Below are 57,671 nucleotides of genomic sequence, written 5' to 3' on the forward strand. Positions count from 1 at the left end.
CGCCGGGGAAGGACGGTGGAGCCCCCGGCTGTGGGGGCTGCTGCTGGTCCTCGCCGGCAACATGCTCATCGACGCGCTCGAGGTGTCCGTGGCGGTCGTGGCGCTGCCGTCCATCGGCACGGACCTCGGGCTGCCCCTGACCGGCGCGCAGTGGGCGATGACCGGCTTCGCCGCCGGTTTCGGCGCCCTCATGCTCTTCGGCACCCGGCTGGTGGCCCTGCTGGGCCGCCGCCGGGTCTACCTGGTGGCCCTCCTCGGGTTCGCCGCCGCCTCCCTGCTCAGCGCCTTCGCCCAGGGACCCGCGCTGCTCGTCGCGACCCGGCTCGTCAAGGGGTTCTGCGCCGCGCTGACGGCTCCCACGGGGCTGGCCATCATCTCCACCGCCTTCCCCGAGGGCCGTCCGCGCAGCCGTGCGGTGTCGGTCTACACCCTCTTCGGCGCCGGCGGGTTCACCGCGGGCCTGCTGCTGTCCGGCTGGCTGAGCACGTACAGCTGGCGGCTGGCCTTCGCCTTCCCGGCCCCCGTCGTCCTGCTGCTCTTCGCCGCCGCGCTGCGCCTGGTGCCCGGCGGCGACGGCCCGCCGGACGGCCGCCCTGCCACGCCCCGGCACTACGGCGTGGGGAGCGCGGCCGCCCTCACGGGCGCGCTGCTCGCCCTCGTGCACGGCGTCACCGTGCTGCCCGGGCACGGCTGGAGCGACCCGCGCTTCCTCGGGTCCGTGGCGGCGGCGGTCCTGCTGCTGGCGTGGTTCCGGGCGCTGGAACGCGCCGCACCGGTCCCGCTGCTGCCGGTCCGGCTGCTGCGCGGCGGGGCCCTGCTGCGGTCGGCCCTCGGCGCGGCCTGCCTCAACGGCTCCTATCTCGGGCTGCTGTTCGTCCTCACGTACCAGACGCAGACCCTCGCCGGCTGGTCACCACCGGTCGCGGCCGCGGCCCTGCTGCCGGCCGCCGTGCCGCCGGCGCTCACCGCGCTCGCCTCGGGGCGGCTGATCGCCCGGTTCGGCGCGCCGCGCCTGGTCGCGGCCGGTGCCGCCAGCGCGTTCGCCGGCTGCCTGCTGCAACTGCGGTCCGGCTGGCCGCTGGACTACACGGGGCGGCTGCTGCCGACGCTGCTGCTGGTGGGGCTGGGCTTCGTGCTGTCCTTCGCCGCGCTCAACGTGCAGGCCACCTCCCAGCTGGCGCCCGCCGACCGCGGTGCGGGCAGCGGGCTCTACCAGACCGCCGTACAGCTCGCCGCGGTCCTCGCGGTCGCGCTGGTCGCGGCGCTGCTCGCCGGTGCGGGCGGGGACGGCGGGCCCGCTGCGCGGCTCGCCGCCTGCCGCCCGGCGCTGGTCCTGGTGGCCGCGCTCGGCGGTCTCGGCCTGTTCACCGCGCTCTTCGGACTGGCCCGTCCGGGCGCCGCGGACCGCACGGCCGCGCCCCGCACCTGACGAGCACTCCTTCCCCTCCACCACCCACTCCACGACGGGGGCGATCATGGATCTGACAACGAAGAACTGGGTCTTCGACGACCTCGACGACCTGGACGACCTCGACTACGAGTTCGCACGGGACCACGTCGCCGAGCCGGAACCACCCGACCTGGCCCACCTCGCCGCGTGCGACCCGGCCGAGCGCACCCGCCTCATCGACGCCTACGTACGGGGCGAGCTGGCCCGCGTGCTGCGCGTGCCCCCGGACACGATCGACACCGTGGGGCGCCCCATGAACAGCCTGGGCATCGGGTCCATCAACGGCCTGGAACTGCAACGCCGCATGGAGGCCGTGCTGCGGGTCGACGTCAATCTCAACCGGCTGCTGCGGGCCAACAGCGCCGCCGAGCTGATCGACTGCCTGGCCGGGCAGCTCGGCCCCGGGGACAGCCTCCACAAGCACGACGGGCGCGGCGACCACCTCGTCGCGCACGACGTGCTGGGCACACCGTGATAGGACAGCTCGCGCACCGGCCGGACGCGGCCGGCGCGCCGCGGCTGCCGCTGCCCGGGCACCTCGACGTGTGGCTGGTGCGCCGCCCCCGGCTGGACACGGCGGCCGGGACGCTGGCTCTGGACGAGCTGAGCGAGCCGGAACGCCGGCGCACCGCCTCCTTCGTCCGCCCCGCCGACGGGGTCACGTACGCGTCCGCGCACATCGCGCTGCGCCGGCTGCTCGGCGCCTACCTGGGGATGCCGGCGGCGGACGTCCCGTTCGTGCGCGAGCCCTGCCCCGGGTGCGCCGGACCGCACGGCAGACCGGCCGTCCGCCACCCCGACCCGCCGCTGCACTTCTCCCTGGCGCACAGCCACGGGATGGCCGTGGTGGCCGTCTCCCGTGCCGTGCTCGGCGTGGACGTGGAGCGGCTGCCGCGGGCCGAGACCGTCGAGGTGTGCGCCGCGGCGCTGCACCCCGGCGAGCAGATCGAGCTGGCCCGGCTGGGCGCCGAGGAGCGGCGCCTGGCCTTCGGCCGGATCTGGACCCGCAAGGAGGCCTACCTCAAAGCGCTGGGCACCGGCCTGTCCCGCGACCCCGCCCGGGACTACCTGGGCGCCGACCCGGGCCGCCGGCCGGCCGGCTGGGCGCTGCTCGACCTGGCGTCCGGTCCCCGGCACAACGCCGCCGTCGCCGTGCGCGGCGCGCCGCCCGAACGGGTCGCCGTGCGCTGGCTGCCGCCCACCGCGACACACCTCGACGGGTCGGTGGACCTGGCCGCCGGCGGTGTGACCACCCGCGTATCCGACTGGGGAGCGTGACACGACGATGACGACCGACCAGAGAACCGACCAGACGACCGAACGACAACCCCTGCACCGGCGCGAGCACCGGGGCCAGTGGAGCGCCGAGGAACGCATCGAGGAACTCGGCCTGATCAAACAGGCCGCCCGGCACGGCGACCCGACGGCCACCGAACGGCAGCACGCCAAGGGAAAGCTCACCGCCCACGAGCGAATCGAACTCCTGCTCGACGAGGGGTCGTTCACCGAGATCGAGATGCTGCGCCGGCACCGGGCCACCGGTTTCGGGCTGGAGAAGAAGCGCCCCTACACCGATGGAGTGATCACCGGTTGGGGCACCGTCCACGGACGCACGGTCTTCGTGTACGCCCACGACTTCCGGGTGTTCGGCGGCGCCCTCGGCGAAGCCCACGCACTGAAGATCCACAAGATCATGGACATGGCCGTCGCGGCCGGCGCGCCCCTGGTGTCGCTCAACGACGGGGCGGGCGCCCGCATCCAGGAGGGCGTCTCGGCGCTCGCCGGCTACGGCGGCATCTTCCAGCGCAACACCAAGGCGTCCGGCGTGATCCCGCAGATCAGCGTGATGCTCGGGCCGTGCGCCGGCGGCGCCGCCTACTCACCGGCACTGACCGACTTCGTCTTCATGGTCCGCGACATCGCGCAGATGTTCATCACCGGGCCGGACGTGGTGAAGGCGGTGACGGGCGAGGAGATCAGCCAGGACGCCCTCGGCGGCGCCGACGTCCACGCCACCTCCTCCGGCGTCGCCCACTTCGCCTACGACGACGTGCGCACCTGCCTGGAGGACGTGCGCCACCTGCTGTCCCTGCTGCCCTCCAACAACCGCGAACTGCCACCGGCCGCGCCCGGCTCCGACCCGGCCGGACGGCGCACCGACCGGCTGCTGGAGATCGTCCCCGACGACCCCGGCCGGGTCTACGACATCCGCGCCGTCATCGAGGAGATCGTGGACGACGGCGACTACTTCGAGGTGCACCCCGGCTGGGCGACCAACATGGTGTGCGCCCTGTCCCGGCTCGACGGCGAGGTCGTGGGCATCGTCGCCAACCAGCCCACCTCGTACGCCGGCGTCCTGGACATCGACGCGAGCGAGAAGGCCGCGCGGTTCGTGCAGTTCTGCGACGCCTTCAACATCCCGCTGGTGACGCTGATCGACGTCCCTGGCTTCCTGCCCGGCGTCGACCAGGAGCACAACGGCATCATCCGGCGCGGCGCCAAGCTGCTGTACGCGTACTGCAACGCCACCGTGCCGCGCATCTCCCTCGTGCTGCGCAAGGCGTACGGCGGCGCGTACATCGTGATGGACTCCCGCTCCATCGGCTCCGACCTGGCGCTGGCCTGGCCCTCCAACGAGATCGCGGTGATGGGCGCCGAGGGCGCCGCGGGCGTCATCTTCCGCCGGGAGATCGCCGCGTCGGACGACCCCGAGAGCACCCGCGCCCAGAAGATCAAGGAGTACCAGGCGGAGCTGATGCACCCGTACTACGCCGCGGAACGGGGCCTCATCGACGACGTGATCGACCCGCGGGACACGCGGCGCGCCCTCACCGGCGCCCTGGCGATGCTGCGCGGCAAACAGGCGGACCTGCCGTGCCGCAAACACGGCAACCCCCCGCAGTGAACGGCGCGGACGGCGCCGACGGAACCGCGGTCGTGCGGATTCTGCGGGGCCGGCCCACCGCCGACGACATCGCCGCCCTCACGGCCGTCCTCCTCGCCCGCGCCGCCGCCCTCGGCGCCGCCCCGTCCGGCCCGGCCCGCCCCCGGCCGACCGCGGGCTGGCGCCGGCCGGAACGCGTCGCCGTGCACCGCGATCCCCGGGGCTGGCACACCGCCGGCGGCCCGCACGGCCGCACACCCACCGGAAAGGACCTCTCCCCATGACCCGCCCACCCTCCGGCCCCGCCGCCGACCCGGACACGGTCACCCTCGCCCGGGCCGAGTTCGACGCCCTGCGCGCCCAGGTGCGGGCACTGAGCGACCGCACGGAGATCGCCGAACTGGTCGACCGCTACGTCACCCTGCTGGACACCCAGGACGAGCACGGTTTCGACGACGGCTGGCCGGCCGGGGTCTTCACCGAGGACTGCCTGCTGGAGTTCCCCGTCGGCACGCTGGAAGGACGGGAGGGCGCGGCCGCCTTCCACTTCGACCGCAAGTCCCGGTTCGCCCGGACCCATCACCTGGCGTCCAACTACGGCATCACCACGGACGGAGACACGGCCCGGATCCGCGTCCACCTCGTCGCCTCGCACGTGCACCACGAGGACGGCCCCGACCCCGGCGGCCGCTTCGACATCGGCGGACACAGCGAGGCCGAGGCGGTACGCACCCCGGACGGCTGGCGGATCCACCGCTGGCGGTTCCACCTGACGTGGTCGGACGGGGCCGGCCCGCGCCCCGGCCCCGAGGCGCGCGCCCTGCGCACCTCCCAGCCACGCCCCCGCACCTGACCGACCGACACCGACGAAAGGACACCACCGTGCCGGGCAACCCCGTCACCCTCGACACCGACGCCCTGCGGGGCCTCCACGGCGCGGCCCGCGTGCGGGCCTTCGAGACGTTCCTGTGCCGCAGCCTGGCACCCCACCTCCACGTCCCGCCGGCCCACCGGGTCTCCCTGACCCGGCCGCTGTACGCCCAGGGCATCGACTCGCTGACCGCGCTCGCCCTCCAGCGCACCCTGGAGTCGGCGCTGGGAGTCCCCGTCCCCTCGCACCACCTGCTGCGGGAACAGACCGTCGGGGAACTCGCCGCCGTCCTCAGCACCACGACGGAGCAGGAGACGTCCGAGGAGGCCACCGCCTGATCACCGGCCACCGGACGGCGGCCCTGTGAGTAAAGTCTCAGAACCCGGGAGCGCTCTCCCACGCTTCCCGGCGCACAGCAGAACGGGGCGGCATCTTCGCGATGCCGCCCCGTCTTTTGCGTGTCCAGAGCATCTGACATGCTCCGTGGTGCGCGAGGGGGGAGTTGAACCCCCACGCCCTTGCGGGCACTGGAACCTGAATCCAGCGCGTCTGCCTATTCCGCCACCCGCGCATTGGGTGTGTCTTCCGGGCCTTTCCTTGCGGTCCGGCGCCTTCCGACACGAGAACATTAGCACGCTGGAAGGGGTCGATTCACATCCCTTTCCCCGGGCGGACCGGTGCGGACCGGGGCGCCCGCCCTCCTTCGGGCACTCGTCCCCGTCCGTGGCCGTTCACGTATCAACCTCGTACCGGTCCGGCCCGTCTCCCCAGGAGCCGGTAGGGGACCGCGGTCAGGTGCGGGACACTGGTCTGCGGCCGCCTCTACGATCCTGGGCATGAGTACCTGAGGGAGCACACCCGAAGGGCCCGCGGGAGTTCGAAGAAGAGCTCCGGCGGGAACGCGGGAACTCCGAGAGGCGTCGACACCCGTCGACCGGGCCGACAGGGGGAACCAGCCGATCGACCGGCGCGTGGATACGATCAGTAAGCAGTACCAGGTGGGCAGTGCGCGCACGCACCGCACGACGCGGAGCGGCACCGCGCAAGGCAGCAGCAGGCAAGGCAGCAGTACGCAGCACAGCACTACGCAGGACAGTGGCAGCGGACAGGACGGCAGCGACGGAGGAGGTGCCCCATGGGAGTCCTGAAGAAGTTCGAGCAGCGGCTCGAAGGCCTGGTCAACGGCACCTTCGCAAAGGTCTTCAAGTCCGAGGTGCAGCCCGTGGAGATCGCGGGAGCGCTTCAGCGTGAATGCGACAACAACGCGACCATCTGGAACCGCGACCGCACCGTCGTGCCCAACGACTTCATCGTGGAACTGAGCACGCCCGACTACGAGCGCCTCAGCCCCTACTCCGGCCAGCTCGGCGACGAGCTGGCCGGCATGGTCCGCGACTACGCCAAACAGCAGCGCTACACCTTCATGGGACCGATCAAGGTCCACCTGGAGAAGGCCGACGACCTCGACACCGGCCTGTACCGGGTGCGCAGCCGCACCCTCGCCTCCTCCAGCAGCCACCAGGGCGGCCCGGCCCCCGCCGCGCCCCCGGCACGGCCCGCCGGACCCGGCGGCGGGTACGGCTACCCGCCGGCCGCCCCCGCGGGCGCCCCGCCCATGCCGTCCGCGCCGCCGCCCGGCGGCCGCCCCGGCGGCTACGGCTACCCGCAGCCCGCCGGCGGCCCCCAGCCCCCGGCCACGCCCGCCCCCGGCGGACGCACCCGCCACTGGATCGAGATCAACGGCACCCGCCACCAGATCTCCCGCGCGACGCTCGTGCTGGGCCGCAGCACCGAGGCCGACGTGCGGATCGACGACCCCGGCGTCTCCCGCCGGCACTGCGAGATCCGGACCGGAACGCCCTCGACGATCCAGGATCTCGGCTCCACCAACGGCATCGTGGTGGACGGGCAGCACACCACCCGCGCTACGCTCCGCGACGGCTCGCGGATCGTCGTGGGCAGCACCACCGTTATCTACAGGCAAGCCGAAGGGTGATCCGGGGGCAATGTCAGAGCTGACCCTCACGGTCATGCGGCTGGGTTTTCTCGCCGTACTGTGGCTGTTCGTGATCGTGGCCGTGCAGGTCATCCGCAGCGACCTGTTCGGTACGCGGGTCACCCAGCGCGGCGCACGGCGCGACGCCGGCCGACCGCAGCAGACCGCCACGCGCCAGGGCCAGGCGCCTCCGCAGCAGCGCCAGCAGTCCGGCGGCCGCGGCCGCCGGGGCGCGCCCACCAAGCTGGTCGTGACGGAGGGCACCCTCACCGGCACCACCGTCGCCCTCCAGGGCCAGACCATCACGCTCGGCCGGGCCCACGACTCGACGATCGTGCTGGACGACGACTACGCCTCCAGCCGCCATGCCAGGATCTACCCGGACCAGAACGGCCAGTGGATCGTCGAGGACCTGGGCTCCACCAACGGCACCTACCTGGACCGGACCCGGCTGACGACCCCCACCCCGATTGGCCCGGGGGCGCCGATCCGCATCGGCAAGACCGTCATCGAGCTGCGGAAGTAGTGCTACACCAATGAATGAGCGCGAGCGGAGCGAGCACGCAGCGGCGGCCGGCACCCCGGGCCCCGGCGCGCTCCCGACCGGAGGGTGGGCAGTGTGGCTCGACACGACCGGCTGCAGTCGGAGCCGACGGGCGAGGTGCGCATGAGTCTGTCACTGCGCTTCGCCGCCGGTTCCCACAAGGGCATGATCCGCGAGGGCAACGAGGACTCCGGCTACGCCGGTCCCCGCCTGCTCGCCATCGCCGACGGCATGGGCGGCCAGGCCGCCGGCGAGGTCGCCTCCTCCGAGGTGATCTCCACCATCGTCGCCCTCGACGACGACGTACCCGGCTCCGACGTCCTCACCTCGCTCGGCGCCGCCGTCCAGCGCGCCAACGACCAGCTGCGGCAGATGGTCGAGGAGGACCCCGCCCTGGAGGGCATGGGCACCACCCTCACCGCCCTGCTGTGGACCGGGCAGCGCCTGGGCATGGTCCACGTCGGCGACTCCCGCGCCTACCTCCTGCGCGACGGCGTCCTCACCCAGATCACCCAGGACCACACCTGGGTGCAGCGCCTCGTCGACGAGGGCCGCATCACCGAGGAGGAGGCGGGCACCCACCCGCAGCGCTCCCTGCTCATGCGCGCCCTCGGCAGCGGCGACCACGTCGAACCCGACCTGTCCATCCGCGAGGTCCGGGCCGGCGACCGCTACCTCATCTGCTCCGACGGACTCTCCGGCGTCGTCTCCCACCAGACGATGGAGGACACCCTCGCCAGCTACCAGGGCCCCCAGGAGACCGTCCAGGAGCTGATCCAGCTCGCCCTGCGCGGCGGCGGCCCGGACAACATCACCGTCATCGTCGCCGACGTCCTCGACCTCGACACCGGCGACACCCTCGCCGCCCAGCTGTCCGACACCCCCGTGGTCGTCGGCGCCGTCGCCGAGAACCAGGCCCAGACGGGCGACAACGGCATCATGCAGACCCCGGCCGGCCGCGCCGCCGGTCTCGGCCGGCCGCGCGGCGGGGGCGGCGAGTTCGGCCCGCCCGGCAGCGGCGACGTCACCGGCTTCATCCCCACCGGCGGCTTCGACGACTACGGCCCCGACGACTTCGTCAAACCCCGCAAGAACCGCAAGTGGCTCAAGCGGTCCCTCTACACCGTCCTCGCCCTCGCCGTCATCGGCGGCGGCACCTACGGCGGCTGGCGCTGGACCCAGACCCAGTACTACGTCGGCACCAACGACGACCACCTCGCGCTGTACCGGGGCATCAGCCAGGACCTCGCCTGGGTCTCGCTCTCCAAGGTCCAGAAGGACCACCCCGAGATCGAACTCAAGTACCTGCCGCCCTACCAGCAGAAACTGGTCGAGGCGACCATCCCCGAGAGCGACCTCAACGACGCCCGGGCCAAGATCGAGGAACTGGCGGTCCAGGCCTCCGCCTGCAAGAAGCAGGCCGAGCGGCGCTCCGCGGCGACCGAGAAGAACGCGAAGACGGGCGAGGGCGAGGCCGGAGGCACCACGGGAACCAGCACCGCCTCCTTCACGTCCAAGGCGTCACCGAGCCCGAACCCCTCGGGATCGGCCAAGGCACCCGAATCGTCCGAGTCCCCGTCCACGACCGCACCCACTCCAGGCTCAGGCCCGACCCTCTCGGAGGAAGAACAGAAGGTCGTCTCGCTGTGCGGTAAGCAGCAGTAGGCAAGCCGTGAGAGGCCCCGTCACACGATGAGCAGTACTACCAACCCGTCGACGCACCACACGTCCACGATCGGCGCCATCGGCGCCCCGAGCCGGCGCAACACCGAGCTGGCTCTGCTCGTGTTCGCCGTCCTCATCCCGGTCTTCGCCTACGCCAACGTGGGCCTGGCCATCAACGACGAGGTGCCCGCAGGGCTGCTGAGCTACGGCTTCGGCCTCGGCCTGCTGGCCGGCGTCGGCCACCTCGTCGTCCGCAAGTTCGCGCCGTACGCCGACCCGCTGCTGCTGCCGCTGGCCACCCTCCTCAACGGACTCGGACTCGTCGCCATCTGGCGCCTGGACCAGTCCGAACTGCTCCAGGACATCAAGCAGGCCGGCACCGCCGCGCCCCGCCAGCTGATGTACACCGCGATGGGCATCGCCCTGTTCGTCGCCGTGATGATCTTCCTCAAGGACCACCGCGTCCTGCAGCGCTACACCTACATCTCCATGGTCACCGCGCTGTTCCTGCTGCTGCTCCCGCTCGTGCCGGGCCTCGGCAAGAACATCTACGGCGCCAAGATCTGGATCCAGGTCGGCTCCTTCTCCATCCAGCCCGGTGAATTCGCCAAAATCGTCCTGGCGATCTTCTTCGCCGGCTACCTCATGGTGAAACGCGACGCGCTCGCCCTGGCCAGCCGCCGCTTCATGGGCCTCTACCTGCCCCGCGGGCGCGACCTCGGCCCCATCCTGGTCGTCTGGATGGTCTCGATCCTCATCCTGGTCTTCGAGACCGACCTCGGCACCTCGCTGCTGTTCTTCGGCATGTTCGTGATCATGCTGTACGTGGCCACCGAGCGGACCAGCTGGATCGTCTTCGGCCTGATGATGTCCGCCGTCGGCGCCGTGGGCGTGGCCAGCTTCGAGCCCCACATCCAGCAGCGCGTCGACGCCTGGCTCGACCCGATGCGGGAGTTCATGCTCTCCCGCGCCAACCAGGTCGGCCACTCCGAGCAGGCCATGCAGGCCCTGTGGGCCTTCGGCTCCGGCGGCACCCTCGGCACCGGCTGGGGCCAGGGCCACTCCGAGCTGATCCGCTTCGCCGCCAACTCCGACTTCATCCTCGCCACCTTCGGCGAGGAACTCGGCCTCGCCGGCCTGATGGCCCTGCTCCTGCTCTACGCCCTGATCGTGGAACGCGGCGTACGCACCGCCCTCGCCGCCCGCGACCCCTTCGGCAAGCTCCTCGCCATCGGCCTCTCCGGCGCCTTCGCCCTCCAGGTCTTCGTCGTCGCCGGCGGTGTCATGGGCCTCATCCCGCTCACCGGTATGACCATGCCCTTCCTGGCCTACGGCGGCTCCTCCGTCATCGCCAACTGGGCGTTGATCGGCATCCTGCTGCGCATCAGCGACACCGCGCGCAGGCCGGCGCCCGCCGCGCCCGCCAACCCCGACGCCGAGATGACCCAGGTGGTCCGACCGTGAACAAGCCACTGCGCCGAATCGCGATCTTCTGCGGCCTCCTCGTCCTCACCCTGCTCATCCGGGACAACTGGCTCCAGTACGTCCAGGCCGACGAGCTCAAGGAGGACGAGCACAACCGCCGCGTCGCCATCGAGCGGTACGCCAGCCCCCGCGGCGACATCATCGTCGACGGCAAGGCCATCACCTCACACGCCACCACCGAGGGCGACTTCAAGTACAAGCGCACCTACAAGGACGGCGCCATGTGGGCGCCCGTCACCGGCTACGTCTCCCAGGCCTACGGCGCCACCCAGCTCGAGGCCATCGACGACGGCATCCTCACCGGCAACGACGACCGGCTCTTCTTCCGCAACACCCTCGACATGATCACGGGCGAGAAGCGCGAAGGCGGCAACGTCGTCACCACCCTCAACGCCGCCGCCCAGAAGGCCGCCTACGACGGCCTGAAGAAGCAGGGCGCCAAGGGAGCCGTCGTCGCGATCGAACCGTCCACCGGCAAGATCCTCTCCATGGCCTCGTACCCCTCGTACGACCCCACCACGATCGCGGGCAGCGACAACGCGGCCGGCGAGGCCTGGAACAGGCTCCAGAAGAAGAACAACCCCGACGACCCGATGCTCAACCGGGCGCTGCGCGAGGTCTACCCGCCCGGCTCCACCTTCAAGGTGGTCACCGCCGCCGCGGCCCTGGAACACGGCCTGTACAAGTCCGCCGACGAGAAGACCGACTCCCCGCTGCCCTGGACCATGCCCGGCACCACCACCGAGCTGAAGAACGAGGGCAACCTCCCCTGCGAGGACGCCACCCTCCGCGAGGCCCTGCGCGTCTCCTGCAACACCGTCTTCGGCAAGGTCGGCTACGACCTCGGCAACGACGACATGCTGGAGACCGCCAAGAAGTTCGGCTTCACCGAGGAGCAGTTCGTCCCGGTCCGCTCCAGCGCCTCCGTCTTCTCCGACGACATGAACGACTCCCAGGTCGCGCTCTCCTCCATCGGCCAGTACAACACCGCCGCCACCCCGCTGCAGATGGCCATGGTCACCTCGGCCATCGCCAACAACGGCACCCTGATGAAGCCCTACATGGTCGACGCGCTCCAGGCCCCCAACCTCGACACCATCGAGAAGACGGACCCCGAGGAGATGAGCAAGCCGCTGTCCGCGGACAACGCCCAGATCCTCCAGTCCATGATGGAGACCGTCGTCAAGGACGGCACGGGAACCAACGCGCAGATCGACGGCGTCACGGTGGGTGGCAAGACCGGTACCGCACAGCACGGTGTCGACAACAGCGAGAACCCGTACGCCTGGTTCATCTCGTACGCCAAGACCGACGACGGCAGCTCGCCCGTCGCCGTGGCCGTGGTGATCGAGGACGAGAACGCCGTCCGCGACGACATCTCCGGCGGCGGCCTCGCGGCACCGATCGCGAAGGACGTCATGGAGGCCGTCATCGACAGCAAGAAGTGACCGCGCCATGAACGGGACGTGACTCCCGTCACGTCCGCTTCACATCGGCGCACGTTGCGATACCGGTCCTGTATCGGCTGCCCGGCTCGGCCAAGGGGCCCGGAGCGAGCCGGGTACGGTAGGCCGGACGGCAGCCTCCGACCGTACAAGCATGCCGGTCGGGACCGACGGAGAGGGCTGGTAGGTAACCATGGAAGAGCCGCGTCGCCTCGGCGGCCGGTACGAGCTGGGCCAGGTGCTCGGCCGTGGTGGCATGGCGGAGGTCTACCTCGCGCACGACACCCGGCTCGGCCGCACCGTGGCGGTGAAGACGCTCCGCGCGGACCTCGCGCGCGACCCGTCCTTCCAGGCCCGCTTCCGCCGGGAGGCCCAGTCGGCCGCCTCGCTCAACCATCCCGCGATCGTGGCGGTGTACGACACGGGCGAGGACTACATCGACAACGTGTCGATCCCGTACATCGTCATGGAGTACGTCGACGGGTCCACCCTCCGTGAGCTGCTCCACTCCGGCCGCAAGCTGCTGCCCGAGCGGACGCTGGAGATGACCATCGGCATCCTCCAGGCCCTGGAGTACTCGCACCGGGCCGGCATCGTCCACCGCGACATCAAGCCGGCCAACGTCATGCTCACACGCAACGGCCAGGTCAAGGTCATGGACTTCGGCATCGCCCGCGCCATGGGCGACTCCGGCATGACGATGACCCAGACCGCCGCCGTGATCGGCACCGCCCAGTACCTCTCCCCGGAGCAGGCCAAGGGCGAACAGGTCGACGCCCGGTCCGACCTCTACTCCACGGGCTGCCTGCTCTACGAGCTGCTCACGGTCCGTCCGCCCTTCGTCGGCGACTCCCCGGTCGCGGTCGCCTACCAGCACGTGCGCGAGGAACCGCAGGCGCCGAGCGTCTTCGACCCCGAGATCACGCCCGAAATGGACGCGATCGTACTGAAGGCCCTGGTCAAGGACCCGGACTACCGCTACCAGTCGGCCGACGAGATGCGCGCCGACATCGAGGCCTGCCTCGACGGCCAGCCCGTCGGCGCCACCGCCGCGATGGGCGCCATGGCCGCCGGCGGATACGGCGCCTACCCCGACGACCAGCCGACCACCGCCCTGCGCTCCGACGCGGGCGCCGGCGCCACGACCATGCTGCCGCCCATGAACCCGGACGACGGCGGCTACGGCTACGACGACCGCCCCGACCGGCGCCGCCAGCAGCCCCGCAAGAAGAACACCTCCACGATCCTCCTGGTCCTGGCCGGCATCCTCGTCCTCGTCGGCGCCATCCTGATCGGCCGGTACGCCTTCAGCGGCGACGGAGGACCGGGCAACGGCACGGCCGAGGTGCCCGCCCTGGTCGGCCAGACACAGGACGACGCCGAGAAACTGCTCACCAACGCCGACCTCAAGCTGGGCACGGTCGAGCAGAAGCCCTGCGAGGACCAGAAGAAGGGCAACGTCTGCTCCCAGGACCCCGAGCAGGGCACCTCGGTCGACAAGGACTCCGCCGTCAACCTGGTGGTCTCCACGGGCGCGCCCAAGGTCGCCGTCGACAACGTGATCGGCAAGAACGTCGACGAGGCCACCAAGCAGCTCGAGGACAAGGGCTTCAAGGTCGAGACCAAGCAGACCGAGTCCTCCCAGGACGAGGGCACGGTCCTCAGCCAGAACCCCGACCCGGGCAAGGAGCTGGAGAAGGGCTCCACGGTGACCCTGGAGGTCGCCAAGGCCGAGGAGAAGGCCACGGTGCCGGACGTCATCGGCCGCACCTGTGACGAGGCCAAGGCCCAGATGGAGAACAGCGGCCTGGAAGCCACCTGCACGGACCAGCCGACCAACGACCCGAACCAGGTGGACAGGGTCATCTCCACCACGCCGCAGGCGAACCAGCAGGTCGACCCGGGCTCCAAGGTCACGATCGTCGTCGGCAAGGCCGTGGAGAAGAAGAAGGTGCCCGAGATCAAGCTCGGCACGCCCCTGGGGCAGGCCCAGCAGACCCTGCAGCAGGCCGGCTTCACCAACATCCAGGTCAACGGCCCGAACGACGGCAACGCGGTCGTCATAGGGCAGAACCCGCCCGCCAACAGCGAGGTCGACGACCCGGCCGCCACGCAGATCACCCTCACCACGGTGGGCGGAAACGGCGGCAACAACGACGGCGGGAACGGCAACGGCGGCATCATCGGCGGCCTCCCCGGCCGCGACTGACCCGCCTGCCCGACCGTCCGTCCGGAGCCCCGGCCCTCAGCCAAGCTGAGGGCCGGGGCTCCGTCGTACAGACCGACACGCGTCGATCGTGTCTTCGTATCTCATGACTCGTTGACTCCGGGTGACCACACGACCCGCCCCGGAGGACAACCGTGATCAGTGAGACCGCCCTACTGGAATCACCGGCCCTGCGCAGCAGCGTCCTGGACCGCACCGACGTACTCGACCGCGTCAAGGCGCTGTCCCTATTGCCGGACGGCATGCACGTGACGACGGCGATGGTGGCGACGTACTTCAACGTAACCGTTAAGACGCTTGAGTCCGTCGTGGAGGACCATCGGGAGGAGCTGCACGACAGTGGCTACCACGTCTTGACGGGTACACAACTGGCCCTCTTCAAGAGGGCCAGTGGAATCCAGTCGCGCTCCCGCTCACTCGCGCTGTACCCCCGACGCGCCGTCCTCAACGTCGCCATGCTCCTCCGAGACAGCGAAATCGCACGTCAGGTGCGTGTCTACCTCCTGAACATGGAGTACCTGGCCCGCACACAGCCTGTGGAAAACCCGGTCCCGACAGGTTCCGCCGCCCTCGACTCCCGCATCGACCAGCGCATCACCCACATCCTCGGCCGGACTGTCGTGCCAATGTTCAACGCCCTGATCGCCGCCTCCGGCGAACACCGCCACGAGCTGATCGAGCTCCGCGAAGACATCGAGAACGTGGAGCGCAAACTCTGCTGGCACCACAAACGCCTCGCCGCCCTCGAAGGCGACACCCCCGACGACGACGTCAGGGCAAAGATCAAGGCCATGACATGGCAGGCCTTCGAGCATCACGTCGCCGAACTGCTGCGGCGCGACGGATGCGTCGACGTCGTCGTACGGAAGGCCCGCACCGACCGGGGTATCGACATCACCGGCCGCACCGCCGACGGACGCACCGTGGCCGTCCAGTGCAAGAACCGGGCCGGCCGCTGGACCGTGCCCAGTGCGGACATGCAGAAGTTCGCCGGGGCGGCACGCGCCATCGACCACGTCGACATCGCGCTCTTCGTCGCCACCTGCAACTTCAGTCACGAGTCGGAGGCGATCGCCAAGCTCAGCGGCGTCACCACCGTGAACCGCGACGAGCTGGAGGCCTGGAGCGCCGGGGTGCGCCTCAAGGCGCTCCGCTAGGCACCACGGCAAGAGGCCCGAAGCCGCAAGAGCAAGTTGCGGCTTCGGGCCTTCGCCATGTTAGGGGACCGACCTCACACGAGGAGATCAGTCAGCGCAGTTCCTTGGGCGGCGTCCGCTCCCCGTCCACCTTCTCCGTGCGGACCAGCTCGCCCCAGACCACGTACCGGTAGCGGCTCGTGTAGACCGGGGTGCAGGTCGTCAGGGTGATGTAGTGGCCGGCCTTCTTCTTGCCGGACTCCTTGGGGACGGCGTCGAGGACGTCGACGTTGAACTTCGACGTCTCGGGCAGGACGGCGTACGTCTTGTACACGTACCACGTGTCCTTCGTCTCGAAGACGATCGGGTCGCCCTTCTCGATCTTGTCGATGTTGTGGAACCTCGCCCCGTGCCCGTCCCGGTGGGCGGCGAGCGAGAAGTTGCCCTTCTTGCCCGAGGCGGGCAGCGTCGCCTTGACCGGGTCGGTGTAGTAGCCGGCCACGCCGTCGTTGAGGATCTTCATCGACGTGCCCTTCTCCACCAGGATGTCGCCGTCCCCCATCGCCGGGACGTGCAGAAAGCCGATGCCCGCCTTGGTGTCGAGCGCCCCCGGGCCGTCCGGACCCACCCGGTCCTGGGCCCAGTCGTCCCGCACCTTGTCCGCCTGCTTGTCCGCCGCCCGGTCGGCGACCACGTTGGTCCACCACAGCGAGTAGACGACGAACAGCCCCATCACCAGGCCCGCGGTGATGAGCAGTTCGCCGAAGACGCTGACCGCCTGCGCGACGATCCGTCCGGGACGACGCCGCCCGCGACCGCGGGCCTCGGCGTGCTCCTGCTGCTCCGTGTCGGTGGTCGATGCCACTGGTCATCCGCCCTTAACTGACGAGCGCATCCGGCTTGCCCTTGCTGCGCGGCCGTTCCTCGACCATCTTGCCCCACACGATCATGCGGTACTTGCTGGTGAACTCCGGCGTGCAGGTGGTGAGGGTGATGTAGCGGCCGGGTCCCTTGAAGCCCGACTGCTTCGGGACCGGGTCCAGCACACTGACGTTGCTCGGCGACGTCACCGGCAGGATCGACGCCATCTTGTACACGAAGTACTTGTCCTGCGTCTCCACCACGATCGGATCGCCCGGCTCCAGCTTGTTGATGTACCGGAACGGCTCGCCGTGCGTGTTGCGGTGGCCCGCGAGTCCGAAGTTGCCGGTCTTGGCGTCCGGCATCGCCGTCTTCAGCCCGCCCTCCGCGTAGTGCCCGACCATGCCCCGGTCCAGCACCTTCTTGCTGCTGATGCCCTCCGCGATCGGCACCACCACGTCCAGCTTGGGAATGTGCAGCAGCGCGAAGCCCTGCCCCGGCTCGAACGTCCCGGGATTGCGCTTGCCGCTCGCCCAGTCGTCCTGGAGGTTGCTCGCGGCCCGGTCCGCCTGCGCGTGCGCGCGCACGTTCGTCCACCACAGCTGGTAGGTGACGAACAGCAGCATCAACACACCGGTCGTGATGAAGATCTCGCCTATCGCCCGGCTGGCGATCACCGCGGCCCCGGGCTTGCGCGCCCGCGCCTGCCGACGGGCCTCCACGCGCGACAGAGGCGCCTTCGCCGGCTCCTCGGCCTCAGCCTCCGTCGACTGCCCCCGGGGCGCCCCACGGCGCCCGTGACGCCGTTTCGCGGCCTTCCTGCGAGCCGCCCGTCCGCCCCCCACGGGACCGTCCCCGGCAATACCCGTCCCGGCGTCCGCCCGCCGCACCGGGGACTCCGGGATCCGCAGCGCCATCGTCTCGTCGTCGGCCGGCGGCGCCTGGTACTCCGCCCCGGACGCGAACTCCTCGCGCCGACCGCCCCCGAACGCACCGGAATCCCCGTACGGCTGCCCGTACGAGGATCCCTGGTCACCGGCCGTGCCGGAGTCGCGCTCGGGGCGCAGCGCGGTCACGCCGTGGCCCTGCCCACCACCGGGGCGAGCCCCGCCGACCTCGCCACCGCGTCCCGGTCGCCGCACTCCGCCAGCCAGTTGGCCAGCATCCGGTGCCCGTGCTCGGTCAGCACCGACTCCGGGTGGAACTGCACGCCCTCGACGAGCAGTTCCCGGTGGCGCAGACCCATCACGATCCCGTCCGGCGTCCGGGCCGTCACCTCCAGCTCCGCGGGCACCGTGCCCGGCTCCGCCGCCAACGAGTGGTACCGCGTCGCCGTGAACGGCGAGGGCAGGCCCGCGAAGACGCCCCGGCCCGTGTGCTCCACCGGCGAGGTCTTGCCGTGCAGCAGCTCCGGCGCCCGGCCCACCACACCGCCGTACGCCACCTGCATCGACTGCATGCCCAGGCACACGCCGAAGACCGGCACCCCGGTCGCCGCGCAGTGCCGGACCATGTCGACGCAGACGCCCGCCTGCTCCGGCGTACCCGGGCCGGGCGAAAGGAGCACGCCGTCGAAACCGTCCTGGGCGTGGGCCGTCGAGACCTCGTCGTTGCGCAGCACCTCGCACTCGGCGCCGAGTTGGTAGAGGTACTGGACCAGGTTGAAGACGAAGCTGTCGTAGTTGTCGACGACGAGGATGCGCGCGCTCACTGGTTGTCCACCGTCACATCGTTGAAGGGCAGCAGCGGTTCGGCCCACGGGAAGACGTACTGGAACAGGACGTAGACCACGATCATCGCCAGCATGAGCGAGAGCAGCGCCTTCACCCACGCGTTTCCCGGCAGATGCCGCCAGATCCAGCCGTACATGCCGTCCCTTCCGTCGCACCACGACGCCACACTCACGCCGTACCGCACCAGACTAGCGGCGCGGGACCCTCGGGAACGGCCCTAATCCACAGGCTGGGCATAGTGCAGGTCCGCCGTGCCCGGGTAGCCCGGCAGCGTCACCCGCCCGTCGTCCTCGACCTTCCAGCCGAGCCCGTACACGTTGACGTACACCATGTAGTTCTGGATCGCCGGCGACTTGGCCAGCGCGTTCTTCAGCCGCTCCGGGTCGCCGACCGCCTGGATCCTGTACGGCGGCGAGTAGACGCGGCCCTGCAGGATCAGGGTGTTCCCCACGCAGCGCACCGCGCTGGTGGAGATCAGCCGCTGGTCCATCACCTTGATGCCCTCCGCGCCGCCCTGCCACAGCGCGTTCACCACGGCCTGCAGGTCCTGCTGGTGGATCACCAGGTAGTCGGGCTGCGGCTCCGGGTAACCGGGCAGCTTCGCGGTGGCGTCCGGCGGGGCGTCGTCGAGCGTGACGGTGATCGCCTCACCCTTCAGCTTCTGCGTACCCGCCTTCTTCTCCAGCGCGGCGAGTTCGTCGTCCTCCGACTGCGTCCGGCCGTCGTCGCGCTCGGCGAGCGATTCGACCTCCTCGCGCAGGGCTCCGTTCGACTCCTCCAGATCACCGTTCTCCCGGCTGCGCTCGTGGATGAGATCGGACAACTTGAGCAAAGAGGCGTCCGTACGGATATTGGTGCCCTTCGCGGTATTGAAGCTGGTGAAGAAAATTAGTCCCGCGAGCGCGAAGACGGCCGCCGTGAGAACCCGCACGGGCCGGAAACGGCGCCGTCGGGCAGGGCTGGATCCCGTTCCGGGGGAGTCGGCAGAATTGCTCAACGTACCCTTATCTCCTTCGGCGCCACGGAAGGACTACGCTAACGGACGCCCGGGGGAGCGCTCAGAGTCCCCTTGTCCCCGTGTACGCCGCCCACCGAGACCGACCCCCGTTCCCTGCGCGGCCACGCAGCGCATCGACAGGAGAGACCCTCGTGCCGAAGTCACGTATCCGCAAGAAGGCCGATTACACGCCGCCGCCCTCCAAGCAGACGGCCAGTATCAAGCTGACCAACCGCAGCTGGGTCGCGCCGGTCATGCTGGCCATGTTCATCATCGGCCTGGCCTGGATCGTCGTCTTCTACGTCACCGACGGTTCCCTGCCCATCGACTCGCTGGGCAACTGGAACATCGTGGTGGGCTTCGGTTTCATCGCCGCGGGGTTCGGCGTCTCGACGCAGTGGAAGTAGCGCGGCGGTAGTCCCCGAAGGCTCTGCCCAGGGGTATTCACCGAGTTATCCACAGGCGCTGTCCACACGCTGGGGAAAAGAAAGACGATCTGTGGATAACCCGCCGGACATTGACGCCGGTGTGACGGAAGTATCGGCTGACCCCAGGCTCCGAAAACGTGTTCGCCCCCTGCCTGACCTGCGCAAACACTGGTCAGTGACAGGGGGCACACCTGTTCCCGGCACGCTGTGCACAAGATCCGGCACCTTCTGTGGACAACGGGGTGCTCAGGTGAGCTGAGCCGTCCTCAACAGGGTCAGTCCGACGACGGCCACGAGGACCAGCGCACAGGCGCCGTACTGCACGAGCGTCCGCCGCTCACGCGGGGCGTGGAGCATGGCGAAGCCGATGACACCGCCGGCGACGAGGCCGCCGAGATGGGCCTGCCAGGAGATGCCGTCGCGGGAGAAGGTGAAGATCAGGCTGATCACCAACAGGATGACGACCGGCCGCATGTCGGCATTGCGTCGGCGCACGAGCGCGGCAGTGGCGCCGAAGAGGCCGAAGATGGCGCCGGAGGCGCCGAGCGAGGGCTGGTTCGGCTCGGCGATCAGGTAGGCGAGGGCACTGCCCGCCAGTCCGGAGCAGAAGTAGAGGGCGAGGTAGCGGACACGCCCCAGGGCCCCTTCGAGCGGCCCACCGAGCCACCAGAGGCTGATCATGTTGAACAGGATGTGCATGTAGCCGGTGTGCAGGAATGTCGCGGTCAGCAGCCGGTACCACTGGCCCTCGGCGACGCCCTCCACCGGGCCGGGAAACGTGATGTAGGCCTGGCCGAGCAGCTCGAACCGCTGGGTGAAGCGATCGCCGACGGCGAGCTGGACCACGAAGAGGGCCAGGTTGACCCCGATCAGAACCTTGGTGACCAGATACGGGTCGGCGGCGACCGTGCCGCCCGCGAGCGTACGGGGCCGAGCGGCGGCCGGGGCCGGTCCCTTGGCCCCCGGGGTGCGGCCTGCGGCGCAGTCGGGGCAGTGGAAGCCCACCGACGCGTTGACCATGCAGTCCGGGCAGATGGGCCGTTCGCAGCGGGTGCAGCGGATGCCGGTCTCGCGGTCGGGGTGGCGATAGCAGCCGGGCAGGCTCTGGGCTCCCGGCGGGCCGGCGTCCGGTGGTCCGGCGGCCGCGTGGTCCATGGCATCCCCTCGGTCGTCCTGCGGGCGGTGTGTGCAGATGCACCGCCCCGCCCCTTTGTACGGATGGGCGGGGCGTTTGGTTCCTGCCCGGTGTGCGGGGGGTCAGGCGTCGCGGGTCTCGACGACGACCGACTCGATGACGATGTCCTCGAGGGGGCGTTCGGTGCGGGGGTTGGTCCGGGTGGCGGCGATGGTGTCGACGACCTTCTGGCTGGCCGCGTCGGTCACTTCGCCGAAGATCGTGTGCTTGCGGTTGAGCCAGGTGGTCGGGGAGACGGTGATGAAGAACTGGGAGCCGTTGGTGTTCGGGCCGGCGTTGGCCATGGCCATCAGGTAGGGCTTGTGGAAGGTGAGGTCGGGGTGGAACTCGTCGGGGAACTGGTAGCCGGGGTCGCCGGTGCCGTTGCCCAGCGGGTCGCCGCCCTGGATCATGAAGCCGCTGAGGACCCGGTGGAAGACGGTGCCGTCGTAGAGCCGGGCCGTGGACTTCTGACCGGTGGCGGGGTGGGTCCACTCCCGCTCGCCGCGGGCCAGCTCGACAAAGTTCTTGACCGTCCGGGGCGCGTGGTTCGGCAGCAGCCGGACCTCGATGTCACCTTGGCTGGTCTTCAGGGTGGCGTAGAGCTGCTCGGCCACGGTGTGCCTTCCGTCGTCCTGTGGTGCGCACCGATCCTCGCACGGTCGGGGGCGCGCCCGGTGCTCTTACCGCTGGGTCACGAGCGTGGGGGGCCGATCCGTGGCATGGTCGTGGGCAGGCTCGTGTTGCCCGGTATTCATCGGTTATTGACGTTGATCAGCTCTTGTTCGCATCTTCATCACCGCTTGTCCCAGAGGTCCCGGCGGCATCGTCCGTGACCCGGATGCCCGCCCTCGCATGCCTGGCGGTGCGTCCCCAGGCATGATCCGTAAAAGGGTGGAAAGTCGAATTACCGTACGCCACCGAGGAGGAGGAACCCGTGACCCGCATCGACAGCGTGCGCGCCGCGACCGGTTCGGCGAAGGACAGCGTGCTGCACGCCGCGGAAGTGGTGGCGCCCTACGCCGACACGGCCAAGGACAGGGCCGCTCACTATGCACAGGAGGCGCGCGTACGGCTGGCGCCCAAGGTGTCGCAGGCCACGTGCCAGGCGCGTCTTCAGTACGGCACGCATGTCGCGCCGCGGCTGGAACAGGCGCGTACGCATGTGCCGCCGAAGATGGACGCGGCCGCTCAGGAGGCCGCGGTCCGTGCCCGGCTCGCCGCTCGGCAGGCGGCCGACTACTCACGTCCGAGGATCGAGCAGGCGGTGGCCGCGGCCGGCCCCGTGCGCGACGAGGCGACGGCGCGGGGTGCCGCCGCGCTGGCCGCGTTGCGTGGTCAGGTGACGGCGAAGGAGATCCAGAGGCTGACGCGCAGGCACCAGCGTCGGGCCAGGGTCGGCCGGGTCGCCAAGGTTCTCGCGGTGGTGGGTGTCGTCGCGGGCGGCGCCTTCGCCGCGTGGAAGTGGTGGGACAAGCAGGCCAACCCGGACTGGCTGGTGGAGCCGCCGGAGGCGACGGAGGTGCCCGAGTCGGGTCGGCTGACCTCGGTGGACGGTACCGGTGAGGCGATTCTCGATCCCGAGGTGCAGGCCAAGCAGGCCCAGGAGGAGGCGGCCGAGGGCGACGAGCCCCGCTGATCCTCGCTGTTCGCCGGCAGTTCTGGCGTTGGCTGCAGTCTTGCGGCCGAGGGGCGGGAGGCCCTGGTCCGGGTCTCCCGCCCCTCGGCGTTGTTTCACGTGAAACGGCGCTCAGCGGCCGTAGCGGCGCTCCCGCAGGGAGTAGGAGCGCAGGGCGCGCAGGAAGTCGATCTCACGGAAGTCCGGCCAGTAGGTCTCGCAGAAGTGGACCTCCGCGTAGGCGGACTGCCAGAGCAGGAATCCGGAGAGCCGCTGTTCGCCGGAGGTGCGGATGATGAGGTCGGACTCGGACCGTGTCTTGGAGTACAGGTGCTTGGAGATGTGCTCCATGGTGAAGGTCTCGATGAACTCGTCGATGTCGCCGCCCTGGGAGCTGTGCTCGGTCAGGGCGGAACGCACGGCGTCGACGATCTCGCGTCGGCCGCCGTAGCCCACGGCGACGTCGACCTTGGTGCCGCCCTTGCGGCCCTGTGTGGCGGCGGTGGCGGTCTTGAGGCGGCTCGCGGACTCGGCGGGCAGCAGGTCCAGGGCGCCGACGGCCTCGACGGGCCAGGGGTTGCCGGGCGCGGCCAGTTGCTCGACGACCTCGGCGATGATGTCGATGAGAGGGTTCAGCTGCTCTTCGGGCCGGTGGAGGTTGTCGTCGGAGAGCATGAACAGGGTGACGTGCTCGATCTTGGCGGAGTCGCACCAGCGCAGGAAGTCCAGCACCTTGGCTCCGCCGGCCCGGTAGCCCTCGCGGGGGTCGTCGATGCCCGACATCTTGGCCCATCGGCGGTTGCCGTCGAGCATGATGCCGATGTGCTGGGGGCGTGGGCGTCCCTCCAGCTCTCTGACCAGCCGCTTCATGTAGAGCGCGTCGAGAGCGGCCCGTACCTTCGCCCGCATGGTCTACCCCTTCCACCTCGTCGGTAGCGACCGGACGGCTCCAACGGCGATGAGCCACGTGGCACCGCCCCGCGGGGGTGTGGTGCTGATGCCCTGTGGGGTGACGATATCAAGAGCAGACAGCCCCGCCCGGGCGGCGAGAGGGGTCCGGGCGCGGGCCCGCGCCGGTGACGGTGCGGCCGTCGGTGTGTTCTTCCGGGCGGTCAACTGGCCTTTTCCCTCCGGTCGTTGGTGATCACCGGTCGGCGTGGGCGGTGGCGGGCGGGGTGTGCGGGCGACGTCGGGTGAGGAACGTCTCCGCCCGCCGGGCAGGGCCGACGGGAGCGGTGTGGCACCGCCAGGCGGTGCCCTGAACGGAACAGAGCGCCTCCGGTCTACGTTTCCGCAGGTCGGAGGCGCTCTTTTCGGTGGAGCCTAGGGGAGTCGAACCCCTGACATCTGCCATGCAAAGACAGCGCTCTACCAACTGAGCTAAGGCCCCTCGGGCGGTGTCGCCGGTCCTGGTGTCGCGGACCGCCGGTCACCGCGGACAAGAGTACCGGGTCGCCCCCCGTATCTCACAAATGATTGGGGCTCCCGGGGAACGACCACGCTCCGTAAGATGCTCGGCGTGGTTCGCTGGAGCGAACTGCGGTTTTTGGGGAAGCGATGGGGAGACGCAATGGACGCCGCACAGCAGGAAGCCACCGCCAGAGCGCGGGAACTGCAGCGGAACTGGTACGGGGAGCCGCTGGGGGCGCTCTTTCGCAGGCTTATCGACGACCTCGGTCTCAACCAGGCTCGTCTGGCGGGGGTGCTGGGGCTGTCCGCGCCGATGCTGTCGCAGCTGATGAGCGGCCAGCGGGCGAAGATCGGCAATCCGGCGGTGGTGCAGCGGGTGCAGTTGCTGCAGGAGCTGGCGGGTCAGGTCGCCGACGGCAGTGTGAGCGCGGCCGAGGCGACGGAGCGCATGGACGAGATCAAGAAGTCGCAGGGGGGCTCGGTGCTCAGCAACACCACGACGACCACGAGCAGTTCGGGTGCGCCCACGGTCAAGCGGGTGGTCCGTGAGATCCAGTCGCTGTTGCGTTCGGTGGCGGCCGCGGGGGACATCATCGATGCCGCGGACGCCCTCTCCTCCTCGCATCCCGAGCTGGCGGAGTTCCTGCGGGTGTACGGCGCGGGCCGCACCTCGGACGCGGTCGCGCACTACCAGTCCCACCAGAACTGATCCCGGAGCCCGCTCGCCGAGGGGTCGGCGGCCGGGTCCGCGGGAGTGGCGCGACAGGTCCCAGGGGAGGAGCGGCGCACAGCCATGGGTGAGGTATTCGCGGGCCGGTACGAGCTGGTCGACCCGGTCGGCCGGGGCGGGGTGGGTGCCGTCTGGCGTGCCTGGGACCACCGGCGCCGGCGTTATGTGGCCGCGAAGGTGCTCCAGCAGCGGGACGCGCACTCGCTGCTGCGGTTCGTCCGCGAGCAGGCGCTGCGGATCGATCACCCGCATGTGCTCGCGCCCGCGAGCTGGGCCGCCGACGACGACCAGGTCCTGTTCACCATGGACCTGGTCACGGGTGGTTCGCTGGTCCATCTGGTCGGGGACTACGGTCCCCTGCCGCCCGACTTCGTGTGCACGCTGCTCGACCAGCTCCTGTCGGGCCTGGCGGCGGTCCACGGGGAGGGCGTGGTGCACCGTGACATCAAGCCGGCCAACCTGCTCCTGGAAGCGACGGGGACGGGCCGTCCGCGCCTGAGGCTGTCCGACTTCGGCATCGCGATGCGGTTGGGTGAGCCCCGGCTGACGGAGACCAACCTGGTGGTGGGGACGCCGGGTTATCTCGCGCCGGAGCAGATGATGGGCGCGGAGCCGGACTTCCCGGCGGACCTGTTCGCGGTGGGTCTGGTCGCCCTGTACCTGTTGGAGGGGGCGAAGCCGGACGCCAAGGCGCTCATCCAGCACTTCGCCGAGCACGGTACGCCGCCGGCGCCGCGGGGGATCCCCGAGCCGCTGTGGCAGGTCGTGGCAACGCTGGTGCAGCCGGATCCGGCGGCGCGGTTCCGTACCGCGACGGGGGCGCGCAAGGCGCTGGCCGCGGCGGTGGAACTGCTGCCGGAGCCGGGGCCCGACGACGAGCTGATCGAGATCTTCGACCAAGTGGGCCCGCTGCCTGCGGGGTTCGGCCCGCAGGGCCCGCTCAGGAGGGCGTCCGACCTGGACGACGCGGCGTCGGCCGGCCGGCCGACGGCCCCGGCCCTGCACACGGCGCCCACACCACTCCCCGGCACGCCTCCGGTCCCGGACCGTGCTCCGGCATCGTTCCCGGCTCCGGCCGGTCCGCCTCCACCCGCCGGGCCCCGGCCCCCCGCTGTCCCCGGCACTCCCACGCCTGCGGCGGGCACGGTGGACGGTACGTCGCCGCCCGGGCTCGCACCGACCGGCACACCCCCGGCCCCGGCCCCGACCGGCACGCCACCCGCCGAGGGCCGGATTCCCGCCGTGCCCGGCGCAGCCCCGCCGGGTACGGGGTCCGTGCCCGGCGGCGCACCGCCCGGCCGGGACTGGACGCCCTCCACCCGCACCGCACCGCCTTCGCCCCTCGGCCGGGCCCGCCCCGCCGCGGACGAAGCCGGGCCGTCGGCGGCTCCCGGGGCGGAGCGATCGGGTGCCATGTCGGAGACCGGGAGCTTCCGCCTGCCGCCTCCGCGGCCGGCCGTCAACCGGGCGCAGTCGTCGACCGGTGGCTTGTCACAACCTCCTGCGGGGGGACCGGCGTTCACGGAGTACGGGGCACCGCCCGTGCCGCCGCTTCCCGCCCAGGCCCTCGCGCCGTCCACGCCGCAGCGTGCCGACGTTCCCACCGTCCCGTACACCGCCGGGAACCCGCGGTCCGCGCCGCCCGCCCAGCACCGCGGGGCCCGGCGCCGGCGCCGTCCCGGTCCACCGGCGAAGGTGGCGCTGCCGCTGCTGATGCTCGCGCTGGCCTGCTATGCCGTGGGTTTCTGGGCGCTGACCCGTATCTGAGTCCGGCCCTCCGGCGTCCGGTTCAGGTCCTGCGCCGGGCAACCGCCGTCCACACCGCCAGGCCGAGGAGCAGCAGGCTGCCGGTTCCGATCCCGCCGACGGCGACCGCTCGCATGGTGACGTCGTCGTCCGCGGCCCCGCTTCCGTCTCCGCTTTCGGGCACGGAGACCCGGTCCTGCGGGGAGACCTCGAAGAGCCCTTTCGGCCGGGACTCCCCCGCGTACCCGGGCCCGCTCCGCGCCGTCCCCCCGAGTCGCAGGCGCAGCGTCAGTCCGAAGGGGCCCGGGCCGAAGTCGTCGGCCACCTGCGCGGCGAGGTGGACGACGATGTAGTAGTCGCCGGCGAACCGCAGCGCGCCGACGTGTCCTGCGGTGGCGTACCGGTTGGGGTAGGCCACGGGTGGCAGCGGGGCGAGGCCGACGGTGGTCCGGCGGCCGGTGTAGCCCTTGGCGGCGTCGTCGACCTCGCCGCGCACGGGGTTGTGCAGGGCCAGTCGCAGGGCGCCGGTGGCGTAGCCGGAGGCGTCCGGGGAGCCGGCGAGTTCGGCGGTGGCGTACACCTGGCGGCCCCAGTCGACGGGGACCTTGTAGTAGAGGGTCTGGCCGGGCCGGATGTCGGCGCGCCAGGCACCCTGTCCGACGAGGACGGCGTGGGCGAATCCGCTGCCGCCCGGCCGGCGTTCCGGCTCGCCGGCGAGGGGTTCGGGGGAGGCGGAGTCCCAGGTCTCGGGGGCCTTCGTGGCGCCGGTCTGTCGCGGGCGGGGTTCGGTGGCGGCGGTGATCTCCAGGTCCCAGTCGTCCGGCGGGGAGTCCTGGGGCCGGGTCCGCTCGACGCTCACGTAGTAGGTGCCGGGGTCCTGGCACCGGTTGGCGCCGGTGTCGATCTCGCGCATGCCCCAGGCGGTGACCGGACGGGGGCTGTGGGCGGCGCCGAACGTCGCGCTGTGCACGGAGCAGGAGCCGCCGTCGGCGTCCTGCACGGAGACCCGGATGCCGTCGACGGCGGTGACCTCTGTGTCGGAGCCGGGTACGGCGGTCACGGAGACGTAGGCGTCCGAGGCGGCGTCGAGTTCGAGGCGGTAGTAGAGGGTGGCGTTCCTCGGCAGGGAGCTGCGGTAGGCAGAGCCGGCCGTCAGCGTTTCGGCGCCCGTGACGGTGCTCGCGCCCGCGATCCGCACGGCGTCGTCGGCGAAGTCGTACCCGGCGCCCGCATCGGCCGAACCGGCGGCACGGGTGCCGGCCGAGCCCGCGCCACGGGCGGCCGCGCCGGACGCACGCGCACCGGCCCGGCCGGCCGCATGCGCACCCGTCGAGCCGGCCGCACCCGTATGCGTCGAGCCGGCCGCGAGGGCCGTGGCGCCGGGCAGGGTCGCGGTGGTGGCCAGTACGGCGGCCACCACGGCCGTCCGCGCGAACACCCTCGGCAGCGCGGGGCCCGTCGGGCGGGCCCGTCCCGTTCCGGCACGCCGCCGAGCCGTACACCACCGTCCCATGACCCGCCACCCCTCGCGTCCACCGGCTCAGTCGCTCCGTCGCCGCCCGCCCCGGGCGGATCTGCCCCCTCAGGGCAACACAAAACCCCGACCGTTTGACGGCCGGGGTCTGCTCAGGACCGGATGTCGGTCGTACTCACGAACCCGTGGGCACGGAGTCAGTCGCCTCCGTCCACAGATCCTGCTCGGCGCGATCCGCCTGGATCTGGCGGTACACGAGGAGCCCGCCGATGGCGGCCAGTGCGACCAGGAGAAGCTTCTTCACCGCGCGACCTCGTCTTTCCTTGACGTAGGGGACCTCTGGCGCCCGACTATACACACCGGCCGATACCGATCGGTGACCTGCGCCGGTGGTCAACTGCCCGTCGCCGGACCCCGATAGAAGTGGACGAAACTGTTCCGACCGGAGGGTGATCACACCCTCACCCGCCGTGGCTTTTGTCCGGCTCTATCCTTCTTGCGCACCTTTTCCAGCACCTTACGACTAAACGGGTGGTGTTCATCTGAACATCGACGCGCCACGGGCCTGGGTCCACCACTTCGCGGCCCTCATACACATCATGAGGAAAGTACGCAAATCGCCCAACCCGAAAGTGAGGGGCCATGGCCCGGAACAAGGTCCTGACGCTGTGGACCAGCATCGTCACCGCCTTCCTCGCGCTGTGCACGGCGCTCGGACTCATCACGACGACGGCCGCGGCGGCCGTACCGCAGACCGGATCGCACAGCAACACCGAGAGCGCCACCCCCGAGGCGGCACCCGCGGCCACCGTCCACCTGCCCCGGACCCGGACCGGTTCCCTGCCCCCCACGATGAAGCAGCGCATCCGTGCCGAGGCGCACGGCGCGGCACCCAGCTGCCGCCACCACCCGCTCGCCGGCGCATCCGCCGCGGCCACCACCTCGGCCATCGGCCTTCCGTGCGACGGCACCGCCGCCGAGCCCCCGGCCCAGCACACCATCCCGCTCCAACGCTGAGCGGACCGCACCACCCCCGACCCCGACGCAACGGCGATCTGCGTACCGCAGCACACGCGAGAAACGGCCCGGCGGCTCGACAGAGCGGCCGGGCCGCCGCCGTGTGTACGCGCAGAGCGGGCGGGACCCCGCACATACCGGCCGTCCTGGCCCGGTCCCCGCCTGACCGGACCCCACTCTTCAAGACCTCTTGAGGAGTTGTAGCCTGCGTCCGTGCCCAAGGCGTACGAAGTGATCGCCGACGATCTCCGCCGCTCAATCCGGTCGGGCGAGCGCGAGCCCGGCGACCGGCTGCCCTCGGAGGCGGACCTCGCCCTCCGCTACCGGCGCAGCGTGCCCACCGTGCAGAACGCGCTCCGGCTGCTGCGCGACGAGGGCCTGATCGACAGGCGGCACGGACTCGGCACCTTCGTGCGGCGCCCCCGGACCCCTGCGGTGCGCGACAACCTCCGGCACCAGTGGGAGAAGGACCGGGCCCGCCGGCCGCTCGCCACGCGGGCCGAGACGGGCGCCACGGAGCACGACACGGGCCTGCGCCCCGACGACCTCGTCTTCCACGCGGAGTACCGCGAGCGGGAGGCGTCCGGGGAGCTGGCCGACGTCTTCGGCGTCCCCGAGGGCACCGTGCTCCTCCGGCGCACCTTCCGCACCCGCTACTCGGCCGAGCCCGCCCCCTTCAGCCTGGTGACCTCCTACCTCGTCCGCGACGTGATCGCGGCCAACCCCGACCTCCTGGACGAGGCCAAGGAGCCCTGGCCGGGCGGCACCCAGCACCAGCTCCACACGGTGGGGATCGAACTGGACCGCGTGGAGGAGCGTTTCACCGCGCGCCCGCCGACGCCGGAGGAGGCCGAGGCACTGGACCTGCCGCCGGGCACGTCGGTGATCCTGCTCCGCAAGACCTCGTACGACACCGAGGGCCGGGTGGTGGAGGTCTCCTTCGTCACGCTGCCCGGCGACCGCACCGAACTGCGCTTCACGACCCGTCTGGAAAGGTGGTGAGTGCCGCCGTGAACCGGCGCATCGTCATCGTCACGGCCGTCCACGGCCCCTCCGCCCCCTTCCTGCCCGAGGCCCACGCCTCCCTGTGCGCCCAGGAGCTGCCCGACGGCTGGGAATGGCGCTGGGTGATCCGGGAGGACGGCCGTACGCAGGACGTCCGGCCGTACGTGCCCGACGATCCGCGGGTCGTCTTCCACCAGGGGCGCCCCGACCGTCAGGGCGGTCCCGGGGTGGCGCGCACGATGGCCCTGGCCCACGCGGACGGCGCCTACGTGAAGGTGCTGGACGCCGACGACCGGCTGGCCCCCGGCGTCCTGGCGCGCGACCTGGCCGCCCTGGAGGCCGACCCGTCGATCGGGTGGGCGACCTCGCGGGTCCTGGACCTCCTGCCGGACGGTTCGACGGCCGGTTTCCCCGGCGACCCGGCGCACGGGCCGATCGAGCGCGGGGAGGTCCTCGACTTCTGGAAGGCGAACGGCTTCCGCGCGCAGGTCCACCCGGCGACCCTCCTGGTGCGGCGCGAGCTGCTGCTCGCCCTCGGCGGCTGGATGGCCCTGCCCGCGTCCGAGGACACCGGCCTGCTGCTGGCGCTCAATTCCGTGAGCCGGGGGTGGTTCTCGCAAGAGGTGGGCCTGCTGTACCGCAAGTGGGAGGGCCAGGAGACCGGCCAGGCGTCCCACGTGGAACCCGCCGAACGCGATGCCCGGATGGCGGTGGTGGAGGCCAGGGCTCGGGCTCTGGCGTCCTTCGCGTGGCGGCTGCCGGAGGGCGGGCGGTAGAGCGGACTGCGCGGCGGCCGGGACGGGCGCCGTTCAGGGCAGCCGCTCCGCGTCGACCCTGGAGAAGATCAGGTCGCTCTCCTCGGTCACCGGCCCGCGCCAGCGGACCGGCGCACGGGGCGCGCCGCGCAGCGCCTCCGGATAGCTCCCGGGGGCGTAGTCGTTGACCAGCCGGTAGACGTGGAACCCGGCCGCACGCATCACCCCCAGCAGATCGTCGACCCGGTCACCGAGCCGCGCCATGCGCTCGGGCGCCACCTCGACCGCGATCTCCGCGTCGGGCCGCAGCGCGCCCAGCATCGGGACGAGACCGCGCACGACGCTCCCCTCCGCGCCCTCGACATCGATCTTGATCACCCGGGCGGCCGCGATCTCGGCCGGATCGAGAAGGTCCGGCAGCGGCCGGGCCTCCGCCTCGAAGCGGGACTCCGCCGGACCGTCGTACGGGACGATGCTGTTCGCGCCCGTGTTCCGCGAGCTGGCGAGCGTGAAGGTCAGCGTCCCGGGGCGGTCCGAGACGGCGGCGTTGAGCGCGCGGACGGTACCGAGGCCGTTGAGCCGGACGTTCCGCAGCAGGCGGCGGTGCAGGTCCGGGGACGCCTCGACGGCGACGACCCGGCCCCGGTCACCGACGAGCCGGGCCGCCAGCACGCTGAAGACCCCGATGTTGGCCCCGACGTCGACGAAGCCGTCCCCGGGCCTCAGCCGACGCCGCAGCCAGCCCGTCAGGTGCGGTTCCCAGACGCCGAACAGATACAGGTACCGCTGGATGAGGTCCTGCGTGTCCACGGCGAACCGGCCGCCGGCCCGCGGCGTTTCGACGACCGCCCGGCGTGGGTGCTCGCGCAGGTGCGGGTTGAGCCAGCGCTCGGCGAGGGCCGCCTTTCCGAGGGTGCCGGGGCCGTGCCGCACGTACCGGACCGCGAGGCCGACCAGGGCCTCGCCGAGGGCCTCGCCCGGTTCGCCCCGGCCGCTCAGTCCCGGGCCTCTTCCGTGTCCGTGCGGGTGATGGTGATCGCGGCGGACGGACATCCCTCGGCCGCCTCGCGCACCCGCGGGGCGTCGACGTCGTGCTCCCGGCCCGGTATGACGGCGCCCAGGCCGTCCACCGTGGTGAACACGGACGGGGCCCGGTGGACGCAGTCGCCGGAGCCGTAACACTGCTCGGGGTCGAGGGAGATCCTCATGCGCACTCCAGCGACGGTCGGTGTCGAAGTCTTCACGACCTGCCTTCCCACGGATCGGTGCGGTGAATCCGCCGTGCTCGCAGGCGTGTTGGCCGACCGGCTCCGGCGCTCATAAGATCATCATCCGGCATTCCCGCGGAGCGCGGACCGCGGAGCGCGGACCGCGGAGCGCGGAGCGCGGATGCGACGTACGGGTGCGGCGTGCGCGGCGGTGACTGGGGGGGGACGGTTTGGGGACCGGCGAGCAACTCGTGACGATCGCGGCCGTGCTGCTCGGCGCGCTGACCACACACGTCACGAACTACCTGATGGAGCGGAGCAGGAACCGCCACCAGCTGCTGACCCGGTGGGACGACAAGAAGGTCGACGCCTACGGGGAGTACGTAGACGCCGCCAAGATGCGGATCGCCGCCTGTGTGCCGCTGTACGAGATGCGTGAGGGACTGCGCGAGAGCCACCGGAGCGAGGAGGACCTCCGCGACGACCTGGCGGAGGCGAGCCGCCGGTGGGGAGCCGCCTTCGAGCGCGTCATGCTGCTCGGCGGGGACGACGCCATCGAGTCCGGGCACGAGCTGAACGTGCTCCTCGCCGAGATCGACTGGCAGGCGACCGGCCGGGTCGACGGCACCGTGGAGGAGTGGCGGGAGCGGCACCGGGCCGCGTTCCGCGCCATCAACGCCTTCCACGAGGACGCCAGGGCCGACCTCGGCATCCGGGGCCGCGTCACCGGCGAGAAGCATCCCGAGCGCGATCTGCTGGTCCCGCCCGCCCGCCGCCCTCACCGCGGGCCGGCCGCCGGGGACTGACGGCGGGGACTGACGCCGGGGACCGTCTCGTCCCCGGGTGCCTGGCACGCGCCGGCATGGTTTGGCCCCGGTCCCTCCCCTCGTGGGGACCGGTGCCAAACCATGCCGGCGCCGCTCTCGCGTGCGGTGGCGGGTCAGGACGGGTTCCGGGACGGACCGGCCGCCGAAAGCTGACCGAGAACGTGCGGGCCTCACGGGGTGGCTCTGTGAGCACCGAGCCGCTGACCTGTCCGGGTTCCGCGAAACCGCCTCGCCACTGCGACGCGATCCTGCCATCCGTGGTCGCCGCCGGGGAGGTTCCGGCCTTCTGGACCCGCTGTAGCCGCAGGTCAGCCGTATAGAGTGAGTTTTCCGGTCCGGACGTCCAGGTGCGGGGGGAGTAAGGAGTGGAGGCCTTGAGTTTCGACTCAGGGGCACGCACGGCCTTCGCAGAACGCCTCGCACTGCTGTACAAGGAGGCCGGCAATCCTCCCCTCAAACGCGTGTCCGAGGCCGTCGTCCGGCTCCAGCGCGTCGACGAGCGAGGGCGGCCCGTACGGGTCTCCGCCCAGCGGATCAGCGACTGGCGGCGCGCCAAGAACGTGCCCGCCCAGTTCCCCGCCCTCGCGGCCGTCCTGCACGTCCTCATACCGCAGGCGCGGCGCGCGCGGCCCGTGCCGGTCTCCGCGGGACTGTACGACCTGGCCCAGTGGCAGCGCCTGTGGGAGCGGGCGCTGGCCGACCCGAACGGGGAACGCCCCGCGCCGCCCGCGGCCGAGGAGCAGTCCGTCGGCGAGGCCGCGGCCACGCCCGGCGGGGTCTGCCCGTACCGGGGACTGGCCGCCTACCGCCGGCAGGACGCCGGCTGGTTCTTCGGGCGGGAGCGGAGCACGCGGGCCCTGGTCGCCCAGCTCGACGCGACGCGGGACACGGGCGGCCTGGTCATGCTCGTGGGCGCCTCGGGGGCAGGAAAGTCTTCCCTGCTGAACGCCGGCCTGGTGCCCGCCCTGCGTGCCTGTGCCCCGGATGCCGGGGACGGTAGGCCCCGGCGGGTGCTCCAGCTCGTACCGGGGGCCGACCCGCTCGGGGAGCTGACCCGCCTGGTACCGCAGCTCACGCCCGTCGTCGGCGCCATGAGAAAAGCGGTGACGCACAGGGCGCCGGCCACGGCGCCGGGGACCTCCGAGGCCCGGGACACAGGCACCCTGCGCGCCGACGACGCCGCCAGGGCGGCCTTCGCGGCATGGGCGAGGTCCCCGGAGAACGGCGCCGGGTCCGGCGTCTCGGAGGGGCTGGGCGGCTCGGAGATCCCGGACGACCCGGCTGGACCGGACGGGCCGGCCGGATCGGCCCGAGCGGACACCTCGGACAGCTCGAACCGGGCAACCGGCTCGGCCCGACCCGACACCCCAGGCGACCCGAATCGGCACGTCGACGGCTTGGACGGCTTGGACGGCCGAGGCAACCGGGACGGCCAGGACAGCCTGGACGGCCAGGACAGCCTGGACGGCCAGGACAGCCTGGACGGCCAGGCAGACCAGACAGACCAGGCAGACCAGGCAGACCCCGACAGCCGAGACGTCCAAGCGCCTCCCGGCAGCCGAACCGGCGGCACACCCCCCACGCCACCGCTCCCCGCCCCTCCGGTCGTCATCGTCGACCAGTTCGAGGAGCTCTTCACGCTCTGCGCCGACGAGACGGACCGGCGTGTGTTCATCCGGCTGCTCCAGGCGGCGTGCGTGCCCGGCCCCGGCGGGGACCCGGCGCCGGTGCTCGTGACGCTGGGCGTACGCGCCGACTTCTACGACCGGTGCCTGCGGTACCCGGAACTGGCCGACGCCCTCCAGCACCGGCACATGGTGCTCGGGCCGCTGACCACCGCGGAACTGCGCGAGGCGGTGACCGCTCCCGCCAAGGCCGTGGGCATGGAACTCGAACCGGGACTCGCCGAGCTGATCGTCCGCGAGGTGAGCACCGACGGCCCGAACGGAGCGCACGACGCGGGCGTGCTGCCGCTCCTCTCCCACGCCCTGCTCGCCACCTGGCAGCGCCGCAAGGCGGGCCGCCTCACCCTGGCCGGGTACCGCGCGGCCGGCGGCATCCAGGGCGCGGTGGCCGCGACCGCCGAGCGCGCCTGGTCCGGCCTGGACCCGGCGGCCCGCACGGCCGCGCGGCTGCTGCTGCTCCGGCTCGTCCGGCTGAGCGAGGACACCCAGGCCACCCGCAGACGCAGTACGCGACGCCGGCTGGCCGAGGAGTCGGGGGACCCCGGCAAGACCGAGGAGTCCCTCGAAGCGCTGGTACGGGCCCGGCTGGTGACGCTGGACGCGGACACCGTCGAGATCACCCACGAGGCGCTGCTGCACGCCTGGCCCCGGCTGCGCGACTGGATCGACGAGGACCGCGCCGGCAACCTGCTGCGCCAGCGTCTGGAGGAGGACGGCCTGGCCTGGGAGGAGTCGGACCGCGACTCCGCGCTGCTCTACCGGGGCTCCCGGCTGGCGCAGGCCAGCGGCTGGGCCAAGTCGGCCGGCGACACGTTGCTGACCCGCAGCGCGGTGGAGTTCCTGGCCGCCGCGGTCAGGCTGCGCAGGCGCACCGTCATGATCAGTCGCGCCGCGGTCTCGGTGGTGGTCGTCCTGGCCATGGTGGCCGTCGGCTCGGCGGTGCTCGCCTGGCAGCAGCGCAACGACGCGGTGTTCGAGCAGGTGGTCGCCGAGGCCGACCGGGTCCAGGACACGGACCCGTCGCTGTCGGCCCAGCTCGACCTGGCGGCACACCGCCTGCGGCCGGACGACGAGGACGTCAGGAACCGGCTGATATCGATCGTGAACGCTCCCCTGGCCACCCCGCTCCTCGGGCACACGGGCGCCGTCTACCTCACCTCCTTCAGCCCCGACGGACGCGTCCTGGCGACGGCCAGCTACGACCGCACCGTCCGGCTCTGGGACGTCTCGGACCCCGCCCGTCCCAAGCAGCTCGGCAAGCCCCTCACCGGGCACACCAGCTGGGTGAGCACCGCGGTCTTCAGCCCCGACGGCCGCACCCTCGCCAGCGCATCGGACGACGGCACGATCCGCCTGTGGGACGTGCGGGACCCGAGCCGGCCGCGTCCGCTCGGCGCCCCGCTGGACGGCCGCGGCGGCACCGTCTACCTGCTCGCCTTCAGCCCGGACGGCCACACCCTGGCCTCCGCCCACGACGATCACGCCGTACGCCTGTGGAACGTGGCCGACCCGCGCGCCCCCGAGGCGCTCGACACCCTGACCGGCCCCACCGCGGCGGTGCGCTCGGTGGCCTTCAGCCCCGACGGCGACACGCTCGCCGCAGGCGGCGACGACGACAGGGTCCACCTGTGGGACGTCACCGACCCGGCCGGAGCGAAGCCCGTCGGGGAACCGCTCACCGGCCACAGCGGCCTGATCCACTCCGTGGCCTTCAGCCCCGACGGCCGCACCCTCGCCAGCGGCAGCGCGGACGACACCGTCCGGCTCTGGGACGTCACCGCCCCCGCCCGGGCCAGGCCGGCGGGCGCGCCTCTCACCGGCCACACCGGCCCCATCTGGGCGGTGGCCTTCAGCCCCGACGGCGCCAAGCTCGCCGTGAGCAGCGCGGACAGTACGGCGAGCCTGTGGAACGTCAGCGACCCGGCCTACCCCTCACAGGTCGGCGTGCCCCTCGCCGGAGGCAGCGGCGAGATGTACGCCCTCGGCTTCAGCCCCGACGGCCGCACCCTCGCCACCGGCAGCGGCGACAGCAAGGTGCGCCTGTGGTCGCTGCCGACGTCGGACATGATCGGCCGCATCGGTGCCTTCCGTCCGGACGGGCACGTACTGGCCACGGCGGCCCGCGACGGCAGGGTCCGGCTGTGGAACGTCACCGACCCCGCCCGGCCCGTGTCGCTGAGCGCCCCGTTCAGGCCGGGGGAGGGCGACATACGGTCGCTGGTGTTCTCCCCGGACGGCGACACGCTCGCGGTGCTCGCCGGAGGCCGCGCGCTGCAGCTGTGGGACGTCACGGACCCGGCCCGGCCCAGGTCCCACGGGCCGCCCGTGGCGCTGAACACCCGCTACGCGGGCCCCGACACCCTGGCCTTCAGCCCCGACGGCCGCACCCTCGCCACGGCGCACGACGACCGCACCGTCCAGTTGTGGGACACCGGCGACCCGTCACATCCCCGCCGTCTGGGCAAACCCCTCACCGGCCACACGGGATACGTCAACACCCTCTCGTTCAGCCCGGACGGCCGCACCCTGGCCAGCGGCGGCGCCGACGACGCCGTACGCCTGTGGGACGTCACCGATCCCGCGCACGCCACCCGTCTCGGCGCGCCCCTCAGCGGGCACCTCGGGCCCGTCAACGTCCTCGCCTACAGTCCCGACGGCCACACCCTGGCCAGCGGCAGCGACGACGGCACGGTCCGGCTCTGGGACGTCACCGAGCCGGGCAAGGCGTCCGGGCCCGAGGCCACGCTGGCCGGCCACACCGACTCGGTGGTGTCGCTGACGTTCAGCCAGGACGGCGCCACCCTGGCGAGCGGCGCCAACGACAACACGGTCCGGCTCTGGAACGTCTCCGCCCCCGCGGAGGCCAACCCCATCGGCCAGGCGATGAGCCCCAACGCCAAGACCGGCAGCTTCCTTTCCTTCAGCCCCGTACGCCACATGCTCGGGGTCTCCAGCGGCACGGACACCGTCCGGCTGTGGAGCCTGGGCGTGGACGACGCCATCGACCGCATCTGCTCGGCCACCCGGGGTGTGCTGACGGAGGAGAAGTGGCACGAGTACCTGCCGCGCCTGGACTACGAGTCGCCGTGCGGCCACTGACTCCTCCACGACGTCTACGTGATCCCCGTCACATCACCGCACCGACCGACCAGTCGGCACCCACTGGACACCCGGCCTTGTTAGCCTTGGCCACAGCCCGACCGCTGGCGCATCCCCCGTCGCCAGCGGTCGGGTTTTTTTCTGCCCACGCAGCACACCGCTCCCGAACCCCTCAGGAACGCCGAAGACCCCCAACCGGATCCGGCTGGGGGTCTTCGTACTGGTGGGGCTAACAGGATTTGAACCTGTGGCCTCATCCTTATCAGGGATGCGCTCTAACCAACTGAGCTATAGCCCCGCCGCGCTCTGCGGTGTATGTCCCGCGCGCTGACTCCTGAAGATTAGCGCACGAGGCGGGCAGTCCCAAAATCGGTTGTCGCGCGGCTGACGAGCGCGGCCGGCTCGCGGATCACTCGTCCTCGGCGAGCGTCAGCTCCACACCGCCGACGAAGCCGGCGGACAGGTTGTAGATGAACGCGCCGAGGGTCGCCAGGGCCGTCGCGAGGACGACGTCGATGACCGCGATGACCGTCGTGAACATCAGCACGTTCGGCAGCGACAGGAAGGACTGCAGGTCGAAGCCGTTGGACTCGTTCGAGCCGGTGGCCTCGGAGATCGTGCCGCCGACCGTGGAGAAGACGCCCATGGCGTCCATGACCATCCACAGCACGGCGGACGCGACGATGGTGCAGATGCCGAGCGCGATGGAGAGCAGGAAGCTCACCTTCATCACCGACCACGGGTCGGCCTTCGACACGCGCAGGCGTGCCTTGCGGACGCGGGGCGTGGTGCGGGCGCCGGTGCGCGGGCGGCGCACGGCGGACGCGTTGCCGCCCTGGGTCTGGTAGGCCTGCGGCGGGTGGTAGGGCCCGCCGGGCTGCTGTGGCTGCCGTTCTCCCGGCAGCGGCGAGGCCGCCTGCTGAGTCCGCTGGCCTCGGGTGTCCGTCACAGTTCCCCCCTGGGATCCATGCGTTGAGGACGGACTCCCCGAGTGCGAGTCGGTCGCTCCGTCGTCGATCTTGCGCAGTTGAGTCGTGTGCGAATCCGTCGCACGCGCGGCGGAGCCACGGCCGCCGCCGCCCGTTTCCGTACCCGTGGGGGTACCGGTCGATCCGGCGCCCGTGGCTCCGCTCACGATGACTCTCTCCTCGTGCTACTCGGCCGAGGGCGCCTCACCCTCGTCCGTGCCGGTGGTCGCGGCACCCTCGGCGGTCTCGTCGACGGCCACATCGCCGTCGACCTCCTCCGCCTCGCGTCCCGCCTCGGCGTTGCGTGCGATGCCGACGACGGCATCGCGCTTGCCCAGATTGATCAGTTGAACGCCCATGGTGTCACGGCCGGTCTCCCTGACCCCGTTGACTCGCGTACGAATCACACCGCCCGAGAGTGTGATGGCGAGGATCTCGTCGTTCTCCTCGACCACCAGCGCGCCCACGAGCTCCCCGCGGTCCTCGACGATCTTGGCGGCCTTGATGCCGAGACCGCCGCGACCCTGGACGCGGTACTCGTCGACGGAGGTCCGCTTCGCGTAACCGCCGTCGGTGGCAGTGAACACGAACGTACCGGCTCGAACAACATTCATCGAGAGCAGCTCGTCCCCTTCGCGGAAACTCATGCCCTTGACGCCCGAGGTGGCACGCCCCATCGGACGCAGCGTGTCGTCCGACGCGGTGAACCTGATCGACTGCGCCTTCTTGCTGATCAGCAGCAGATCGTCCTCGGCCGAGACCAGTTCGGCGCCGATCAGTTCGTCGTCGCTGCCGTCCGGCTGCTCCCGCAGGTTGATGGCGATGACACCACCCGAGCGCGGCGAGTCGTAGTCCTTCAGCGGCGTCTTCTTCACCAGGCCCGCCTTGGTGGCCAGGACCAGGTACGGCATCGCCTCGTAGTCGCGGATCGCGCGGATCTGGGCGATCGTCTCGTCCGGCTGGAAGGCCAGCAGGTTCGCCACGTGCTGGCCGCGGGCGTCCCGGCCGGCGTCCGGCAGCTCGTAGGCCTTGGCCCGGTAGACGCGGCCCTTGTTGGTGAAGAACAGCAGCCAGTGGTGGGTGGTGGACACGAAGAAGTGGTTGACGATGTCGTCTTCCTTGAGCTTCGCGCCGCGCACGCCCTTGCCGCCGCGCTTCTGCGCCCGGTAGTCGTCGGTCTTGGTGCGCTTGATGTAACCGCCACGCGTGACCGTGACGACGATGTCCTCCTCGGCGATCAGGTCCTCGATGGACATGTCGCCCTCGTAGGGGATCAGCTTCGTCTTGCGGTCGTCGCCGTACTTCTCGACGAGCGCGGTCAGTTCCTCGCTCACGATCCCGCGCTGGCGGACCGGGGAGGCGAGGATCTCGTTGTACTCGTTGATCTTCGCCTGCAGTTCGTCGTGCTCCCGGACGATCTTCTGCCGCTCCAGGGCCGCGAGGCGCCGCAGCTGCATCTCCAGGATCGCGTTGGCCTGGATCTCGTCGATCTCCAGGAGGTCCATCAGGCCCCCGCGCGCGATCTCGACGGTCTCACTGCGCCGGATCAGCGCGATGACCTCGTCGATGGCGTCCAGGGCCTTGAGCAGGCCGCGCAGGATGTGCGCCCGCTCCTCCGCCTTGCGCAGCCTGAAGCGCGTACGGCGGACGATGACCTCGATCTGGTGGTTCACCCAGTGGCGGATGAACGCGTCCAGGGACAGGGTGCGCGGCACTCCGTCGACCAGGGCCAGCATGTTGGCGCCGAAGTTGGTCTGCAGGTCGGTGTGCTTGTACAGGTTGTTCAGGACGACCTTGGCGACCGCGTCCCGCTTCAGCACGATGACCAGGCGCTGGCCGGTGCGGGAGGACGTCTCGTCGCGGACGTCGGCGATGCCGCCGATCTTGCCGTCCTTCACCAGGTCGGCGATCTTCTGCGCGAGGTTGTCCGGGTTGACCTGGTAGGGCAGCTCCGTGACCACCAGGCACTGGCGGTTCTGGATCTCCTCGACCTCGACGACCGCCCGCATGGTGATCGAGCCGCGGCCGGTCCGGTAGGCCTCCTCGATGCCCTTGCGGCCCACCACCAGGGCGCCGGTCGGGAAGTCGGGGCCCTTGATGCGCTCGATGAGCGCGTCCAGCAGCTCCTCGTGCGAGGCCTCGTAGTTCTCCAGGTACCACTGGGCGCCGGCCGCGACCTCGCGCAGGTTGTGCGGCGGGATGTTGGTCGCCATGCCGACCGCGATGCCCGCCGAGCCGTTGATCAGCAGGTTCGGGAAGCGCGCGGGCAGGACGGTCGGCTCCTGGGAGCGGCCGTCGTAGTTGTCCGTGAAGTCGACGGTCTCCTCGTCGATGTCGCGGACCATCTCCATCGACAGCGGCGCCATCTTGCACTCGGTGTACCGCATGGCCGCCGCCGGGTCGTTGCCCGGCGAGCCGAAGTTGCCGTTGGAGTCGACCAGCGGCATCCGCATCGACCAGGGCTGGGCGAGGCGGACCAGGGCGTCGTAGATGGAGGAGTCGCCGTGCGGGTGGTAGTTGCCCATCACGTCGCCGACGACGCGGGCGCACTTGTAGAAGCCGCGCTCGGGGCGGTAGCCGCCGTCGTACATGGCGTACAGCACCCGGCGGTGCACGGGCTTGAGGCCGTCGCGGACGTCGGGCAGCGCGCGCGAGACGATGACGGACATCGCGTAGTCGAGGTACGAGCGCTGCATCTCCGTCTCGAGCCCGACGGGCTCGACACGCATCGCCAGGGCGTCACCCTCGGGCGTGGTCACAGGAGTGTTCTCGTCGGTCATTGCTGGTGAAGGTCCTTCCTGGTGCGGTCAGCTGAGACCGACTCAGATGTCGAGGAAGCGGACGTCCTTGGCGTTGCGCTGGATGAACGCGCGCCGGGCCTCGACGTCCTCGCCCATCAGCACCGAGAACAGGTCGTCGGCCTGCGCGGCGTCGTCGAGCGTGACCTGGCCGAGCACACGGTGCTCCTGGTCCATGGTCGTGATGCGCAGCTCCTCGGCGTTCATCTCGCCGAGGCCCTTGAAGCGCTGCACCGAGTCCTCGCGGATGCGCTTGCCGGCCTGGCGGCCCATCTCGATCAGCGCGTCGCGCTCGCGGTCGGAGTACGCGTACTCGAAGTCGTCCCGACCCCACTTGATCTTGTACAGCGGCGGGCGGGACAGGTACACGTGCCCGGACTCGACCAGCGGCCGCATGAAGCGGAACAGGAAGGTCAGCAGCAGGGTGTTGATGTGCTGGCCGTCCACGTCGGCGTCCGCCATCAGGATGATCTTGTGATAGCGGAGCTTCTCGATGTCGAAGTCCTCGTGCACACCGGTGCCGAACGCGGAGATCATCGCCTGGATCTCCTGGTTCTGCAGGATCCGGTCGATGCGGGCCTTCTCGACGTTGAGGATCTTGCCACGGATCGGAAGGATCGCCTGGTACTGCGGGTTCCGGCCGGACTTGGCGGAACCGCCGGCGGAGTCGCCCTCGACGATGAAGATCTCGCACTTGGTCGGGTCGTTCGACTGGCAGTCGGACAGCTTGCCCGGCAGCGACGCCGACTCCAGCAGACCCTTGCGACGCGTCAGGTCGCGCGCCTTGCGGGCCGCCACGCGCGCGTGGGCCGCCTGGATGCCCTTGCGGATGATGTCCGCGGCCTCGTTGGGGTTGCGGTCGAGCCAGTCCGTCAGGTGCTCGTAGACGATCTTCTGGACGAAGGTCTTCACCTCGGTGTTGCCCAGCTTCGTCTTGGTCTGGCCCTCGAACTGGGGCTCGCTCAGCTTCACCGAGATGATCGCCGTCAGACCCTCGCGGATGTCGTCACCCGTGAGGTTGTCGTCCTTCTCGCGCAGCAGCTTCTTGTCGCGCGCGTACTTGTTGATCAGCGAGGTGAGCGCCGCGCGGAAGCCCTCCTCGTGCGTACCGCCCTCGTGCGTGTGGATGATGTTGGCGAACGAGTACACGCCCTCGGTGTAGCCGCCGTTCCACTGCATCGCGACCTCGAGGGACAGGTTCTTGTCCTTGTCCTCCGCCTCGAGGTCGATCACGGTGGGGTGCACCAGCTCTCCCTTGCGGGAGTTGAGGTACGTCACGAAGTCGACGATGCCGCCCTCGTAGTGGTACGAGACGCTCTTGACCTCGTGCTTCTCGTCCTCGCCCGCCTCGTCCGCGCCGGCGGTCGCCTTCGCCGACTCACGCTCGTCGGTGAGGTTGATCCTCAGGCCCTTGTTGAGGAAGGCCATCTCCTGGAAGCGCCGGGAGAGCGTCTCGAAGGAGTAGTCGGTGGTCTCGAAGATGTCGCCGTCGGCCCAGAAGGTGACCGACGTGCCGGTCTCCTCGGTCTCCTCGTGCCGGGCGAGCGACGCCGTGGGGACGCCCAGCTTGTACTCCTGCGTCCACCGGTAGCCGTCGGTCTTGACCTCCACCGCGACCCGCGTGGAAAGGGCGTTGACGACGGAGACACCCACGCCGTGCAGACCACCGGAGACCGCGTAGCCGCCGCCGCCGAACTTGCCGCCCGCGTGCAGCACGGTCAGCACGACCTCGACGGCGGGCTTCCCCTCGGAGGGGACGATGCCCACCGGGATACCACGGCCGTTGTCGACGACCCGGACACCGCCGTCGGCGAGGATCGTCACGTCGATCGTGTCCGCGTGACCGGCCAGCGCCTCGTCGACGGAGTTGTCCACGACCTCCTGCACCAGGTGGTGCAGACCGCGTTCACCGGTCGAGCCGATGTACATACCGGGTCGCTTGCGGACCGCGTCCAGACCCTCGAGGACGGTGATGGCACTGGCGTCGTACGACGCGGGCACCTCGCCGTGCGAGGTGCCCGCCGCGTCGTTCACGCCGGTGTCGGTGGACGGGTTGTTCTCGTTGGGGTTGCCGGAATCGGCCACGAAGCGCCCTTTCTGGCACACCACGAGCCGGGCTCGTCGGCAGGTTGCCGGAGCGGCTGCGGCATGTTGCGTTGGTAAGCCTTGATCAGCGTTGCTCAGCTAGTCCCGGACGGTCCCCACGTTCGGGGCGGGATTCTCTCCCATTCTACCGGTACCACTGACACTGATGGGGGTTTGCCGGTACCTGAGTCCGCATGTGCCGCCCTGAACGAGCCTTGTCCGACTCCCGATATGCGGATGGGGGCCTCAAGAGGCTCACAACGGCACTCAGCGCTTCGGGGCGTCAACCCTTTGCTACTTGGGAGTCAGATCGTGACGCACGCCACCGCACGGGGGTACGACTCAGCGCGCACCGACCGTCCACACCGGCCCTCGACGCCAATTTCTGTGAAGTGCGTCACGCATCCCTGACGGGGCGCCAGGTCGCCCGCCGCTCACCCGTAGGTGTCGCCCGGGCCCTGGCTGCCCGGCGCCCGCAACGGCCCGTACCGCCGGCCGGGACCACCCGGACCACCAGGCCCGAGGACCCTGATCATCCGTACCGACCCGTGCCCCAGGTCCTCATTGAGACGGGCCACCAGCGTCGGCGCGAGCAGCCGCAGGTTCGTCGCCCAGGCCGTCGAGTCGCAACGCACCACCAGCACCCGCTCGTCCTCGTCATACCGCTCCGGCACGCAGTGCTTCGCCACGTCCTCACCGACGATCTGCGGCCAGCGGCCCATGACCCCGCCCACCGCGGCCGGCGTCTCCCAGCCGCGCTCGGTGATCAGCCGGTTGATCGCCGAACCGAGCGCCATGGGGTCGCGGCCGTCGGCGCGGGCACCGGAGCGCAGGCCACCGCGGCGCGCCTGCTTCTTCTGCTGCGCCGCGTCCCCACGCGCGCGTGCCGCTTCCCGCGCCGCCCTGAGCGCAACGCGCGCGAGGTCGACGCCGGAGGGCTCCGCGCCCTTCCTGCCGGTTTTGTCCGCAGCACGGTTCGGGGCGTCCCCGGGAACCGGCTCGTCCCCGCTCATGCGCGCTCCACCGTGCCCTCCGCCACCGCGTACCGCGCCCCCGCCAGCACATGCGGTACGTCGTCGTCGACCGCGGCCGTCACCAGTACCTGCTCACCGGGCGCCACCAGCTCCGCCAGCCGCTCCCGGCGCCGCGCGTCCAGCTCGGCGAACACGTCGTCCAGGACCAGCACCGGCTCGTTGCCCTCGGCCCGCAGCAGGTCGAAGGAGGCAAGACGCAGTGCGAGCGCGTACGACCACGACTCGCCGTGCGAGGCGTAGCCCTTGGCGGGCAGCGAGCCGAGCTTGAGCAGCAGGTCGTCCCGGTGCGGACCGACCAGGGTGACGCCCCGCTCGATCTCCTGCTTGCGCGCCTCGGCGAGCGCCGCCGTCAGCTGCTCGTACAGGTCTTCGCGCGTGTGGGCCTCACCGGGCGCCGACGGCTTGTACTCCAGGGCGAGTGGGCCGCCGCCGGGGGCCAGCTCCTCGTACGCCTTGTCGGCCAGCGGCTGCACGGCCGCGATCAGATCCAGGCGCTGGGCGAGCAGCTCGGCGCCCGCGCGCGCGAGGTGCTGGTCCCAGACGTCGAGCGTGGACAGGTCCAGCGTGCGACCACCGTGCCGGCGGGCGAGCGCGGCCGACTTCAGCAGGGTGTTGCGCTGCTTGAGGACCCGGTCGTAGTCGGAGCGCACCCCCGCCATCCGCGGCGAACGGGCGGTGATCAACTCGTCCAGGAAACGCCGCCGCTCCCCGGGATCGCCCTTCACCAGCGCGAGATCCTCCGGCGCGAACAGCACGGTGCGCACGATGCCGAGCACGTCGCGCGGTCTGACCTGGGAGGACCGGTTGATGCGGGCGCGGTTGGCCTTCCCCGGGTTCAGCTCCAGCTCGATCAGCTGCTGCCGCTCGCCCTGGCGGACCTGGGCGCGGATCACGGCCCGCTCGGCGCCCATGCGCACCAGGGGGGCGTCGGACGAGACCCGGTGGCTGCCGAGGGTGGCGAGATAGCCGACGGCCTCGACGAGGTTGGTCTTGCCCTGCCCGTTGGGCCCCACGAAAGCGGTGACGCCCGGGTCCAGGGGCACCTCGACCCGGGCGTACGAACGGAAGTCGGCCAGCGACAGATGCGTGACGTGCATGGTCGTGCGCCGACCTCCCCAGCCTTCGGGTGTGGACCCTCGGGCGTTTGACCTTCGGGTATTGCTTACTTCTTCTCGACCGCGTGGCCGCCGAACTGGTTCCGCAGCGCGGCGATCATCTTCATCTGCGGCGAGTCGTCCTGCCGGGACGCGAACCGCGCGAAGAGGGAGGCCGTGATCGCGGGCAGCGGCACCGCATTGTCGATCGCCGCCTCCACAGTCCAGCGTCCCTCACCGGAGTCCTGTGCATAACCCCGGAGCCCGTCCAGGTGCTCGTCGTCGTCGAGCGCGTTGACGGCCAGGTCGAGCAGCCAGGAGCGGATGACCGTGCCCTCCTGCCAGGAGCGGAATACCTCGCGGACGTTCTCCACGGAGTCGACCTTCTCCAGCAGCTCCCAGCCCTCGGCGTAGGCCTGCATCATGGCGTACTCGATGCCGTTGTGGACCATCTTCGCGAAGTGGCCCGCACCCACCTTGCCGGCGTGCACGGCGCCGAAGTCGCCCTCGGGCTTGAGGGCGTCGAAGACCGGCTGCACCTTGGCGACGTTCTCCGCGTCGCCGCCGTACATCAGCGCGTAGCCGTTCTCCAGCCCCCACACGCCGCCGGAGACGCCGCAGTCGACGAAGCCTATGCCCTTGGCCGCCAGCTCCTCGGCGTGCTTCTCGTCGTCCGTCCAGCGGGAGTTGCCGCCGTCCACGACGACGTCGCCGGGCTCCAGCAGCTCGCCGAGCCGGTCGACGGTGGCCTGGGTGGCCTCGCCGGCCGGGACCATCACCCACACCACACGCGGGGCGCTGAGCTTGCCCACAAGCTCTTCCAGGCTGTGGACGTCGGCGAGGTCCGGATTGCGGTCGTATCCGACGACGGTGTGGCCCGCGCGGCGGATCCGCTCGCGCATGTTGCCGCCCATCTTGCCGAGGCCGACGAGACCGAGCTCCATCAGTTGCGTTCCTTAGGTGTGCGAGGTGGCAAGGCGGCACCTCCGAACCCGCCGGATGCGTGCCGCGGCACTTTCGTACCCGCGTCGAGCCTAAACCCGGACGCCCGTGCACAGTTGTGGGCATACGCGCTCAGACGTATGCCCCCACCTGCGGATTCGTCCCCATCCTGTGGACAGCCGCCGCCGGCGCCACCGGCCGGCGGGCGACGGCCGGTGGGCTCAGCCGCTCAGTCGCACCGGCATGATCAGGTACTTGTAGGCCTCGTCCGCCTCGGCGTCCACCGCGGGCTTGCCGCTCAGCAGCGCCGGCTTGGTGGACGTCGTGAAGGACAGCTGGGCCACCGGGGAGTCGATCGCGCTCAGACCGTCGAGCAGGAAGGTCGGGTTGAAGGCGATCGAGATGTCGTCGCCCTCCAGCTGGGCGTCGACCCGCTCCACAGCCTGTGCGTCGTCGCTGGAACCGGCCTCCAGGATGAGCACCCCCTGCTCGAAGCTGAGCCGCACCGGGGTGTTGCGCTCGGCGACCAGGGCCACGCGCTTGACGGCCTCCACGAACGGAGCGGTCTCGATCACGGCGACGCTGTTGAACTCCGTCGGGAACAGCGTCTTGTACTTCGGGAGGTCGCCCTCCAGCAGACGCGTCGTCGTCCGGCGGCCCGCGCCCTCGAAACCGATCAGGCCCTCGCCCGCGCCCGAGCCGGACAGCGCCAGGATCACCTGGTCACCGCTGGTCAGCGCCTTGGCGGTGTCCTGGAGCGTCTTGGCGGGCACCAGGGCGACCGCGGAGATGTCCGGGTTCTCCGGCTTCCACAGGAACTCGCGGACCGCGAAGCGGTAGCGGTCGGTGGAGGCCAGCGTGACGGAGTCGCCCTCGATCTCGATGCGCACACCGGTCAGGACGGGCAGCGTGTCGTCGCGGCCCGCGGCGATGGCCACCTGCTGCACGGCCGAGGCGAAGACCTCGCCGGGAACCGTGCCGGTCGCCTCCGGCATCTGCGGCAGCGCCGGGTACTCCTCCACCGGCAGGGTGTGGAGGGTGAACCGCGAGGAGCCACAGACCACCGTCGCCCGTACACCGTCTGTGGAAATCTCCACCGGCCGGTTGGGCAGGGCACGGGAGATGTCGGCGAGCAGGCGGCCCGAGACGAGGACCGTGCCCTCCTCCTCGATCTCCGCCTCCACGGACACCCGCGCCGAGACCTCGTAGTCGAAGCCCGACAGGCTCAGCTGTCCCTCCTCGGCCTTCAGCAGCAGGCCCGCGAGGACCGGCGCCGGCGGACGGGCCGGGAGGCTGCGAGCCGCCCAGGCCACTGCCTCCGCGAGTACGTCGCGTTCCACCCGGATCTTCACTGTTGCCGCCTCCTGCTGTTGCCGGCGCTGCTCGCCCTGCTTCGCCTTCGTCGTCTGACCGGTGTCGTCCGCCGCTGTGAGGGGCAGAACACCGGGGACCAGTCTGACGCACCGCACTGACAGTAGGTGCCGTTCGGGGTCAAGTCGTGACGAGGGGCGGTCGGGCTCGAGAGGGCGAGTTGTGCACAGGACCCGCTTCGAAACGAATTCCGCTCTCTCTCTAGTCGTCAGTAGTAGTAGGGCCTGTGGATACCGTGGATAACCCTGTTTGCCCAGGTCAGAGCAGGAATTTTGTCCACGGGGCCTGTGGGCGGAGCCCGTGGACAACCGGGCCCTTCTGTGGAGAACGGAAAGTTCTGCACACACCGTGCACAGGGAGAGGCGACTTCTCCCCAGACCCGTCCCCAGCTTTACCCACGTTTCCCACAGCCCAACCAGGCAGCCTCGTGTGACGCCTTTCACTCGACGCGGTGACGGGGCGCGTCGCGTTGCCGAACAGTGGACAGCCATGTGGAGAAGCTGGGGATCGCTGGGGACAACCGGCCCCAGCCTGTGGGTTGCCCGTGGACAACTGAATGCACAGCCTGTGGATCATTCCGTCGTCCACAACCTGTGGAGATCGTTCGTCCACGAATCCACAGGGAGCTGACCTGCCCTGATGATCTCTCACCCACCCGGCCTGTGGACGGGATCGGGACAACTTCCCAGTCCCCAAGGTGTGGACGGAAAAAACTGGCCCAATCTGTGGAGGACGGCCGTAACCCGGCAGGTATTCGAACAGGGGACAGGACGTCCGTACGAGCCGGTGGGAGCCCGAGGAGCGTCCCGAGGAGGCCTCGGGCGGCTCCCGGGAGGCACCGGGAGGCACCAAAGGGGCTCTGGAAAGGCGAGGAGGGAAGCGACGGAGAGAAGCCTGAGGGAAGCCGAGGGAAGCCGAGGGAAGCCGAGGGGCATGCGAAAGGCGCCTCCGGAAGCCTCGGAGGCGCCTTCGCGGCCGGCGTCGGCGGCCGGGCCGTCAGCCGTTCTTGATGCGGTTGGTCAGCTCGGTCACCTGGTTGTAGATCGAGCGCCGCTCGGCCATCAGATTGCGGATCTTGCGGTCGGCATGCATCACCGTGGTGTGGTCCCGGCCGCCGAACAGCGCACCGATCTTGGGCAGTGAGAGGTCCGTCAGCTCGCGGCACAGGTACATGGCGATCTGCCGGGCCGTCACGAGCTGGCGACCGCGCGAGCTGCCGCACAGGTCCTCCACCGTGAGGCCGAAGTAGTCGGCGGTCTCGCTCATGATGGCCGTCGAGGTGATCTCCGGCGTGGAGTCCTCACCACCGGGGATCAGATCCTTGAGGACGATCTCGGTGAGGCCCAGGTCGACCGGCTGCCGGTTGAGCGACGCGAACGCCGTCACCCGGATCAGGGCGCCCTCCAGCTCGCGGATGTTGCGCGAGATCCGCGAGGCGATGAACTCCAGCACCTCCGGCGGGGCGTTGAGCTGCTCCTGGACCGCCTTCTTGCGCAGGATCGCGATGCGCGTCTCCAGTTCGGGCGGCTGGACGTCGGTGATCAGTCCCCACTCGAAGCGGTTGCGGAGCCGGTCCTCCAGCGTCACCAGCTGCTTGGGCGGCCGGTCGCTGGAGAGCACGATCTGCTTGTTGGCGTTGTGGAGGGTGTTGAAGGTGTGGAAGAACTCCTCCTGCGTCGACTCCTTGTCCGCGAGGAACTGGATGTCGTCGACGAGCAGGATGTCCATCTCGCGGTAGCGCTTGCGGAAGCTGTCTCCCTTGCCGTCGCGGATGGAGTTGATGAACTCGTTGGTGAACTCCTCCGAGCTCACGTAGCGCACGCGCGTGCCGGGGTAGAGGCTGCGCGCGTAGTGCCCGATGGCATGCAGGAGGTGGGTCTTGCCGAGCCCCGACTCCCCGTAGATGAAGAGGGGGTTGTAGGCCTTCGCGGGTGCCTCCGCGACCGCGACGGCCGCCGCGTGGGCGAAGCGGTTGGAGGCGCCGATGACGAAGGTGTCGAAGAGGTACTTCGGGTTGAGGCGCGCGGTGGGCTCGCCGGGGCCGGTCGCCGGAGCCGGCTGTGCGGCCAGCGGTCCGGGAGCCCCGGTGGCGGGACCGGGGCCCACGGGGCCGCCGCGGTGGACGTGTCCGGAACCCGCCGGGGGCTCGGGCAGGTCCCGGCGGGGGCCGCGCTGGTCGTACTCGCCGCGCTGCTGTTCGTAGTCGTTTCGCTGCTTGTCGTAGTCGCCGCGTGGACCGTCGTACTCGCCACGGGACTGCTCGTAGTCGGCGCGGGGCTTGTCGTAGTCGCCGCGGGCCTGTTCGTACTCACCGCGGGACTGCTCGTACTCACCGCGCGGAGAGTCGTACGCCGGGCGTTCCGGCGGCTGCGGCCGGTAGTCCTGCTGCTGGTACGGGGCGTGGGCGTCGTGGGAGTACGGCGGTGGCGGGGGCTCCTGGCCGTACGGCTCCTGCGACGGGGAGGCGTAGGGGTCCCGTTCCGGGAAGCCGAGTCGCTGCTGCTGCCAGCCGTAGTCCTCCTGCTGGGCCGGCCGGGGCCAGGAGCCGGGCTCGGGGCGCTGGTACTCCTGCGGGTAGGCGGGCCGGGCGGTCGGGAGCTGGTCGGCGCGGCCCCTGTCGTAGCCCTCGTACCCGTCGCGGTAGTCCTCGCGGCCGCCATGGCCGGGCGCGGGGAGCTCGGGCTCCTCGTAGCGGGGCTGGGGGCGGGCCGGCGGCGCCTGTGGAGCAGGCCCGGCGGGTTCGCCCGCGGTGTCGTCGACGGTGATCGCGATGCGGATGGGGCGGCCGCATTCGCGGCTCAGCGTCTCGCTGACGACCGGGGCCAGGCGGCCCTCCAGTACGCCCTTCGCAAATTCGTTCGGTACGGCGAGCAGGGCGGTGTCGGCGACCAGCGCGAGCGGCTGGCAGCGCCGGATCCAGTGCTCGTCCTTCGACTCGACGCCCTGCCCGCGGCCTTCTCCGAGGAGTTGCTCCAGTACGCGTGGCCACACTGCGGCAAGATCGGCAGGTACGTCAGCCACAGGGCACGCTCTCTCACGAGTCCCTCGAACGTGTGATTCGGGGACGGGTCGGGATGAAACTCGAGTGGGGCAGGGATAAGGGAACGAATCGGAGTTCCGTCACGGTAGTCAGCGCGGCGGGTAGGGTTCAAGTTGTTGTCCCCAGCCTGTGGACAAGTGTCTCCCGGTCACCGCTGGTTTGACCGAATGGCGCAGTCGCACGTACCGTAACCAGGTCGAGTTGTCGATGGCTGCTGCCGCCTGCCTCCGATGGGCACAGGTCACGTCCAAGGTGATCGAAAAGCGGTGCACTCGGGCGTAACGCGAGCTACTCGTGGGCGCACGGTGACAGCCAGGACGGCACCCCGCCAACACCCGATTCTTTCTGGAGCCCCCGAGTGAGCAAGCGCACCTTCCAGCCGAACAACCGTCGCCGCGCGAAGACCCACGGCTTCCGGCTGCGTATGCGTACCCGTGCCGGCCGCGCGATTCTCGCGACCCGCCGCAGCAAGGGTCGCGCCCGTCTGTCCGCCTGATCCCGATCAGGTCATGACGTCGTGCTGCCCACCGAGAACCGGCTGAGGCGGCGCGAGGACTTCGCGACCGCGGTACGACGAGGCCGCCGGGCCGGCCGTCCGGCCCTCGTCGTCCACCTTCGAAGCGGTGCCACGGACCCGCACGCGCCTGGGGAGAGCGCTCCCCCGACACGTGCGGGTTTCGTCGTGAGCAAAGCCGTGGGAGGTGCGGTCGTGCGCAACAAGGTGAAGCGCAGGCTTCGCCATCTGATGCGCGACCGGATCGACCTGTTGCCCCCCGGTAGCCTGGTAGTCGTACGAGCGCTGCCCGGTGCGGGTGACGCCGACCATGCACAGCTGGCCCGAGACCTGGACGCCGCCCTGGCGCGGCTACTGGGAGGGGGCGCGCGATGAAGTACCCGCTGCTGGCTCTGATCAAGCTCTACCAGTGGACGATCAGTCCGCTGCTGGGGCCGGTCTGCAAGTACTACCCGTCGTGTTCCCACTACGGCTACACGGCCATCGACCGGCACGGAGCCGTCAAGGGCACGGCACTCACCGCCTGGCGCATCCTGCGGTGCAACCCGTGGTCGCCGGGCGGCGTGGACCATGTTCCGCCGCGCAAGCGCCCGCGGTGGCACGAAATGCTGCGTGCCGCCTGGCGGGCACGCAAGGGCGGGACCTCCGCCGCCGAACCGGCCACCGAGGGACGGCCCGCTCACCCGAGCCCGTCCGAGCCTTCGAGCCCGGCCGCAGAGACCTCGCCCCATGCCCAAGGAGCATGATTAGTGGACACGATTGCCAGCCTCTTCAGCTTTATCACCTGGCCCGTCTCCTGGGTCATCGTCCAGTTCCACACGGTGTACGGGGCGATCTTCGGACCTGACACCGGATGGGCCTGGGGCCTGTCCATCGTGTCCCTGGTGATCCTCATCCGCATCTGCCTGATCCCGCTCTTCGTGAAGCAGATCAAGGCGACGCGCGGGATGCAGACGCTCCAGCCGGAGATGAAGAAGATCCAGGAGCGCTACAAGAACGACAAGCAGCGTCAGTCCGAAGAGATGATGAAGCTGTACAAGGAGACGGGTACCAACCCGCTCTCCTCGTGCCTTCCCATCCTGGCGCAGTCCCCGTTCTTCTTCGCCCTGTACCACGTGCTCAACGGCATCGCGTCCGGCGACACCATCGGGGCGGTCAACCAGAGCCTGCTGGAGAGCGCTCAGAAGGCCCACATCTTCGGGGCCCCGCTGGCCTCCAAGTTCTTCAGCAGCGAGAGCGACGTCGCCGCCCTCAACGCCTCCCTCACCGACGTCCGGGTCGTCACCGCGATCATGATCGTGCTGATGTCGGCCTCGCAGTTCTTCACCCAGCGCCAGCTGATGACGAAGAACGTCGACACCACCGTGAAGACGCCGTTCATGCAGCAGCAGAAGATGCTGATGTACGTCTTCCCGGTCATGTTCGCCGTCTTCGGTGTGAACTTCCCCGTCGGTGTCCTCGTCTACTGGCTGACCACCAACGTGTGGACCATGGGCCAGCAGATGTACGTCATCCGCAACAACCCGACGCCGGGCTCCAAGGCACAGGCCGCCTACCTGGAGCGGCTGCACAAGAGCGTCACCGAGCACGGCAAGACCCGTGGCCGGGGCCAGAGGGCCATCGTGAAGGCGATCGTGGCCAAGGGCCGGGACCGCAACGAGGCCGAGCGGAAGTTCATCAACGGTCTGAACAAGGCGGGCATGGCCGCTCAGGCCGACGGCAACGTCGTGAAGAGCGAGGCCGCCGTGGCCGCCCAGAGCGCGGACGGCTCGACCGTGACCACCACGGGGCAGCCCAAGCGTCAGCAGCCCAAGCGGCAGACCAAGTCCCAGCGCCAGGCCAAGCCCGCCGGTGAGGCCGAGCCGAAGACGTCGCTGACCAAGTCGGACGAGCCGCAGGACGCCAAGCCGGCGGGCAAGCCTGCCGCCGGTGCCAAGAAGCCGGCTCAGAAGTCCGGCGGCGGTGGCCGCAGCAAGGCCCAGTCCGGACAGCGCAAGGGCCCGCAGCGGCCCAAGTCCCCGTCGAAGAAGTAAGAAGGAGCCCATCCCGTGACGGAAGGCACCACCTCCGCCGCTGCCGAGGGTGCAGACACCCTGACCCGCCTCGAGCAGGAGGGCGAGATCGCGGCGGACTACCTGGAGGGTCTGCTCGACATCGCCGACCTCGACGGCGACATCGACATGGACGTCGAGGCCGACCGTGCCTCCGTGTCGATCATCAGCGACAGCGGCAGCCGCGATCTGCAGAAGCTGGTCGGCCGGGACGGTGAGGTGCTGGAGGCTCTGCAGGAGCTGACGCGCCTCGCGGTGCACCGGGAGACCGGGGACCGCAGTCGGCTCATGCTCGACATCGCGGGTTACCGGGCGGGCAAGCGCGCCGAGCTGTCCGAGCTGGGCGCCAAGGCCGCGGCCGAGGTCAAGAGCAGCGGTGAGTCCGTGCGGCTCGAGCCGATGACGCCCTTCGAGCGCAAGGTCGTGCATGACGCGGTCAAGGCCGCGGGGCTCCGCAGTGAGTCCGAGGGCGAGGAGCCGGAGCGCTTCGTCGTCGTGCTCCCTGCCTGATCGGCTCCCCCTCGTTCTCCGGCCCCGTCTGTTGCGCAGACGGGGCCGAATTTTGTCAGCCTGATAGTTCTGGTGGTTCTGGCACCGGCGCCCTCCGCGCCGGTGCCGTACGGAAGGACGGTCCCCGTGTCGGAGGCAGCGGAGCTCCCCCCTGTACCCGAGCAGGCACGTGATGTGTTCGGTGATCGCTACGCGGACGCGGTCCGCTACGCGGAACTGCTCGCCGAGGCGGGGGTGAAGCGCGGCCTGATCGGTCCGCGTGAAGTGCCCCGTCTCTGGGAGCGGCACCTGCTGAACTGCGCCGTGCTCTCGGAGGTCGTGCCCGAGGGAGTGACGGTGTGCGACGTCGGCTCGGGTGCCGGCCTGCCAGGGATCCCCTTGGCATTGGTACGGGACGACCTGAAGATCACCCTTCTCGAGCCGCTGCTGCGTCGTACGAACTTCCTCACCGAGGTCGTGGAGCTGCTGGGCCTGGACCATGTCACCGTGGTGCGGGGCCGGGCCGAGGAGGTCATGGGCAAGCTGCCGCCGGTGCATGTGGTGACGGCCCGGGCCGTCGCTCCATTGGACCGTCTCGCCACCTGGGGCATCCCGCTGCTGCGCCCGTACGGTGAGATGCTCGCGCTCAAGGGCGACACGGCCGAGGAGGAACTGAAGGCGGCGACTGCGGCGCTGAGCAAGCTCGGAGCGGAGGAGACGTCCATCCTCCACGTCGGTGAGGGCGTCGTGGAACCCATGTCCACCGTGGTGCGCGTCGAGGTCGGCGAGAGCCCTGGTGGTGTGCGGTTCGCCGCCAAGCGAGCCAAGGCCGCACGGACCGGGCGAACGCGTCGGCGTCGCGGATAGCTCCGACGGTCCGCCGTACTCCACACAAGCTGCCCTGCTCACGCATGCCGGAGTGTCGCGGCCGTTCGGCTTGGGCCGCGCTGCATCGTGTTTCACGTGAAACGTCGCTCACTGCTGCACGGCATCATCAGTCGCGGCCGCGCCGCGTCCGACCCACGTGAACGGAAGCCTCTCGGGTCGCTCGGAGAGAGCGCGGAGTTGTCCACAGAGGTGGATTTCTCCACAGAAGACCGGGCCTCACTGGTTCATGACCCCGAAGGCATGGGAGGCTCTGTTCATTGCGAGCCTGAAGTCGAGGAGAGTGAATCCTTGCGGTCCGACGCCAATATCGCGGGGCCGATGACCGATCCGGTCCCCGGTCCCCGTACCGAGTCGATGGGGGCGGATGTTTCACGTGAAACACCGCCTCCGATGGACGACACTCCGATCGGTCGTGCTGCCCAGCTGGCGGTGGAGGCTCTCGGCCGCGCCGGTGAGGGGCTGCCGCGACCCGAGCAGACTCGGATCATGGTCGTAGCAAACCAGAAGGGCGGTGTGGGCAAGACGACGACGACCGTCAATCTTGCCGCGTCGCTCGCCCTGCACGGCGCGCGAGTCCTGGTCGTCGATCTCGATCCCCAGGGCAACGCCTCCACCGCACTGGGTGTCGACCATCACGCCGAGGTGCCGTCCATCTACGACGTGCTGGTCGAGAGCCGACCGCTCTCGGAAGTGGTCCAGCCGGTCCCCGATGTCGAGGGCTTGTTCTGCGCGCCCGCCACGATCGATCTCGCCGGTGCGGAGATCGAACTGGTCTCTCTGGTCGCACGTGAGAGTCGGCTCCAGCGGGCGATCACGGCGTATGAACAGCCGCTGGACTACATCCTCATCGACTGTCCGCCCTCGCTCGGCCTGCTGACGGTCAACGCGCTCGTCGCCGGCCAGGAGGTACTGATCCCGATCCAGTGCGAGTACTACGCGCTGGAGGGACTGGGGCAGCTGCTGCGCAACGTCGACCTGGTGCGAGGGCACCTCAACCCCACGCTGCATGTGTCGACGATCCTCCTCACCATGTACGACGGTCGGACGCGGCTTGCGTCCCAGGTCGCGGACGAGGTGCGCAGCCACTTCGGCGAGGAGGTGCTGCGGACGAGCATTCCCCGCTCGGTCCGCATCTCCGAGGCCCCGAGCTACGGGCAGACGGTACTGACTTACGATCCAGGATCAAGCGGAGCGCTTTCCTATCTGGAGGCGGCCCGTGAGATCGCGCTGAAGGGTGTGGGCGTCAACTATGACGCGACGCATGCCCATGCCGGCGCTCAGAATGATCAGAGCATGGTGGAGGGGATCCAGTGAGTGAGCGACGGAGGGGGCTGGGCCGCGGTCTTGGTGCACTGATCCCCAACGCCCCGACCGAGAAGTCGGTTGCCTCGGCGGCATTGGGGGCTGCGGCTCCCGCGTCCCCGGGTGCGATGCCTCTGCTGCCGAGCGAACGCGGGGTGGCTGCGGCGAAGGTGGCCACGCTGCCGCATGTTTCACGTGAAACGGAGGAGTCGACGGCACCCCAGGGCGCCGAAGGACTTCGCCCGCCCCTGGGAGCACACTTCGCCGAAGTACCTCTCGACGCCATCACGCCGAACCCGAAGCAGCCGCGCAAGGACTTCGACGACGACGCGCTGGCCGAGCTTGTCACCTCCATCAGGGAGGTGGGTCTGCTCCAGCCGGTTGTCGTGCGGCCGACGGAGCCCGGGCGTTATGAGCTCATCATGGGCGAGCGCCGTTTCCGGGCCTGCCGAGAGCTGGAGCTGGATGCCATTCCGGCGATCGTACGGGCGACGGAGGACGAGCAGCTCCTCCTGGACGCTCTCTTGGAGAACTTGCACCGCGCTCAGCTGAACCCGCTGGAGGAGGCGTTCGCCTACGACCAGCTGCTGAAGGACTTCAACTGCACGCACGACCAACTGGCGGACCGTATTGGTCGGTCCCGCCCGCAGGTGTCCAACACGCTGCGTCTGCTGAAGCTCTCCCCGAAGGTGCAGAACCGGGTCGCAGCAGGAGTGCTCTCCGCGGGGCACGCGCGAGCGTTGCTTTCTGTCGACGATCCGGAAGAGCAGGACAGGCTGGCCCATCGCATCGTGGCCGAAGGGCTCTCCGTGCGGTCGGTCGAGGAGATCGTGACCCTGATGGGTTCCCGGCCGCAGAAGCCTCAGCGAGCCAAGGGCCCACGGGCCGGTTCTCTGGTGTCTCCGGCACTCTCGGACCTGGCGTCGCGGCTTTCGGACCGCTTCGAGACGCGTGTGAAGGTCGACCTGGGACAGAAGAAGGGCAAGATCACCGTGGAGTTCGCCTCCATGGATGACCTGGAGCGGATCCTCGGCAGCCTGGCCCCGGGTGAAGGTCCCGTGCTTCAGAAGGGTCTCCTGGAGGACAAGGACGCCGACGTCGAATCCTGATGTCGGGGCTACGGAGCGCTCGGCGCGCTCAGTGGTCCTTGGAGAGCCTCAAGGGCGGGCCGTGTCCGGTGGATACCGGAACACGGCCCGCCCTTTGCTTTGCGTCGGTGTCGAGGCCATCGCATCGTGGATACGATGCGACCGGGATGGCATCGTCACCTGGCAGTACCTCTGAGCGGAAGGCAGGGGCCGTGCGAACGATGAGCCGCACCGAACTGGTGAGCGCGGGCTTGGGGCTGGGCGCGGTCGGTGGGTTCATCGGCAGCCTGCTCAGGGAACGGAGCGCTCTGACAGCCGCCCGCGACGCGGCAGGCGAAGGAAGCGAGGAACAGCCTTCATGGGGCGCCGGCTCGTACCGCTCACGCTGGACAACCTTCAGGACCTTCCCCAGCGCTGTCGCTCGTGCGTCTTCTGGGAACTGGACCCCGTCAGCGGCGAGGCCGCGGTAGAGGCGGGCACACCCGCTCTGGAGAAGGAGTCCTGGATTTCCGCCGTCCTGCTGGACTGGGGGTCGTG

The 57,671-nt window shown here is 70.5% G+C and carries 52 protein-coding genes and 3 tRNA genes (2 of these 55 only partly in view); 32 read left to right on the top strand and 23 right to left on the bottom strand.

Going from position 1 to position 57,671, the window contains the following annotated elements:
- The 7 genes in view from NI25_RS19080 to NI25_RS19110 are tightly spaced (at most 46 nt apart) and all read left to right on the top strand, a layout consistent with a single transcriptional unit that may run on beyond the window.
- Positions 1–1,429, top strand: the 3' portion of a protein-coding gene (locus NI25_RS19080) for an MFS transporter (protein WP_061443602.1). Its footprint begins 32 nt before the window's first position; 1,429 of the gene's 1,461 nt are visible here — the last part of the coding sequence; the start codon falls outside the window, past its left edge; its stop codon occupies positions 1,427–1,429.
- 46 nt (positions 1,430–1,475) lie between these two features.
- Positions 1,476–1,925 (top strand): acyl carrier protein, encoded by a 450-nt coding sequence (locus NI25_RS19085; RefSeq protein WP_061443603.1) that lies wholly within the window; start codon positions 1,476–1,478, stop codon positions 1,923–1,925.
- Positions 1,922–2,728 carry a 4'-phosphopantetheinyl transferase family protein gene (locus tag NI25_RS19090; protein ID WP_078884662.1) on the top strand — a complete coding sequence of 269 codons (807 nt, stop codon included), beginning with the start codon at positions 1,922–1,924 and terminating at the stop codon, positions 2,726–2,728. Before NI25_RS19085 ends, NI25_RS19090 begins: the two co-directional genes overlap by 4 nt.
- Positions 2,729–2,735: 7 nt before the next feature.
- Positions 2,736–4,355: an acyl-CoA carboxylase subunit beta gene (locus tag NI25_RS19095; protein ID WP_061443604.1), complete on the top strand. Its 1,620-nt coding sequence runs from the start codon at positions 2,736–2,738 to the stop codon at positions 4,353–4,355.
- Between the two features lie 32 nt (positions 4,356–4,387).
- Positions 4,388–4,618: an acyl-CoA carboxylase epsilon subunit gene (locus NI25_RS19100; RefSeq protein ID WP_228951463.1), complete on the top strand. Its 231-nt coding sequence runs from the start codon at positions 4,388–4,390 to the stop codon at positions 4,616–4,618.
- A complete protein-coding gene (locus tag NI25_RS19105; RefSeq protein ID WP_061443606.1) occupies positions 4,615–5,187 on the top strand; it encodes a nuclear transport factor 2 family protein in 573 nt (190 codons plus the stop codon). The genes NI25_RS19100 and NI25_RS19105 overlap by 4 nt, the downstream gene beginning before the upstream one ends.
- Positions 5,188–5,216: 29 nt before the next feature.
- Positions 5,217–5,543, top strand: a complete 327-nt coding sequence (locus NI25_RS19110; protein ID WP_061443607.1) for an acyl carrier protein — start codon at positions 5,217–5,219, stop codon at positions 5,541–5,543.
- Between the two features lie 146 nt (positions 5,544–5,689).
- Here the strand turns inward: NI25_RS19110 and NI25_RS19115 are convergent.
- A tRNA-Leu gene (locus NI25_RS19115) sits at positions 5,690–5,776 on the bottom strand.
- A gap of 564 nt (positions 5,777–6,340) precedes the next feature.
- Here NI25_RS19115 and fhaA point away from each other — a divergent pair.
- From fhaA to NI25_RS19150, 7 genes are all read left to right on the top strand, one after another.
- A complete protein-coding gene (fhaA, locus tag NI25_RS19120) occupies positions 6,341–7,201 on the top strand; it encodes an antibiotic biosynthesis regulator FhaA (RefSeq protein WP_061443608.1) in 861 nt (286 codons plus the stop codon).
- A 10-nt stretch (positions 7,202–7,211) separates the two neighbouring features.
- A complete protein-coding gene (gene fhaB, locus NI25_RS19125; protein WP_061443609.1) occupies positions 7,212–7,727 on the top strand; it encodes an antibiotic biosynthesis regulator FhaB in 516 nt (171 codons plus the stop codon).
- A gap of 141 nt (positions 7,728–7,868) precedes the next feature.
- Positions 7,869–9,410 (top strand): Stp1/IreP family PP2C-type Ser/Thr phosphatase, encoded by a 1,542-nt coding sequence (locus NI25_RS19130; protein ID WP_061446989.1) that lies wholly within the window; start codon positions 7,869–7,871, stop codon positions 9,408–9,410.
- A gap of 27 nt (positions 9,411–9,437) precedes the next feature.
- A complete protein-coding gene (locus NI25_RS19135; protein ID WP_061443610.1) occupies positions 9,438–10,874 on the top strand; it encodes an FtsW/RodA/SpoVE family cell cycle protein in 1,437 nt (478 codons plus the stop codon).
- Complete coding sequence (locus NI25_RS19140) at positions 10,871–12,343, top strand: peptidoglycan D,D-transpeptidase FtsI family protein (protein ID WP_061443611.1); 1,473 nt, start codon at positions 10,871–10,873, stop codon at positions 12,341–12,343. Before NI25_RS19135 ends, NI25_RS19140 begins: the two co-directional genes overlap by 4 nt.
- Before the next feature lie 190 nt (positions 12,344–12,533).
- Complete coding sequence (gene pknB, locus NI25_RS19145) at positions 12,534–14,549, top strand: Stk1 family PASTA domain-containing Ser/Thr kinase (protein WP_061443612.1); 2,016 nt, start codon at positions 12,534–12,536, stop codon at positions 14,547–14,549.
- A gap of 152 nt (positions 14,550–14,701) precedes the next feature.
- The gene (locus NI25_RS19150) at positions 14,702–15,724 is read left to right on the top strand and encodes a restriction endonuclease (RefSeq protein WP_061443613.1); all 1,023 of its coding nucleotides are present in this window, start codon (positions 14,702–14,704) and stop codon (positions 15,722–15,724) included.
- A gap of 91 nt (positions 15,725–15,815) precedes the next feature.
- On the opposite strand, the gene NI25_RS19155 is transcribed toward NI25_RS19150, so the two are convergent.
- The 5 genes from NI25_RS19155 to NI25_RS19175 form a co-directional block, all read right to left on the bottom strand.
- A complete protein-coding gene (locus NI25_RS19155; RefSeq protein WP_061443614.1) occupies positions 15,816–16,568 on the bottom strand; it encodes a class E sortase in 753 nt (250 codons plus the stop codon).
- Between the two features lie 13 nt (positions 16,569–16,581).
- Positions 16,582–17,640, bottom strand: coding sequence for a class E sortase (locus tag NI25_RS19160; RefSeq protein WP_061443615.1), 1,059 nt, complete (start codon positions 17,638–17,640; stop codon positions 16,582–16,584).
- A complete protein-coding gene (locus NI25_RS19165) occupies positions 17,637–18,275 on the bottom strand; it encodes an aminodeoxychorismate/anthranilate synthase component II (protein ID WP_061443616.1) in 639 nt (212 codons plus the stop codon). The genes NI25_RS19160 and NI25_RS19165 overlap by 4 nt, the downstream gene beginning before the upstream one ends.
- Positions 18,272–18,433: a hypothetical protein gene (locus NI25_RS38650; RefSeq protein WP_016326682.1), complete on the bottom strand. Its 162-nt coding sequence runs from the start codon at positions 18,431–18,433 to the stop codon at positions 18,272–18,274. Before NI25_RS38650 ends, NI25_RS19165 begins: the two co-directional genes overlap by 4 nt.
- Before the next feature lie 81 nt (positions 18,434–18,514).
- Complete coding sequence (locus NI25_RS19175) at positions 18,515–19,294, bottom strand: DUF881 domain-containing protein (protein WP_061443617.1); 780 nt, start codon at positions 19,292–19,294, stop codon at positions 18,515–18,517.
- 152 nt (positions 19,295–19,446) lie between these two features.
- Between NI25_RS19175 and crgA the strand changes: the two genes are divergently transcribed.
- Positions 19,447–19,701, top strand: a complete 255-nt coding sequence (gene crgA, locus NI25_RS19180; protein ID WP_061443618.1) for a cell division protein CrgA — start codon at positions 19,447–19,449, stop codon at positions 19,699–19,701.
- 267 nt (positions 19,702–19,968) lie between these two features.
- Here crgA and NI25_RS19185 read toward each other — a convergent pair whose 3' ends face one another.
- Together NI25_RS19185 and NI25_RS19190 are read right to left on the bottom strand one after the other, a co-directional pair.
- A complete protein-coding gene (locus NI25_RS19185; protein ID WP_061443619.1) occupies positions 19,969–20,877 on the bottom strand; it encodes a rhomboid family intramembrane serine protease in 909 nt (302 codons plus the stop codon).
- 102 nt (positions 20,878–20,979) lie between these two features.
- Positions 20,980–21,513: a peptidylprolyl isomerase gene (locus tag NI25_RS19190; protein ID WP_061443620.1), complete on the bottom strand. Its 534-nt coding sequence runs from the start codon at positions 21,511–21,513 to the stop codon at positions 20,980–20,982.
- Positions 21,514–21,833: 320 nt separating this feature from the next.
- Between NI25_RS19190 and NI25_RS19195 the strand changes: the two genes are divergently transcribed.
- Positions 21,834–22,535 carry a DUF5324 family protein gene (locus NI25_RS19195; RefSeq protein ID WP_061443621.1) on the top strand — a complete coding sequence of 234 codons (702 nt, stop codon included), beginning with the start codon at positions 21,834–21,836 and terminating at the stop codon, positions 22,533–22,535.
- A 111-nt stretch (positions 22,536–22,646) separates the two neighbouring features.
- On the opposite strand, the gene NI25_RS19200 is transcribed toward NI25_RS19195, so the two are convergent.
- Positions 22,647–23,423, bottom strand: coding sequence for an isoprenyl transferase (locus tag NI25_RS19200; RefSeq protein ID WP_061443622.1), 777 nt, complete (start codon positions 23,421–23,423; stop codon positions 22,647–22,649).
- 408 nt (positions 23,424–23,831) lie between these two features.
- A tRNA-Ala gene (locus tag NI25_RS19205) sits at positions 23,832–23,904 on the bottom strand.
- A gap of 180 nt (positions 23,905–24,084) precedes the next feature.
- On the opposite strand from NI25_RS19205, the gene NI25_RS19210 reads away from it, so the two are divergent.
- Together NI25_RS19210 and NI25_RS19215 are read left to right on the top strand one after the other, a co-directional pair.
- The gene (locus tag NI25_RS19210; RefSeq protein WP_061443623.1) at positions 24,085–24,633 is read left to right on the top strand and encodes a helix-turn-helix domain-containing protein; all 549 of its coding nucleotides are present in this window, start codon (positions 24,085–24,087) and stop codon (positions 24,631–24,633) included.
- An 84-nt stretch (positions 24,634–24,717) separates the two neighbouring features.
- Complete coding sequence (locus NI25_RS19215) at positions 24,718–26,421, top strand: serine/threonine-protein kinase (RefSeq protein ID WP_061443624.1); 1,704 nt, start codon at positions 24,718–24,720, stop codon at positions 26,419–26,421.
- A gap of 22 nt (positions 26,422–26,443) precedes the next feature.
- On the opposite strand, the gene NI25_RS19220 is transcribed toward NI25_RS19215, so the two are convergent.
- On the bottom strand, positions 26,444–27,838 hold the full coding sequence (locus tag NI25_RS19220; RefSeq protein WP_233520751.1) for a hypothetical protein: 1,395 nt from the start codon (positions 27,836–27,838) through the stop codon (positions 26,444–26,446).
- A gap of 211 nt (positions 27,839–28,049) precedes the next feature.
- Entirely contained in the window at positions 28,050–28,178 is a 129-nt protein-coding gene (locus tag NI25_RS40255; RefSeq protein ID WP_003999697.1) for a DLW-39 family protein, read from the bottom strand.
- Positions 28,179–28,516: 338 nt separating this feature from the next.
- On the opposite strand from NI25_RS40255, the gene NI25_RS19225 reads away from it, so the two are divergent.
- From NI25_RS19225 to NI25_RS19235, 3 genes are all read left to right on the top strand, one after another.
- On the top strand, positions 28,517–28,891 hold the full coding sequence (locus NI25_RS19225) for a DUF6344 domain-containing protein (RefSeq protein WP_061443626.1): 375 nt from the start codon (positions 28,517–28,519) through the stop codon (positions 28,889–28,891).
- A gap of 213 nt (positions 28,892–29,104) precedes the next feature.
- On the top strand, positions 29,105–29,893 hold the full coding sequence (locus NI25_RS19230) for a GntR family transcriptional regulator (RefSeq protein ID WP_061443627.1): 789 nt from the start codon (positions 29,105–29,107) through the stop codon (positions 29,891–29,893).
- Between the two features lie 8 nt (positions 29,894–29,901).
- Positions 29,902–30,672, top strand: a complete 771-nt coding sequence (locus NI25_RS19235) for a glycosyltransferase family 2 protein (RefSeq protein ID WP_061446990.1) — start codon at positions 29,902–29,904, stop codon at positions 30,670–30,672.
- Positions 30,673–30,705: 33 nt separating this feature from the next.
- Here the strand turns inward: NI25_RS19235 and NI25_RS19240 are convergent, their stop codons facing one another.
- Entirely contained in the window at positions 30,706–31,584 is an 879-nt protein-coding gene (locus NI25_RS19240) for an FkbM family methyltransferase (RefSeq protein WP_061446991.1), read from the bottom strand.
- A 62-nt stretch (positions 31,585–31,646) separates the two neighbouring features.
- Complete coding sequence (locus tag NI25_RS19245; protein WP_061443628.1) at positions 31,647–31,859, bottom strand: ferredoxin; 213 nt, start codon at positions 31,857–31,859, stop codon at positions 31,647–31,649.
- 251 nt (positions 31,860–32,110) lie between these two features.
- On the opposite strand from NI25_RS19245, the gene NI25_RS19250 reads away from it, so the two are divergent.
- The gene (locus NI25_RS19250) at positions 32,111–32,665 is read left to right on the top strand and encodes a hypothetical protein (protein WP_061443629.1); all 555 of its coding nucleotides are present in this window, start codon (positions 32,111–32,113) and stop codon (positions 32,663–32,665) included.
- A gap of 386 nt (positions 32,666–33,051) precedes the next feature.
- Positions 33,052–37,470: a hypothetical protein gene (locus NI25_RS19255; protein WP_078884664.1), complete on the top strand. Its 4,419-nt coding sequence runs from the start codon at positions 33,052–33,054 to the stop codon at positions 37,468–37,470.
- A gap of 221 nt (positions 37,471–37,691) precedes the next feature.
- Here NI25_RS19255 and NI25_RS19260 read toward each other — a convergent pair.
- The 9 genes from NI25_RS19260 to dnaA all read right to left on the bottom strand — a co-directional run bounded on the left by NI25_RS19260 (position 37,692) and on the right by dnaA (position 50,783).
- A tRNA-Ile gene (locus NI25_RS19260) sits at positions 37,692–37,768 on the bottom strand.
- 111 nt (positions 37,769–37,879) lie between these two features.
- A complete protein-coding gene (locus tag NI25_RS19265; RefSeq protein ID WP_078884665.1) occupies positions 37,880–38,605 on the bottom strand; it encodes a DUF3566 domain-containing protein in 726 nt (241 codons plus the stop codon).
- An 18-nt stretch (positions 38,606–38,623) separates the two neighbouring features.
- A complete protein-coding gene (gene gyrA, locus NI25_RS19270) occupies positions 38,624–41,218 on the bottom strand; it encodes a DNA gyrase subunit A (RefSeq protein ID WP_061443632.1) in 2,595 nt (864 codons plus the stop codon).
- 42 nt (positions 41,219–41,260) lie between these two features.
- On the bottom strand, positions 41,261–43,321 hold the full coding sequence (gene gyrB / locus NI25_RS19275) for a DNA topoisomerase (ATP-hydrolyzing) subunit B (protein WP_199560974.1): 2,061 nt from the start codon (positions 43,319–43,321) through the stop codon (positions 41,261–41,263).
- Between the two features lie 434 nt (positions 43,322–43,755).
- Complete coding sequence (locus NI25_RS19280; RefSeq protein WP_061443634.1) at positions 43,756–44,334, bottom strand: DUF721 domain-containing protein; 579 nt, start codon at positions 44,332–44,334, stop codon at positions 43,756–43,758.
- A complete protein-coding gene (recF, locus tag NI25_RS19285) occupies positions 44,331–45,452 on the bottom strand; it encodes a DNA replication/repair protein RecF (protein WP_061443635.1) in 1,122 nt (373 codons plus the stop codon). Before recF ends, NI25_RS19280 begins: the two co-directional genes overlap by 4 nt.
- 65 nt (positions 45,453–45,517) lie before the next feature.
- The gene (gene gnd / locus NI25_RS19290) at positions 45,518–46,393 is read right to left on the bottom strand and encodes a phosphogluconate dehydrogenase (NAD(+)-dependent, decarboxylating) (RefSeq protein WP_011029286.1); all 876 of its coding nucleotides are present in this window, start codon (positions 46,391–46,393) and stop codon (positions 45,518–45,520) included.
- A gap of 219 nt (positions 46,394–46,612) precedes the next feature.
- On the bottom strand, positions 46,613–47,743 hold the full coding sequence (gene dnaN, locus NI25_RS19295) for a DNA polymerase III subunit beta (protein WP_030403061.1): 1,131 nt from the start codon (positions 47,741–47,743) through the stop codon (positions 46,613–46,615).
- 1,015 nt (positions 47,744–48,758) lie between these two features.
- Entirely contained in the window at positions 48,759–50,783 is a 2,025-nt protein-coding gene (dnaA, locus tag NI25_RS19300; protein WP_061443636.1) for a chromosomal replication initiator protein DnaA, read from the bottom strand.
- A gap of 377 nt (positions 50,784–51,160) precedes the next feature.
- Between dnaA and rpmH the strand changes: the two genes are divergently transcribed.
- The 9 genes from rpmH to NI25_RS19345 all read left to right on the top strand — a co-directional run.
- Positions 51,161–51,298: a 50S ribosomal protein L34 gene (gene rpmH / locus NI25_RS19305; RefSeq protein ID WP_003975051.1), complete on the top strand. Its 138-nt coding sequence runs from the start codon at positions 51,161–51,163 to the stop codon at positions 51,296–51,298.
- 21 nt (positions 51,299–51,319) lie between these two features.
- Positions 51,320–51,691 carry a ribonuclease P protein component gene (gene rnpA / locus NI25_RS19310; RefSeq protein WP_061443637.1) on the top strand — a complete coding sequence of 124 codons (372 nt, stop codon included), beginning with the start codon at positions 51,320–51,322 and terminating at the stop codon, positions 51,689–51,691.
- Complete coding sequence (gene yidD, locus NI25_RS19315; protein ID WP_031039985.1) at positions 51,688–52,062, top strand: membrane protein insertion efficiency factor YidD; 375 nt, start codon at positions 51,688–51,690, stop codon at positions 52,060–52,062. The genes rnpA and yidD overlap by 4 nt, the downstream gene beginning before the upstream one ends.
- A 3-nt stretch (positions 52,063–52,065) precedes the next feature.
- On the top strand, positions 52,066–53,349 hold the full coding sequence (gene yidC / locus NI25_RS19320) for a membrane protein insertase YidC (RefSeq protein WP_061443638.1): 1,284 nt from the start codon (positions 52,066–52,068) through the stop codon (positions 53,347–53,349).
- Between the two features lie 15 nt (positions 53,350–53,364).
- On the top strand, positions 53,365–53,877 hold the full coding sequence (locus NI25_RS19325) for a protein jag (RefSeq protein WP_061443639.1): 513 nt from the start codon (positions 53,365–53,367) through the stop codon (positions 53,875–53,877).
- Between the two features lie 126 nt (positions 53,878–54,003).
- Complete coding sequence (rsmG, locus tag NI25_RS19330; RefSeq protein ID WP_061443640.1) at positions 54,004–54,723, top strand: 16S rRNA (guanine(527)-N(7))-methyltransferase RsmG; 720 nt, start codon at positions 54,004–54,006, stop codon at positions 54,721–54,723.
- 261 nt (positions 54,724–54,984) lie between these two features.
- Positions 54,985–56,058, top strand: a complete 1,074-nt coding sequence (locus tag NI25_RS19335) for a ParA family protein (RefSeq protein WP_078884666.1) — start codon at positions 54,985–54,987, stop codon at positions 56,056–56,058.
- Complete coding sequence (locus tag NI25_RS19340) at positions 56,055–57,155, top strand: ParB/RepB/Spo0J family partition protein (RefSeq protein ID WP_061443642.1); 1,101 nt, start codon at positions 56,055–56,057, stop codon at positions 57,153–57,155. Before NI25_RS19335 ends, NI25_RS19340 begins: the two co-directional genes overlap by 4 nt.
- Positions 57,156–57,492: 337 nt before the next feature.
- On the top strand, positions 57,493–57,671 hold the beginning of the coding sequence (locus tag NI25_RS19345; protein ID WP_061443643.1) for a GNAT family N-acetyltransferase. Its footprint extends 439 nt past the window's final position; the window shows 179 of its 618 coding nt (coding positions 1–179); its start codon is at positions 57,493–57,495; its stop codon lies beyond the right edge, outside the window.

Origin of the sequence: Streptomyces sp. CCM_MD2014, from assembly GCF_000772045.1 — a bacterium.
GTDB lineage: Bacteria > Actinomycetota > Actinomycetes > Streptomycetales > Streptomycetaceae > Streptomyces > Streptomyces salinarius.

What these genes read in the sequence shown, in the direction of transcription:
- NI25_RS19225 (WP_061443626.1), top strand. Translation starts at nt 28,517, where the DNA reads ATGGCCCGGAACAAGGTCCTGACGCTGTGGACCAGCATCGTCACCGCC.
- fhaB (WP_061443609.1), top strand. Translation starts at nt 7,212, where the DNA reads ATGTCAGAGCTGACCCTCACGGTCATGCGGCTGGGTTTTCTCGCCGTA.
- NI25_RS19085 (WP_061443603.1), top strand. Translation starts at nt 1,476, where the DNA reads ATGGATCTGACAACGAAGAACTGGGTCTTCGACGACCTCGACGACCTG.
- yidD (WP_031039985.1), top strand. Translation starts at nt 51,688, where the DNA reads ATGAAGTACCCGCTGCTGGCTCTGATCAAGCTCTACCAGTGGACGATC.
- NI25_RS19245 (WP_061443628.1), bottom strand. Translation starts at nt 31,859, where the DNA reads ATGAGGATCTCCCTCGACCCCGAGCAGTGTTACGGCTCCGGCGACTGC.
- NI25_RS19135 (WP_061443610.1), top strand. Translation starts at nt 9,438, where the DNA reads ATGAGCAGTACTACCAACCCGTCGACGCACCACACGTCCACGATCGGC.
- NI25_RS19210 (WP_061443623.1), top strand. Translation starts at nt 24,085, where the DNA reads ATGGACGCCGCACAGCAGGAAGCCACCGCCAGAGCGCGGGAACTGCAG.
- recF (WP_061443635.1), bottom strand. Translation starts at nt 45,452, where the DNA reads ATGCACGTCACGCATCTGTCGCTGGCCGACTTCCGTTCGTACGCCCGG.
- NI25_RS19105 (WP_061443606.1), top strand. Translation starts at nt 4,615, where the DNA reads ATGACCCGCCCACCCTCCGGCCCCGCCGCCGACCCGGACACGGTCACC.
- NI25_RS19280 (WP_061443634.1), bottom strand. Translation starts at nt 44,334, where the DNA reads ATGAGCGGGGACGAGCCGGTTCCCGGGGACGCCCCGAACCGTGCTGCG.
- NI25_RS19130 (WP_061446989.1), top strand. Translation starts at nt 7,869, where the DNA reads ATGAGTCTGTCACTGCGCTTCGCCGCCGGTTCCCACAAGGGCATGATC.
- NI25_RS38650 (WP_016326682.1), bottom strand. Translation starts at nt 18,433, where the DNA reads ATGTACGGCTGGATCTGGCGGCATCTGCCGGGAAACGCGTGGGTGAAG.
- gyrA (WP_061443632.1), bottom strand. Translation starts at nt 41,218, where the DNA reads ATGACCGACGAGAACACTCCTGTGACCACGCCCGAGGGTGACGCCCTG.
- fhaA (WP_061443608.1), top strand. Translation starts at nt 6,341, where the DNA reads ATGGGAGTCCTGAAGAAGTTCGAGCAGCGGCTCGAAGGCCTGGTCAAC.
- NI25_RS19200 (WP_061443622.1), bottom strand. Translation starts at nt 23,423, where the DNA reads ATGCGGGCGAAGGTACGGGCCGCTCTCGACGCGCTCTACATGAAGCGG.
- pknB (WP_061443612.1), top strand. Translation starts at nt 12,534, where the DNA reads ATGGAAGAGCCGCGTCGCCTCGGCGGCCGGTACGAGCTGGGCCAGGTG.
- NI25_RS19215 (WP_061443624.1), top strand. Translation starts at nt 24,718, where the DNA reads ATGGGTGAGGTATTCGCGGGCCGGTACGAGCTGGTCGACCCGGTCGGC.
- NI25_RS19185 (WP_061443619.1), bottom strand. Translation starts at nt 20,877, where the DNA reads ATGGACCACGCGGCCGCCGGACCACCGGACGCCGGCCCGCCGGGAGCC.
- NI25_RS19095 (WP_061443604.1), top strand. Translation starts at nt 2,736, where the DNA reads ATGACGACCGACCAGAGAACCGACCAGACGACCGAACGACAACCCCTG.
- NI25_RS19335 (WP_078884666.1), top strand. Translation starts at nt 54,985, where the DNA reads ATGGGAGGCTCTGTTCATTGCGAGCCTGAAGTCGAGGAGAGTGAATCC.
- gnd (WP_011029286.1), bottom strand. Translation starts at nt 46,393, where the DNA reads ATGGAGCTCGGTCTCGTCGGCCTCGGCAAGATGGGCGGCAACATGCGC.